The sequence below is a fragment of the Algibacter sp. Ld11 genome, from assembly GCF_045066735.1.
In the GTDB taxonomy this organism is placed as follows: domain Bacteria; phylum Bacteroidota; class Bacteroidia; order Flavobacteriales; family Flavobacteriaceae; genus Algibacter.
This window is the reverse complement of sequence record NZ_JBISHH010000006.1, coordinates 1-56,046: the sequence shown is the minus strand read 5'-3', so window position 1 is coordinate 56,046 and position 56,046 is coordinate 1. Positions and strand designations below refer to the sequence as shown.

The window sequence follows — 56,046 nt, the reverse complement described above, 5'->3', positions numbered from 1 at the left end:
TTAGTAAGGTAAACCCTAGTTATAAAATTATTTATTTCAATATGTTTTTATTCTAGGATAAAAACGTAATAGAAGAATATTGTTTAAAAATTAACTGCTTTTTTATAGGTTTTTAACACAGTTCTTGGATAGTTGCGGATTTGTGTGCGAGGATTTTCCGAAGGAAAATCAGAAGCTAGCAAACAAGCAACTAACTTTGGTTTAGCTAAAACTAGCAATTTTTTTTATACGGTGTTAGCAATAGTTATTTTATTTCATATCGCTAAATTCAGAAAACCCAATCGTATTATCTAAAATCGAAAATTGCGGATTTCCATGTTTTTTACCTATATCTATTCCACATCTTACATAATATTCTTGTCCTTTTTGAATATTTATTGAAATCTCTTTTTTAGGGTTGTCCTTAGTTTTTGCTGAAAAAATATGGTCTCTAAAATCAGATATTTTGTATGATATTTTTTGTCCGTTGGACATATTTGTAATGAGTGTTTTATCATCCATATAGATGTCGTATTTTACAACTGAGCCAACCGCAATTTTAGGTCTATAGAAATTTATTATTGCATAATCGACACTTTTGTCTAATTTGGAAATGTTTCTTGAATTATTATAACTTTGGATGCTTTCTGTTAAATTTGTATCCAAGTTTCTAAACAGTTTAGCCTTTATTTTGTAGCAATTATTAAGAGAACTTGGTTTTTTTAAATCATATATCTTTATAATATTCGCACCTATTTCTTTTGCCTTTTTTTTAAATTCACTTATTGTTTCCGAATATCCACACCCTTGCATTATTTTATTTGGAGAAGAAATTGATTTTTCAAATGGTCCTGAAATTTCGCCAATGAAAACAGCTTTGCTAAGGTCAATGTCCGACTCTTCACTTAAAACTAGAATTTCTTTATTTTCTTTTAAGGGGGTATTTTCTTTGTTTTCTAAAACTACCTTAAATCTTGGAGAACAGCTTGCTACTAATAGAAAGACTGATATCAATTTTATTCTCATTTTTGGTTTTAATTATTGCTAACGGTTTTGTGTATGGTTAGTTGCGTGTTCCAGCAACTAATTTAGTAAACAAAAACGAACGCGAGAAAATTCCGAAGGAATTTTCCAAGTAGGTAACGACCAAAGCAATTAATTATACACGATGTTGTAAGCAGTTTTTTTATCTATAATAATAGAACCAACTACTTTCATAGTTTTCGTCAAAATTCTGTTTTGAATCAATTCCAATTTTAAATTTATCTCTTTTCCAATAATTAAATTCGTCATATTCTTTTAGTAACTCGAAATATCTATTTTCAAGTTCTTTAAGAAAATCCGATTTGCCTATTTCCGACTTTTGCTCATCTTTTAAAACAAACAAAGTCGTACTTCCAAAACATCTGGATAAAGTCCAAACTTTTTTATTTTTCAGTTCAATCAATAATTCATCAAATCTTACTTTTGGAATCAAGCCATTTGCCTCTTCTTTTGCTATTGGTTCAAATGCTGAAGTTGATACAAAAATATCATTCAATTTTGGTTTCTTTTTTTTTGTTATTCCAAGTAAGCTTTTTCCATCCGAAAGTTCAAGAATTTTGCAAATATTCAGATATTTTTCCGCAATTTCATTCTGAATCTTTTCATTGTAATTTGCCCATCTTTCATCACTTTCCTTGAATTTGTTTTCGTCTGCTTTAAATTCCACCACGATTCCGATTCTAATTCGGTTGTCGTGATTCATTATCTTGTGAGTTATGTTCAAAACATTAACCTCATATTTTTTTGAAATCCATTGAGCAAGTTGAACAAAGTCCGAATCAATTTCCTTTATTCCTTGTTTAATGAGTTTGGCTAATTTGTATTCTTTGTCTGAAGATGTTACCAAATTTTCTTGTTTTCTTAAATTGCTTACAACGTTTATGTATAACTTAAGTTTGATTATTGATTAAAGATATTAAATTTAAGTATATAAACAGAAAGAACAAAAAGAGAGGATTAAGGTTATTTTGTATAGTGAGACAAGATCTCGATTTTCTTGAGAATCCCCTCTCTTTAAATGTAATGAATTCGTTTATATTAAGCATAAAAAAACGGTTTAGAGTGAACTAAACCGTTTGTTTTGAATCGATTAAATGTTGTAGCGAGAATGGGGCACGATCCCATGACCTCCGAGTTATGAATCCGACGCTCTAACCAGCTGAGCTACCTCGCCATATGCGTTTCCGCGGGTGCAAAGATAAAAACATAATTAGATTACACAAACATTAGTTGCTAAAAATATTATTAAAATTTCTGTGGTACTTCTTAATTAATGTATATATTGGTCAACATAAAGATTAAATCATATATGGACGAGAAAGTAAAATATAATATAGAGTTTCCTATACAAGCATCACCACAACTTTTATATCAGTATATATCAACACCTTCTGGGTTGTCTGAGTGGTTTTCAGACAACGTAAATTCAAGAGGAGAGTTGTTTACATTTATATGGGATGGTAGCGAAGAAAAAGCAAAACTATTAAATAAAAAAAGTGGAGAACGCGTTAAGTTTAGATGGTTGGAAGATGAAGAAGAAGGCGATTCTTATTATTTTGAAATTAGAATTCAGGTAGATGAAATAACAAAGGATGTGTCTTTAATGGTTACGGATTATGCAGAAGAAGATGAAGTAGACGAATCTAAAATGCTTTGGACCAATCAAATATCAAGTTTAAAGCAAGTATTAGGCTCAGCGTAATATAAAAAACATAATATTCAATTATATTTGTCCCGTTTTTACAATTAATGAAAACGGGACTTTTTTTATGGTAAATTTTAACGAGAATATTTTAGAAGATAATACGCTTTTATCAATTAATAATAGGGGTTTTGCATATGGTGATGCTTTATTTGAAACAATAAAAGCCTCTTATGGTAAATTATTGTTTTGGGAAGATCATTATTTTAGACTTATGGCCTCAATGCGAATTATGCGCATGGAGATTCCTATGAATTTTACCATGGAATATTTAGAAGAGCAAATACTAAAAACCTTAACGGAAAACAATTTAGCAAACGCATCTTCTAGAGTAAAATTAACTGTTTTTAGAAATGAAGGAGGCTTTTATTTACCCGAAACCAACGATATTAGTTTTCTAATTGCTGTAAAACCTATTGATACCGATTTTTATATTGTGAAAGACACCCTCTACGAGGTCGATTTATTTAAAGATTACTATGTATCACCAAGTTTGTTATCGAGCTTAAAAACAAACAATAAGGCTTTAAATATAGTTGGTAGCATTTATGCCAAAGAGAACAAGTTAGATAACTGTTTAATATTAAATACAGAAAAGCAAGTTATTGAAGCTTTAAACGGTAATGTGTTTGTTGTAAAAGGAAATACAATAAAAACACCACCAATAGAAAACGGGTGTTTAAAAGGTGTTATGCGAAAGCAAATGATAGAAATTATAAAAAGCTTACCAGAATATGAATTGGTAGAAGAAGCAATTTCACCATTTGAACTTCAGAAAGCAGACGAAATTTTTATTACCAATGTTATTGTTGGTATTCAGGCGGTAAGTAAATACAGGAAAAAGACTTTTAAGTCAGAAGTATCACAACATTTAATTCAAAAATTAAATATAAAAATAAGGGTGAGTTAATTTAGTTATAACTCGGATTTTCCGGAGCGTTAGACCAAATACTATATTCTCCACCAAATTCTAACATTTTTTCTTTCCAGAAAGATTTATAACTTTTTTCTATAACATCTTTTTTATAGATATTTTCGGTAACAACCCAAGAATTAGCTTTGAGTTCATTGGATAATTGGTTAGTATCCCATCCAGAATAGCCTAAAAAGAACTTTATGTCGTTTTCGTTAATGGTTTTATTAGCGATAAGTTCTGCTACTTCATTAAAATCTCCACCCCAATAAATACCTAAAGATATTTCAATACTATTTGGTATAAGTTCTGGTATTTTATGAATAAAATAAAGATTGTCTTGCTCAACAGGACCACCATTATAAACTTTAAACGAAGCATCAAGCTCTGGTATTAAGTCGTTTATAGTGTATTCCAAAGGTTTGTTTAAAATAAAACCAATAGAACCTTCAACAGTATGATCGGCTAATAAAACAATAGAGCGATTAAATGAAACGTCTCCAATAATAGCTGGTTCTGCTATTAATAAATCACCTTTTTTTGGTTGTGTAGTCACCATATTATCAGGAATTAGTAATTAAATCTAATATTAATTTATTAAAAAAGCAAGTCTTTAATACATATATACAAAAAAAGCCTTCAAATTTTGAAGGCTTTTCTGAATATTTATGAAGCAAATAATTAGTTTACTGCATTTGATAAATCTGCACCAGCTTTAAACTTAACAACGTTTTTTGCTTTAATTTGGATAGTATCACCTGTTTGAGGGTTTCTTCCTTCTCTTGCAGCTCTTTTAGAAACTGACCAAGAACCAAAACCTACTAAAGAAACTCTGTTACCTTTTTGTAAAGCACCTTCGATTTCAATAATTGCACATTCTAAAGCTTTTTTAGCAGCAGCCTTAGTAATTCCTGCGTGTTCTGCCATAGCATCGATTAAATCTGTCTTGTTCATAATATAAAATTTAATTATTAATAAATTGGTTAAACATTTTGTTATATCCTATACAAATTTATACGGATTACTCAATAACACAAGTAATAGCAAGGGAAATCCGTGGTTTTGTTAATAACTTATGGCATTTGTTAATAAAGACACGTTGATTTAACATATTTTTAATAACAACAGCAGGAATAAGGCTTTACAGCATTTTGGCATCGCTTTCAAAATGGTAGCCATTTAAAAGTGATTTTACATCCATAGTTCGTTTCCCAGGGAGCTTAATATCGTCTATCAAGATGTAACCATTAGTTACTGCGACTTTTAACTCTTTTTTAGTGGAAATGATGTTTCCAATCAAATCACTATGCGTAATTATTTCTTTTTTTGCACTGTAAATTTTAATATCTAAGCTGTCGTCGCCGTTTATAAGCGTGCACCAAGCCGCTGGATACGGACTTAAGCCTCGTATTTTGTTATGTATATCATCAATTGAAGCATTCCAATCTATTTTACAATTATCTTTATTAAGCTTATACGCCGTTTTTATATCGGCTGTGTCTTGTTGTGGAACAGTTATAACCGGGCCTTCTTTAACAAGGTTTACCGTTTTTAAAACGAGATCGCTTCCTAAATGCATGAGTTTGTCGTGCAGACTTCCTACATTTTCTTCAGCGTCAATGTTTATTTCTTCCTGAAGAATCATGGCGCCAGTATCAATTTTTTCATCAATAAAGAAGGTTGAAACTCCTGTTTTTGTTTCTCCATTTATAATAGCCCAATTAATTGGGGCTGCTCCACGATAATTTGGTAATAACGAGGCATGCAAGTTAAATGTACCATATTCTGGCATTTGCCAAACTGCTTTAGGTAGCATTCTAAAGGCAACTACAATTTGAAGATTAGCATTTAAGGCTTTTAATTCTTCTAAAAACGCTTCATCTTTTAAATTGGTAGGTTGTAAAATATTTAATCCGGCCGTTTTTGCATATACTTTTACAGCGCTTTCGTTTATCTTACGGCCGCGTCCAGCAGGTTTATCTGGAGCCGTAATTACCCCAACAATATTTTTTTTGTTTTCTACAAGTGTTTTTAAAATGGTAACGGCAAAATCTGGCGTTCCCATAAATACTATTCTTAAATCTTTCATTTTTAATCTTATTTTTTCACCAATTTGCTTGTAATTCGTTTTAGCGTCTATGATACATCGTTTTGTATTTATATAGCATATTAATATATGCATGAAGTTGAAGCTTCAGAATTTAATGTAATAGTTGCTATTAATTATAGATGGCTTAACTTATATGTGTTCTTTGTTGTTACGGTTACTATTTGATGTTCTAAAAGTAGTTTTAAAACCTTTTTAATATTTTCTTCGGAAGTGTTTAATACTGAAGAAATTTGTCTGGAAGATTGATCTCCATTTTCTAAAAGCTCAATAACTTGCTTTTTTATTATTGTAATATCATTTGATGAAGTCTTAACTTTTTTAGTTTGAGTGCAAACCGAACAAACACCACACGGACTTATTTCTGTTTCTCCAAAGTAGGCGAGGAGTTGCATGCTTTTACAAACCGTATCATTTTCAACATAATCGAGCATGGCTTTTACTTGCCTTTGTTTTAAATTATTTTGCTGTTCTATAATTTTAGCAATTCTATTAATGGTTTTATCATCTTCTCGAGGCTGAATAAAAGTAACTTCCGCATCGGTTTTAGAGAGTTTTAAGGTTATGATGCCATCGTGTTCTAGTTGTTGTAAAGCATTTACAATTTTAGCTTCACTTATAGAAGACTTCTCCGTAATTTTAGCCAACGCAATTTTTGTAACTTGTTCAAAAACGCCACCATACATGCGTAAAATAGATTTTACAATAATACTAAATTCTGTATGCGTATCTAAATAATTAAATAATGCAGCGTTAGAAATAATGAACTGTACGGTTACCTTGTTTTTAAATTGTTTAGAAAGCGTAATAATACTATTTCTGTCTAAAATCAATAAAGCGTTGTAGCACGAGCTTGGGCTAAACTTGTACGTTTTGCAAAAGGTATTAAAATCGAACTCAAAAGTTAAATATTCACCTTCACCATAAGGCACCTGAAAATAATTACATAGTTTTCGATACACTTGCTTTACAAAATCGACACTAGCCAACGATCCTAAAAACTGTTTTTTAATACTAGCTTCGTCACTTTTGTTTTTCAAAATCACAGCAAAAGCCTTATCACCATTTCGTCCAACCCGTCCGGCTTCTTGAAAGTAACTTTCTATACTTTCTGGTAGACTAATATGTATCACGGTTTTTACATCGGGTTTATCAATCCCCATTCCAAAAGCATTTGTAGCCACCATAACCTGTTTTTGGTTATTTATCCAGGCATCCATGTTTTTATTCTTCTCGCTATTATTTAAACCACCGTGATAAAAGGTGGCAGATATGTTTTTCGATTCTAAAAAAGCACTAAGTTCAATAGTTAGTTTTCTATTTCTAACATAAATAATGGAAGACTGTTTATATTTTTTTAATATGGTCTGTATCCTGTAATACTTATCATTTTCATTGTAAACTAAATAAGCCAAATTGGATCTTAAAAAAGACTGCTTAAATATTTTAGGATTAATAAAATCGAGTTGTTTTACAATATCATCTATAACCTCTGGTTTGGCCGATGCTGTTAGTGCAATGGCATTTACGGTAGGTTGTAACTGTCTTAAAAGTGCAATATTATTATAAGCTGGTCTAAAGTCGCTGCCCCATTGAGAAATACAATGTGCCTCGTCTATGGCTATTAAATTAACATTCATTAACCTAATACGATCTTGCACCAATTCTTGTTGAAGTCGCTCTGGCGATAGGTATAAGAATTTATAATTTCCGTAAACGCAATTGTCTAAAAGCGTATCTAATTCTTTATATGAAATACCGCTTGTAAGCGCCATAGCCTTAATTCCTTTGTTGTTCAAGGATTGCACTTGGTCTTTCATTAAAGCAATAAGTGGCGAAACAACAATACATATCCCTTTCTTTACTAGTGCAGGAATTTGGAAGCATAACGATTTTCCGCCACCAGTTGGTAAAAGCGCAAAGGTGTCCTCTCCAGCCAAAACGGAGTTGATAATCGCTTCTTGGTTAGGTCGGAATTCGGTAAATTTCCAATAACGCTCCAATATATTAATAGGATGTTCCATTATGGGCGCTTACATCTTTAAATTATTTAAAATAAAATCGGTTCTATTTTCAACAGTATCAAAAGGTACATCAATTAAGTTGTAATTGTAATTCTCGTAAGTTTTTACTAAGTGATCGTGAATTTCTAAAGCTTGATCAAAGGTTTCGTAGCGCTCATTATCACTAGTGTAAATAGCTTCCCAAGGTTTTAAAATAAAAACGGTGTGGTATTTAGATTGGTTGCAAGTTTTAATAAAATCTTTTGGACATTTGTCACCAATAAAATCCATATAAGCTAAAACATCTGGCAAGCCACGGTCGAAAAACACAATATCATTTTCAAATAATTCGGCATCTACAAATTGTTTTTGTCGACCTTTTAAAAGAAGTTCGCTAAACATGAGTGGGTTGGTTAAAAAAAGCTGATCGATGCCTTCTTTTTTTGCATCTAAAATTACTTGTCGCGAAATTTCTTCTAAACAAGTATAGCCTCTTTTTATTAACTCATTAATTAAAGTTGATTTTCCAGTTCCTGGACCGCCCGTAATAACAATCTTCTTAGTGTTCAATGCTGCTTTATTTTTGTGTAAAAATCGGAATTTATAATCTATAAAAAAAATGGAAACTAAACTGTATATTTGCAGCCAAATAAATATATAATGAGTACACCTCCAAATTCAGAAGAATTTTACGACAAATTAAAAGAACAATTATACGATACAGACGTTTGGCCTGCAGAATATTTATACAAATTTATTGTGCTTACAAACAAGGAGAAAATAGATAAAATTGAAGCTATTTTTGATGGTCTAGGAGCTGTAATCAATACAAAAGAATCTAAAAACGGAAAATATACAAGTGTTTCTATTGATGTTGTTATGGACAAACCTGAGGCTGTAATAGATAAGTATAAGGAGGTTTCTTCAAAAATTGAAGGCGTAATAAGTCTTTAGGTTTTACAGTTTATATTTCCGTGAAAACGGAATTTTTATTTGTAGGTGTTTATAGTGTGCCGAGGTCGTTTATTTTACTTTGCTTCTCCGAAATTTAAAAACTTTATTTTTGTTTTGAAGCAACCTTTTACACAATTATGCATCTTGAAATAAAATATTTAAGATGAAGAAAGTTACTTTAGTTTTATGTTCTGTTTTAATGCTCTTTAGTTGCGATAGCAATATGAGTGATGGTGATGAGAGTTATGAAGTTGATGCACTTTCTTCTACGTCAAAAGATTCAGGTGGTTCTTCGGGATCGGGTAATGAGGGTAACGGTGAAAATCCAGGTCAGATTACTGCTGGCGAATGGAACGATTTGGAGCATTGGGATTTTTGGAGCGATTTACTAAATTCTCAAGATTATACTGAACATCAGGAAAACTGGAGTTTTAATACTTCAAAACGTATTGCTTTTCAAATTTTTGATCAAAACACTTCGGAACCTTTAAATAATGTCACGCTCTCTCTTTTTAAAGAAAATGTAGTTATCAGCGAGGCTAAAACTGATAATTTAGGTGAAGCCAATTTGTTTGTAAACTTGTTTAATAGTGAAAATGCAAGTTCTACTGTAAACCTTGCTGATTATGATGTTGCAATTAATGGAGAACTTATAGATGAAACAGTTATGCCGTTTAATGATGGTGTAAATGTTTTTAACATTCAAAATACAATTACTACCCAAGATAAAATTGAAGTGTCATTTATTGTGGATGCTACAGGATCGATGAGCGATGAGTTAGAATTTTTAAAAAGCGACTTAACCAATGTAATTAGTCGTGTTCAAGAAGATAATCAGAATTCTACAATTTTAACGTCAACGGTGTTTTATAGAGATGAAGGAGACGAATATGTTACCCGACGTTCAGATTTTACATCGAGTATTGCCTCTACTGTCAATTTTATAAATAAGCAGAGCGCAGGTGGAGGAGGAGACTTTCCGGAAGCTGTAGAAGCGGCCTTGGCAGAAACATTAGACGATTTGCAATGGAGCACTAATTCTAAAACCCGAATAGCCTTTTTGCTTTTAGATGCACCGCCTCATCAAACTGAAGAAGTAAACCAAAGTGTTAAGAAATCATTAATTACGGCCTCAAAAAATGGTGTAAAATTAATTCCAGTAACAGCCAGTGGTATCGATAAATCTACTGAGTTTTTAATGCGCTATTTTGCAATTGCTACCAACGGAACCTATGTTTTTATAACAAACGATAGTGGAATTGGTAACGAACATTTAGAGCCTACTGTTGGAGCGTATGATGTTGAATTTTTAAATAATCTATTAGTTAGGTTAATAAATAAGTATGCCGAATAATTGATTTGGTAATAATAATCGTGCTATTCAATTTTTTTTGTATTTTGCGCAAGCATAACAACTACATGCAACAATATAAATTCTACACATTATTTTGATAGACGATTTAGAATACAACACAGAGCGTGAGCATTTAATCATTCCGGAGTACGGAAGACATATGCAGAAAATGATTAATTACGCTAAAACAAGAGAAACAAAAGAGGAGCGCAATAAATTGGCAAACGGTATTATTGCTGTAATGGGTAATATGCAACCACATTTGCGAGATGTTCCCGATTTTAAGCATAAATTGTGGGATCAGCTTTTTATCATGTCTAATTTTGAATTAGATGCCGACTCTCCTTACGATATTCCTACTAAAGAAATTTACGAAGAGCGTCCTGAGCCTTTGAAATACCCACAAAACTTCCCAAAATATCGTTTCTACGGAAACAATATCAAAACCATGATCGATGTAGCCAATACATGGGAAGATGGTGAATTGAAAGAAGCGTTGCTTTATACCATTGCAAACCACATGAAAAAGTGTTTTTTAAATTGGAATAAAGATACCGTTGAAGATGCTATTATTTACGGTCATTTATATGAGTTGTCTGACGGTAAAATAGATCTTCGTGATTCTAAAGAGGATTTATCAGATTCTACCAGCTTAATGCGAACAAAATCTAAGTTTGCAAATAATAACAACAAAAAAGGTGGGCCGAAAAAGAATAATAATAACGGTCGACAAAGAAAACGCTACTAATTTTTACGCATGGGAACATTTAAAATTGAAGGAGGACACCAATTAAAAGGGAGTATCCAACCTCAAGGAGCAAAAAACGAAGCTTTACAAATTCTATGTGCCGTTCTACTTACTCCAGAACTGGTTACAATAAATAATATTCCAGACATTATAGATGTTAATAAGCTTATAAACTTGTTAAGAAAGCTAGGTGTTAAGGTTGAAAAAATAAATAAAGGAAGTTATACATTTCAAGCGGACGAAGTTGATTTAGATTATCTAGAATCTGACGCTTTTAAGGTAGATGGTCGAGGTTTACGAGGATCTATAATGATTGTAGGGCCTTTATTAGCTCGTTTTGGTAAGGGATATATTCCAAAACCAGGAGGAGATAAAATTGGTCGTCGTAGATTAGATACGCATTTTGAAGGCTTAATTAATTTAGGTGCTAAATTTAAATATAGTAAAGAAGATCAGTTTTACGGTGTAGAAGCCGAGTATTTAACTGGAACTTATATGTTGCTTGAAGAAGCATCGGTTACTGGAACAGCAAATATTGTAATGGCTGCTGTTTTAGCCCGAGGAACAACTACAATTTACAATGCGGCTTGCGAGCCTTATTTGCAACAGCTTTGTAAAATGCTAAACAGAATGGGCGCCAAAATTAGTGGTGTTGGTTCTAACATGCTTATTATTGAAGGTGTTGAAGCTTTAGGAGGTACGGAACACCGTATGCTTCCTGATATGATTGAAATAGGGAGTTGGGTTGGTCTTGCCGCTATGACGAAAAGTGAACTTACTATTTCTAATGTAAGCTGGAATGATCTAGGTGTAATACCTAGCGTTTTTAGAAAGTTAGGAATTACCGTTGAAAAGCAAGGGGATGATATTCATATTCCTGCACATACTAACGGTTACGAAATTCAAAGTTATATAGATGGTTCTATTTTAACTATTTCCGATGCGCCTTGGCCTGGTTTTACACCCGATTTATTAAGTATTATTCTAGTTGTGGCTACACAAGCTAGAGGAAGTGTTTTAATACATCAAAAAATGTTTGAAAGTCGTTTGTTCTTCGTGGATAAATTGATTGATATGGGTGCAAAAATTATTTTATGCGATCCGCACAGAGCCACAGTTATTGGTCATGATTTTAAATCTACTTTAAAAGCAACAACGATGACTTCGCCAGATATTCGTGCTGGTGTATCTTTGCTTATAGCAGCGCTTTCAGCTAAAGGGACATCTACTATTCAGAATATTGAACAAATAGACCGAGGTTACGAAAACATAGATGATCGTTTACGAGCTATTGGAGCCAAAATAGAACGCGTAGATTAGTAATTCTTTGTTTTTTTATAGTCAATATTATTTATTCGTCTAAAACGAAATCACCTAATGGTGCGGTATGAGTTTTTTTAATAAGTTTTTAAGGAAAGAAATGCCTATAAAATCTAATGCAGATTTTTGGAATTGGTTTGTTAAAAACGAAAAGTCGTTTTTTAAAGCTATTAGAGAGCAAGGTGATGTTAATGTTTTGTTTTTTAATGATTTATCTGAAAAATTAGAGAGATTAAAAACGGGTTATTGGTTTTTAGCTGGCATGTTTGATACTCAAACTGCAGAGCTTATTTTAACGGCCGATGGTGATTTAAGAAATATCGCTTTTGTTGAAGATTTGGTAAACGATGCTCCTAAAATTAAGGGGTGGAGAATTACAGCTTTAAAACCTGAGTCTGGCTTTGTAGATTCGAAAATTGAGATAGACCATTTTGAGTTTAGTAAAGATACGCTTCATTTTTACTCTAACGACTTGGCAGATTATCCCGATGAAATCGATATAACAATAACGCATAAAGATTTTACGGAAGAACATCGGGTAGATGTGACAAATGGCGTTTATCTTTTTCTTGATAATGCTTTAGGAGAATTGAATGCGGTCTCTATTATTGATAATTTAAATGTTATTAATACCGCTGATGCTCAAGCTGATTTGGTGCCAATAGAAAAATTAAAAGACTTTTTAATTTGGCGTGAAAAGGAATTTATTGAAAAATATGATGGATTGAGACATTCTACGGAAGACGATAGTTATGCTGCATTAGAAGCAACCATGGCTTCTGATTTGCCTCTTTTAGCAGTTGTAAATACAGATTTACTACACTGGGATAGTAAAGCGTCTCATCCATGGATTGCTGTGCTCGAAATAGGGTATAAAGGTATTGCTGAAAATGGTATGCCAGATGAAAGCACGTATGAGCTTTTAGGTAATATTGAAGATGATGTTTTACGAGAGTTGAAAGATTTTGATGGTTATCTAAATATTGGAAGGCAAACCGCAGACAGTATGCGCGAAGTGTATTTCGCTTGTACAGACTTTAGAAAGCCTTCAAAGGTTTTTTATAATATTCAAAATAAATATGCTAGCAAATTAGCCATTACTTTTGATATTTATAAGGATAAATATTGGCAATCGTTTGATAGATTTTTACCACGATAAATCACTTAAATATGATATTACGATTTTCTATACTTTTTCTTTTATTAATTATAAGTTGTAAAGAACCTAATAATAAACAAAACGTACTTTCGGTTCATGATGAAGTGCAGATTTCTAATCAGGAGCTTCCTAAACTAGATTCAGAACAGGCCAATAAATTGGCAGCTTTACCTCTTCATTGTATTAATGTCGAGTATCCAAATAAGTTATCTCAAACTTTGGGAAGTGCTGAAGATTTAAAAAATCCAGAGACATTACACCCCGCATTTTATGGTTGTTTCGATTGGCATTCAGCTGTGCATGGGCATTGGAGCTTAGTGAGTTTGTTAAAAGCAAACGCTAATATAAAAAACCACAATGATTTGTTAGATAGACTCTTAAAGAATCTATCTAAAGCTAATATTCAAGGTGAGGTTAATTACTTTTCAGGAGAACATAACAGATCGTTTGAGCGGACATATGGTTGGGCATGGTTATTAAAACTGGCAGAAGAGTTGCATACTTGGGATCATGATGTGGCGAGAGAATTAGAAGAAAATCTTCAACCATTAACTAATTTAATTATTGAAAAGTATATCGCTTATCTTCCAAAGTTAAATTATCCAACACGTGTGGGAACACATGGGAATACAGCTTTCGGAATGTCTTTTGCTTACGACTATGCTGTGGCGGTAAATAATGAGGCTTTCAAAAGAGCGATTGAAACTCGTGCAAAATATTTCTTTTTAAATGATAAAAATTGCCCGATGTCTTGGGAGCCTGGTGGTTCAGATTTTTTATCGCCTTGCCTAGAAGAAGCAGCTTTAATGAAGCGTTTGTTGCCTCTTGAGGAATATAAAACTTGGTTAGGTGTTTTTTTACCTCAATTGAAAAATAAAAATTTCAGTTTAGAAACAGGTAAGGTTTCTGATAGAAACGACGGGCATTTGGTGCATTTAGATGGTTTAAATTTCTCTCGAGCATGGAGTTTAAATAAAATTTCTGAAGGCTTACCGGAATATGTGCATTTGAAACCGGTGGCTGTGCAGCATTTAAATTATTCTTTACCTAGTATTTTTGATGATAGCTATGAAGGCGGGCATTGGTTAGGGTCTTTCGCAATTTATGCCTTAAATTCTTTTCAGTAATAAATTTAAATTCGCTAACTTGGTTTGGTGGAAATTAAAACTATAGATATTAATGTTGATGTAGGCGAGGGGATTGGTAATGAAAACTTATTGATGCCCCATATATCGTCGTGTAATATAGCTTGTGGCGGCCATGCAGGAACTCCAGAGATTATGCAAAGTGTTGTTCGCTTAGCTAAGCAGAATCGCGTTAAAATAGGTGCGCACCCATCATTTCCTGATAGAAAAAACTTTGGTAGAGCGGTTATGAGTATGTCTTGTGTCGCACTTTATACTTCCATTAATCATCAAATTAGAGATTTATTATCAGTCTTAAAACTAGAAAATGTACGTCTTCATCATGTAAAACTGCATGGAGCGCTATACAATTTAGCAGCTACCGATGCTAAAACAGCAAAGGTTATTATTGAGGTTATTAAGTCGTTAATGTTGCCCGTAAAACTTTATGTGCCGTATAAATCTGTAATTGCAAATTTGGCTATAGAGAACAATGTTGAAATAGTCTATGAGGCGTTTGCTGATCGAAATTATAATAATGATTTAAGCTTGGTTTCTAGAAAAGAAAATAACGCTTTAATTCACGAAAAAGAGAGCTTATTTAATCATGTTTTTAAAATGATTTCTGAGCAAAAAGTAAAAACGATTCAGGGTGATGAAATTGAGATTTTAGCCGATACTTTTTGTCTTCATGGTGATCAACCAAATGTGGTGGTTTTGATCGAAAATTTAAAACGTAAATTAGAGCGTCATCATATTAAAATTATTTAAGATTAATGGCTTTTAAACTTCGTTATAAATCATTAGGTTTACATGCTGTTTTGGTAGAGTGGCCTGCTGAAATTAACCAAAACATTCTTCAAGACGTATTAAGACTTAAGGCTAAAATTGAAAACTGTAGTATTAAAGAAATTGTTTATATAAACTCTACATACTGCTCATTAATAGTTTTTTATGTAGATAGCATGTTTTCTTTTTCTAAGCAAATCGCTATTATAGATAAAATCTATGTAAGTAAATTAGATACTATTTCTACCACTTTTATGTTGTGGAAGATTCCTGTGTGTTATGATGTGTGTTTTGGGGTGGATTTGGAAGCTGTTTCAGTAAAAAAAAAGAAGTCTAAAACAGCAATAATTGAGCAACATTTTAAAAGTATTTATACTGTTTATTTTATTGGTTTTTTACCTGGGTTTTTATATTTGGGAGGCCTAAATAAATCGCTTTATATGGCGCGTAAATCTACTCCAAGATTACAAGTTGAAAAGGGAGCTGTTGCTATCGGTGGAAATCAAACTGGAGTTTACCCAAATGAGAGTCCTGGTGGATGGAATATAATAGGTAACTCACCTGTTAATTTTTTCGATATCTCTAAGGAAAAACCATGTTTTGCAAAGGCCGGAGATCGCATTCAGTTTTATCCCATTTCATTAAGCGTTTATAATAATATTAAAACTTTAGTAGAGGCGGGCAATTATCAATTAGAAAGCGAGGAAATACATGGTTAAGGTTTTAGAAATAGGTTTTTATTCGAGTATTCAAGATTTTGGACGATTTGGTTATCAGCAATACGGTGTGCCGGTTTCTGGTGTTATGGATCGAAAAGCAGCCGCTTTTGCAAATAGCTTACTGGGAAACAATGAAGATGAAGCTGTTTTAGAACTCACAATGCTTGGCCCTACACTTCAGTTTAATGTGAATACTTGTATTGCTCTTTCAGGAGCTAATATGTCGGCTAAATTAAACAATACGGAAATTTATAATAACAGCCTTATTGCTGTAAATAGTGGCGATGTACTAAGTTTTGGTAAACTTAAATCTGGTTTTAGATCCTATTTGGCTGTTTGGGGTGGGTTTAATGCCGAAACAGTTATGAAAAGTAAAAGTATGTATCCAAACATCACGAAGTCTAGTAGGCTGTTTAAAAATGATGAATTAACTATATCAGCATCATCTTTCGCTAGTCAAAATAAATATTCTAAAATTAGATATGACGAATCTTATCTCAATTCACCAATATTAAAAGTATATAAAGGTCCTGAGTTTGAAAATCTTTCGAATATTGAGAAAAATAAACTAATCTCAACGAGATTTACCATTTCAAATAACCATAGCAGAATGGGGTACCAATTACAAGAAAGTTTCTATAATAATTTAGCTGAAATTATTACGGGGCCAGTAATTCCGGGAACCGTTCAACTCACACCTTCTGGTAAGCTCATTATTTTAATGCGGGATAGCCAAACAACAGGTGGCTATCCGCGCGTGCTTCAGTTAAGTGAAGCATCAATTAATAACCTAGCGCAGAAATACACTGGGAAAAGCATTTTATTTAAACTAATGTTACAGGATATTATTTAATTAAGTTTTAGTAGTGCTTTCCTAAGTTTTAAGTTAGGTGAAGCTCCAACGCGACTAACACCAATATCTATAAATTTTTGAGAGGTTTCTAAATTTGTAATACCTCCTGAAGCTTTTATTTTTATGGTATCTCTAACTGTTTTTTTAATGATTTTCACAGCGGTAAACGTAGCGCCACTTTTAGAAAATCCTGTAGAAGTGGTTATAAAATCGGCATTTGCATCTGAACAAATTTGTGATGCTTTAACAATTTCATTTTTATTTAATTCAGAAATTTCGATGATAACTTTTAGAGGCGTGTTGGCGATGGCCGATTTTACAGCATTAATATCTTTCATTACCGAAACGTAATTTTTACTTTTCAATAAGCCAAGGTTAATTACCATATCAACTTCACGGGCACCTTCTTTAATGGCATTTGTGGCTTCAAAAATTTTAGTAGCTGTAGAAGAGCTACCAGCCGGAAAACCAACGGTTGAACATATTTTTACATTAGTTCCTATTAGTAATTCTGCAGCTAAGGCTACGTAGCAGCTATTTATGCAAATGCTATTTAGTTTGCTTTTTCTGGCTTCTTGACATAGTGCTATAATTTCTGCCTCAGTTGTTGTAGGTGACAAAAGGGTATAGTCAATGTATTCCGAAATAATCATCTTTTTCTAGGGAGTTTTAGGTTAAGCTATTTTTGAGGGGAAAGAATTGAACTAAAGTATTTTTTTAATATTTGGGGACTTAGAACAATTCATAAACGAAGTTACTAACTAACAGAGTATTGTTTTTGTGAAATTTGACTTTTTAGACGAACGGTAACTTTATTCCTACTTTCGTAGAAAAGTTTAAAAAATGATGGTGTTTGTAATATAAATTATTTAAGGGAGGCCTTGTTTATACAAGACTCACGATATAAACTACCATTTTTTAAGTGCTTTAAATGGTCTGTTTTTATTTGAAAGAGAATTCTTAAAAAGGTATTAGGGTTTTCTTTTTAGTATTAGTTTTTGATTATTCCGTTAACAAAAAAAGCAACACAAACCCTTTGTAATTTGTGTTGCTTTTTAACTATTAATTAAATCCTTATTGTTAAATATTAAATTTCCTCCGTAACCAAATGGTGTTCGTTTCTAAAAACCAACTCATCGTTAAACGCATCGAGCAGAATAATACTATCGGTAGTAACTGTTCCTGCTAAAATTTCTTTACTTAAAGCGTTAAGTACTTCTTTCTGAATAACACGTTTAACCGGTCTTGCTCCATATTCAGGGTTATAACCTTTATCTGCTAAATAAGCTACAGCTTCTGGAGTAGCATCGAAAGTAATCCCTTGTTGCGCTATCATTTTTGTGATACTTTTTATTTGTAGACCAACAATGGAAACAATGTTTTCCTTGCTTAATGGTGTAAACATTATTGTATCGTCAATACGGTTTAAAAACTCAGGTCTCACAGTTTGCTTTAACAACGCAAGTACATCTACCTTTGCAGCTTCAATAGCGGAGTCGATATCTTTTGTTGCTTCAAAACGATCTTGAATAATCTGGCTTCCCATGTTAGAAGTCATTATTATAATGGTGTTTTTAAAATCTGCAATTCTACCTTTATTATCTGTTAAATGACCTTCATCTAAAACTTGCAACAGAATATTAAACGTATCTGGATGCGCTTTTTCTATTTCATCTAGCAGTACTACAGAGTAAGGTTTGCGTCTCACGGCTTCTGTTAATTGCCCACCTTCATCATAACCAACGTATCCCGGAGGTGCGCCTACTAAACGACTTACGGCATGGCGCTCTTGATATTCGCTCATATCTATACGTGTCATGGCACTTTCATCATCAAACAGATATTCGGCTAGTGCTTTTGCTAATTCGGTTTTACCAACTCCAGTAGTTCCTAAAAACAGGAAGGTTCCAATTGGTTTTTTCGGGTTTTGCAAACCAGCGCGACTACGGCGTACAGCATCACTAACAGCTTCTATAGCTTCTTCTTGTCCAACCACACGTTTGTGTAGCTCATCTTCTAGTTTTAAAAGTTTTTCACGTTCACTTTGTAGCATCTTGGTAACAGGTATTCCTGTCCATTTTGCAACAACTTCAGCTATATCATCATAAGTTACTTCTTCTTTTATAAGTGATGTTTCCGATTTTTCATCTAGTTGTTTTTGTAATACTTCTAGTTGTTCTTGCGCTTCTTTTATTTTTCCGTAACGCAATTCTGCAACTTTACCATAATCACCTTCACGTTCTGCTTTTTCAGCGTCTAGCTTATAATTTTCAATGGCTTGTTTTGTGTTTTGAATATTATCTACAACATCTTTTTCACTTTTCCATTTGGCGTTAAGCTCGTTTCTGGTTTCCTTGATATTTGCTAAATCGGAGCGTAGAGACTTTAATTTTATTTCGTCTTTTTCGCGCTTAATAGCTTCAATTTCAATTTCGAGTTGCATGATTTTACGATCTAAAACATCGAGTTCTTCGGGCTTAGAGTTTATTTCCATGCGTAGTTTCGCGGCAGCCTCATCCATTAAATCGATGGCTTTATCCGGTAGAAAACGATTAGTAATGTACCGTGTTGAAAGTTCTACGGCACCAATAATAGCTTCATCTTTAATTCGTACTTTATGGTGAGTTTCATATTTTTCCTTAATACCACGAAGTATTGAGATAGCACTTTCGGTGTCTGGCTCGTTCACCATAACTTTTTGGAAACGACGCTCTAAAGCTTTGTCTTTTTCAAAATATTTTTGGTACTCATCTAAAGTAGTTGCTCCAATAGCTCTTAGCTCTCCTCGTGCTAATGCGGGTTTTAAAATATTAGCCGCATCCATTGCACCTTGTCCGCCACCTGCGCCTACTAGTGTGTGTATTTCGTCTATAAACAAAACAATGTCTCCGTTGCTTGTTGTTACTTCTTTGATTACAGCCTTTAAACGCTCTTCAAATTCACCTTTATATTTGGCTCCGGCGATTAGGGCACCCATATCGAGTGCGAAAATTTGTTTATTTTTTAAATTTTCAGGAATATCGCCATCTACAATACGGTGTGCTAAACCTTCTGCAATAGCGGTTTTACCTGTGCCAGGCTCTCCAATTAAAATAGGGTTGTTTTTGGTACGACGTGATAGGATTTGTAGAATTCTACGAATTTCTTCATCACGACCAATAACAGGGTCTAATTTGCCATCTTTAGCAAATTGGTTTAAGTTTTTGGCATATTTGTTTAGCGAGTTGTAAGTGTCTTCCTGGCTTTGTGATGTTACATTTTCACCTTGGCGTAACTCATCAATAGCTAATTTTAGTCCTTTTTCGGTTACACCTTGGTCTTTTAGCATTTGTGCTATTTTGCTATTAGATTTAAATACAGCTAGAATAAGGTGTTCGATAGAAACGTAATCATCTTTTAGTTTTTTCGCAATTATAGAGGCTTCATTTAAGGTTTTTCCTGCTTCGCGAGATAACATAAGTTCACTACCTGATACCTTTGGAAAGCTTTCTATTTGTTTATCTAAAGCTTGTTTTAGTATCGAGATGTTTACGTTTAATTTCTTTAAGATAAACGGCAACACGTTTTCGTCGACTTCAAAAATGCCTTTGAAAATATGTTCGTTTTCTATTTGCTGTTGGCCAAAACCTTGCGCAATTTGTTGTGCTTGTTGTATGGCCTCTTGCGATTTAATTGTATAATCGTTTAAGTTCATAATTAATATGTTTTATGGTTTCCTTTTAAAAGGAAATCTTATTAGTTTTCTACTTTGGAATGTATGTTTCAAATTCCCTACCAAGTTGATTTACAAGACAAAATGGCGGTTTGGTTGTGGTTTTGAATGACTTTTTGTCGGTTTGTAAGGTTTTAATTTAACGGTCGACTTATTTCTGGTAAGTTTTATTTTTGAGTATTATAAAAGTACTTAAATTTGAAAACAATACCTGAAAAAGTTTCGGGTTTAACATTAATTTGGCGGATGCTTGCGTTAGGGATAGAACGGCTTGTTTGAGCTCCCCGACGGTAGGAGGGAGCGAGTAGTGAAAGCCCGACCCTTGTGGTAACGCCAAAATATAGATTATAAAAATAGATGGGATTATTTAATAAAATTTTTGGAGCTTCGGGAGAGGCAAAAGAGGAAAAGATGTTGCCTTGGATTCCGTTGAATGCTTTGCAACAATTGGATTTAATAAAGGAGAAATCGGGCAGTAAAACTCAAATTATTTTTAAACATTCTACACGTTGCGGAATTAGTAGTATGGTGATGAAGCAATTTGTGGATGCTTACGATTTTACGGAAAAGGATGCAGATTTATATTATTTAGACCTATTGAACTTTAGAGATGTCTCTAATGAGGTTGGTTATAAATTTCAGGTTATGCACCAATCGCCACAGCTTTTAGTGATTAGAAATGGTGTAGTTGTCGCACACGAGAGTCATGGCGCAATTAATGATATGGATTTAAGCGCGTTTATTTAATTGTTTAAACGGCTTTTTATAGGTTAGAACATGCTCGATATCCATATCGGGCATTTTTAGTTTTATTGTTTTTGCTTATTTGATTGATATGCAGTTTGGTATCTTGATTTTAAGTTATTTTTGTTTAGAAAAGTGATTTGGTAACGCAACCATTAGGTGTATTTATCATCTTGAAAATAAAAATAATTAATTATGAGAAAAAGTATTTTATTGGTAAAGAGTTTTATGGTTTTTAGTTTGCTATTTGTAAGCTGTAATGATGACGACAGCGATGGCGTAAATTGTGCGGATAGTTTAACAGGCGAATTAACTGCTTTTGAAATGAATTTTACAGGTTCTTGGGTATTAACGGGTATTGTAGCTGAGGATGAAATTGACTTAACTGATGATGGAGAAGATAATCCAAATACAGATTTATTTTCGCAATATGGTGATTGTGAGAAGGACATTGTTTACAGTTTTGAGGAGGATAGAGCTTACTCTTTTTTAGCTGGTGCTGCTGATGATTGTGATAGTTCGCAGGAAACTTTAGGGACTTGGAAGCTTAGTGATACTGATGTTTTAACGGTGGTATCTAATTGTTTTAGCCAAGTGAGCCAGATAGAAGTTAGTGATGATTTTACTGAATTTAATTCTGAAGGAAATATTAATTACGTTGATGTAAATGGTGAAACTATAACGAGTAAAACAACATTTACTTATACAAAAACGGCGATGTAATACTATTTTAAATGTATTTAATTTGCAGTTTTAATGAAAAAGAAAGCCCTCTAAAATTTAGAGGGCTTTTTGTTTTATTCGGGATTGTAAGTGGTTATAATGTTTTTAAGTTGCAGTTTGAGATCTTCGCCGGTGTCGAATATCATTTGTTCGTTTATTGGGAACGGAACTTTTCGAGATCTAATAAATTGTAAATCTTCTGTGGTTAAAGCACGTTTATCTCCGCGGTATGTTCCGTACATATTTTGGAAGCTAAAACCACTATCCACAGGAAAGGATTGTAAAACTTGATTTGTTTTCAAGTCTTTGTAAATTACATTGCCTAAAATTTGAGATGATTTCTGTTGGCTAAACTCGTATAGTTTTGCTTTTACCTTTATAAGGTTGTCTATTTTTATATCGTTACCTAAACTATCTTTTTTTACGTTTCCTTTTTTATCTAAAACATATTTTTTACCATCTATAATACTTTTTTCTCTAAGAATTTGACGCTCTTTAATTTGTTCTGGGGAGATATTAATTTGCTGTAGTTGCAGTTGCATGGCTAAATCGTAAGACCTGGCTTGTTCTGGAGTGGCATGATATATGGTCCAAAATTGATTTAAACCGTAAGTATCAAAATTAAGTAGGTCGTTTTCTAAATCTCTAGGAATGGCTTGGTTGGTTTGGTTTGCAATAGTGACTATTACATATTTTGTACCACGAATATGCGCTTCTTGCATAAGCTCACGCGTATCTTCGTAATTTGGATTTATAGACTCTATGTAGTTGTATATTTGGTGAGCATCTCTAATGAGGTTTTTATTATCGCTCTCTAATAAGTCGAGTCCTTTTTCGTATAAATAATCGGATGTTTTATTTCTGTAAGTCGAAATTTGAGAGCTGTAATCATTAAACTGAAAGTCAATTTGTTTACCATTGACATATAATGGAAGTACTGGTTTTATTGCCTCTTGACGTGCATTTAGATTTTGGTATACATTGAAAACATCTTCAAATTGTTCTGGATTATTATCTTTTTCTAGATGATTAATAGTATTTAAATCTTTTTCGACCACCTTATAATATGCATCACGAAGCATAATAATGTAATCTTGCTTTCGCTTTTTATCTTTATTGGTTTCAAGTTTCTTTAAAGCATCTGTAATGGCTTGGTTATAATTACCGGTATTAATAGCTTTTTCGAGTTGTTTTCGTCCACCACAGGAAATTAAAAATGAAATGGATAACAATAAAAGTAGTAATCTTTTCATGGGTCTAGGTTTTAAGTTATTTGGAGGTAAATTCAATTTTAGTGCCAAAAAAAAATAAACCCTCAAGTTTTTAGCTTGAGGGTTTTTAAGTGTTTGATTTTTATTAGGTTATTTAGATTTTTTTGGTTCGAAAACAGGAAGCAATTGTGTAGATACTTCTCCAAAACCAATTCGAGTACCATCTTTTTCGCAATAACCACGCATAATAACGGTGTCGTTATCATTTATAAATTTACGTTCGGTACCATCTTTCATTTTTAAAGGTTTTTCGCCTTTCCATGTTAACTCGAGCATAGAGCCATAAGAATCTGGTGTTTGGCCCGAAATGGTTCCGCTACCCATCATGTCACCAGAATTTACAGGACAGCCGTTAACAGTATGGTGCGCCAATTGTTGGGACATGTTCCAGTACATGTATTTAAAATTAGACTGGCTTACTGTTGTTTCTTTTGCGCCTTTTGGTTGTATAGCTACTTCTAAATTAATATCGTAACTTTTTTTACCTTTATATTTTAAATAGTCTAGTTGTTTTTTAATTGGTTTAGGCCCTTCTACGCGGTAAGGTTCTAGAGCATCTAGTGTTACAATCCATGGTGAAATAGATGATGCAAAGTTTTTAGCTAAAAATGGTCCTAATGGCACATATTCCCATTTTTGAATGTCGCGGGCGCTCCAATCGTTAAAAAGTACAAGTCCAAATATATATTCTTCCGCTTCATTCACAGGTATTGGTTCACCTAAATCGTTAGCGTCGGTTGTTATAAAAGCCATTTCTAATTCAAAATCTATTAATTGGCTTGGTCCAAATAAAGGTTCTGTTGCACCATTTGGTAACGTTTGCCCTTTTGGACGGTGTACCGGAATTCCTGAAGGAATAATAGAGGAACTACGCCCATGATAACCTACAGGTATGTGTAACCAGTTTGGTAACAACGCATTTTCAGGATCTCTGAATAATGTACCTACATTGGTCGCGTGTTCTTTGCTTGAGTAAAAATCGGTATAATCACCAATTTGAACAGGAAGTTGCATTTCAATTTCATCTAAACGAAAAAGAACAACCTCTTTATGTTGTAAATTGCTTTTTAAAGCATTGTTTTCAGCATCAAAAATTTCAGCAATTCTATTTCTAACTAAACGCCATGTTTTACGGCCATCTGCAATAAAATCGTTTAAAGTATCTTGAAGAAAAATATCATCGGTTAACGGGATGCCATCAAAATAGCCCAATTGGTGTAAAGCGCCTAAATCTATAGCGGTATCGCCAATACGGGTACCAATAGTGATAATATCATCTCGGGTTAAAAAAACACCAAAAGGAATGTTCTGTATAGGAAAATCGGAGTTTTTATCGACGTGTAGCCACGACGTTCTATCTGGGTTGTTCGCTGTTAATGGCATATTTTGTTTTTTTGTTTGTGGGTTGTTGTATTCTTATCAAACCTACATAATTTTTTTGTTTTAGAATAAATATTTACCTTAAAAATGAATTTTCTTTAACCGTTAATAAATTGGTTAAAAACTTAAATGTAAAAAATGGAATTTTCATCAATTTAAGTAATCTATTTGTTATTTTTGCGGAATATTAAAAATCAAACTCATAATATGCAACGCGACGAACAAATTTTTGAACTTATTGAAGCCGAAAAAGAACGCCAATTACACGGTATAGAACTTATTGCATCAGAGAATTTTGTAAGCAACCAAGTAATGGAAGCAGCAGGCTCTGTGTTAACTAACAAATATGCCGAAGGTTATCCTGGTAAACGTTATTATGGCGGATGTGAAGTAGTTGATGAAGTTGAACAAATAGCTATCGATAGAGCAAAAGCTTTGTTTGGTGCAGTATATGTAAATGTACAGCCACACTCAGGAAGTCAGGCTAATACTGCTGTTTACCACGCTTGTTTAAATCCTGGTGATAAAATTTTAGGATTCGATTTATCTCATGGTGGACATTTAACTCACGGTTCCCCAGTAAACTTTTCTGGTAAACTTTATAATCCTGTATTTTACGGTGTAGAACAAGAAACAGGAATTTTAAATTATGATAAAATTCAAGAAATAGCGACTAAAGAGCAACCAAAATTAATTATTGCAGGAGCGTCAGCCTATTCTCGTGATATCGATTTTGAACGTTTTAGAGTTATAGCTGATAGTGTTGGTGCAATTTTAATGGCTGATATATCTCACCCAGCAGGTTTAATAGCTAAAGGTATCTTAAACGATCCGTTACCACATTGTCATATTGTGACAACAACAACTCATAAAACATTACGTGGCCCAAGAGGAGGTATGATTATGATGGGGAAAGATTTTGAAAACCCTTTCGGAATTAAGCTTAAAAATGGAAACTTACGTAAAATGTCTTCTTTATTAGATTCAGCTGTTTTTCCAGGAAATCAAGGTGGACCTTTAGAACACATTATTGCTGCTAAAGCTATCGCTTTTGGTGAGGCTTTAACTGATGATTTTTTACAATACCAATTACAGGTTAAGAAAAACGCTGCTGCTATGGCAAAAGCATTGGTTGCTAAAGATTATAATATTATTTCAGGGGGAACGGATAACCACTGTATGTTAATAGATTTACGTAATAAAAACTTATCTGGTAAAGATGCTGAGCAAGCTTTGGTAAAAGCTGATATTACAGTAAATAAAAATATGGTGCCATTTGATGATAAATCTCCATTTGTAACTTCTGGAATCCGTTTAGGTGTTTCTGCTGTAACAACTCGTGGCTTAAATGATAGCGATATGGTTGCTATTGTAGAGCTTGTGGACGAGGTTATTAATAATTTTGAGGATGATGCCGCTTTAGAAGCTGTAAAAGCAAAAGTAAATGCTATGATGCAAGACAAACCTTTGTTTGTATAAAGCATATGAAAAATATATTTTATAAAAGAATCCTGCTTTTTGAGCAGGATTTTTTTTGTTTAACGGTAGAATGTAAGCTCTTTTTGATATTTTTTTAATAAAGTGAATGACTCGGTTTTAATAAGAGTTTAACAAATTTAATAGTCTTCTAATTATGATATTCTAAGGAATATCCTTAATATGTTCTTTTAAAAATTTATTATAAATTAATATGCTTCGGAATGCTTTAATATCAACTGTATTTATAACGCTGTTTTTTAGTTGTAGCAATAAAAAAGGAGTAAAACCAGCTATTGTTTTAGTGAACACAAATACAACTAATACTGTAAACTGTTTTGGTCAGAATACAATCTTGGATACTTTAAATGATAGAAGCGATAAAAAACTTAATCCATATTTTAATTCTATGGTTCCAGCGCCATCTCGGTCTAGTATGTTTATGAAGCGTGATTAAGGTAATTACGTTTACTTTTAGAAACCTATCTGCCATAAAGGTTTATTATAAAGGTGCTACAAATACTGCTATAAGAATAATTTATGTTAAAAAATGTTGACGAAGGTTGAAATTATTACCTTTGTACTAGTGAATAAATTATTTTCCATAGCGTTATCCTTTATTATCCTAATGCAAAGCTTCGGGATAAGAATAAATGATATTACCCAAATCGATGAGTTTATCGAGCATGCGCAATTTCATAGCGAGCAGTATGGCGATAATGTTTTTGTTTTTATTTCTAAGCATTATGGAAAGCTGAAATTAAATCACGATAAAGAACATCAAGAAGAAAAGGAAGATCATGAGCAATTACCTTTTCATCACCAATCTCATGCGTCTTTAGTTCTTGCTCTTGTGTTAAATACTGATAAACCAGAATTAAGCATAGTTGAATTTTCAGAATCGAATACGCATAAATTTTATTATCAAGCAGCTTCTTCATCACTTCATTCAGAAGGGCTGTTACAGCCACCACGGCTTAGTGCTTAAATAACTACTTTTTCCACTCTTCAAATCTGTATGAATTTTCTGTGGAGCAATTTAGGTTTTTTAATTAAAATAACTACCATTACAAGTTTTGTTTCCGAGAAAGGGTTACCTAATAAATCATATCTTGTTTACATTGTTTTAGATAAAATAGACAGTAATATCAATTTCTTAAATAAAATAAAACTAAGATAATACAGGAATTTCACGTGTATTCTAATGGCTGTTATTGGGGCTATATTTAATACTAATTGGCTTAAATATTTTAATAAAAAAACTAGTCGCTTTTCGATAGGGAATAAGATAATTCTTGACTATACATTAATAAGTAAATAATTAAAACATGAAAAAAATAATATTAACATTAACACTAATTCTATTTAGCTTCATTACGATAACTGCTCAAAATTGGGAGACAGATTTTACGCTGGCTAAAGACATGGCTTTTAAAGAGCACAAACCTATAATCCTGGTTTTTCAAGGTTCGGATTGGTGTGGACCCTGCATAAAGCTCGATCACGAAATTTGGAGTACCGATGCTTTTAGAAAATATGCCAATAAAAATTATGTGATGCTACAGGCCGATTTTCCTAAAAGAAAGAAAAATGCCTTGCCTGAAGCTCAAACTAAAGCCAATGCCAAATTAGCCGAGGCTTATAATAAAAATGGCTTTTTTCCTTTTGTCGTGGTTTTAAACGCTAAAGGCGAAGTTCTTGGAGAAACCAGCTATAAAAAAACAACACCAGAAAATTATATAAAAGAAATCAATGCGTTTACAAAATAACTTAAAGGGAGTAATAACCGCTTTAATCATGTTTTTTTCAATGGTGGGCTTCGCTCAGCAGACATATAAACGCACCCTAAAACTTATGGGAAGTCGTTTTGATATTACGGTAGTTGCTAGTGATGCTGTAAAAGGAAATGAATATATCGATAACGCTGTCGCGGAAATAGCTCGGATTGAAAAACTCATATCCTCTTGGGATATCAACTCTCAAACATCTGCCATAAATAAGAATGCTGGAATTAAGCCGGTAAAAGTTGATTTTGAACTTTTCAGTTTAATTGAAAGAGCAATCGGAATTTCAAAATTGACTGATGGAGCTTTTGATATTAGCTATGCATCTATGGATAGAATTTGGCATTTTGATGGTAGTATGGAGGTGATGCCATCAGAAAACGAAATAAAAGCATCTGTAGCAAAAGTAGGGTTTCAGAATATAGTCTTAGATAAGGTGAATACAACAGTTTTTCTAAAATTAGAAGGCATGAAAATTGGTTTTGGTGCTATTGGGAAAGGTTATGCAGCCGATAAAGCAAAGGCATTGCTTATAGAAAAAGGTGTAGTTTCAGGTATTATAAATGCTTCGGGAGATATGAATACTTGGGGAAAACAACCTGATGGTACAGCCTGGAAAGTAGCCATTACTAACCCCATGAATAAAAACAAAGTTTTTGCATTACTTCCTATAACCAATGGGGCTGTGGTAACTTCGGGAAATTATGAGAAGTACGTTAATTTTAATGGTAAGCGCTACACACATATTATCGATCCGCGTTCTGGGTATCCATCTTCAGGAATTATAAGCGTAACCGTTTTTGCACCAAAAGCAGAATTGGCCGATGCTTTAGCAACATCAGTTTTTGTAATGGGGAAAGAAGCGGGTTTGGATAGAATAAATCAGTTACCAAAAATTGAATGCATCATTATAGATGATAAAGGAAATATAACAAAGTCCAATAATATAGAAATAGATAAATTATGATAAACAAGTTGATATGTTGCGTATTAATCGTCACATCTTTGAGTAGTTGTGTTGTGGTTAAAGAATACGAAAAAGTGAATATAAACGATCCAGATATGGTATTATCTGATAAAAAAGTAGATCGTAACCTTTCTACGGCACACTCTTACAGAGAAGCAGCAGTAGGTGCAAATGGAGGAAAAACAGGTGGTGGTTGCGGCTGTAATTAACCAAAAATCTCAGTATTTAAAAATTAAAAACATTAGAATAAATTGAAAAAACTTATAATTTTGTTTTGTGTATTCGCTTTCGCGAAAGGTTACACACAAACAGGGCAAGACGATACCAAAGTATATAAAAAAAGAGTTTTAGAAACTACCGAAGTCGATTTTTTAACAAGTTATTATAGCCAGGATGGTGATAATGCGGCGGTAAGTGGAGGTATTGGTACCGAAGAATTAACGGATGTTACAGGAACTTTTGTAGTTTCTATCCCGTTGAATGATGATGATGTGTTAACTATAGATGCAGGTATTTCTGCATATACGTCTGCATCATCGAGTAATATAGATCCTTTTGATGACGGACCAGCAGATCCATTTCAAGCATCTTCAGGGGCTTCAAGCAGTGATACTTGGGCAAATTTAACAGGAAGTTATAGTCATAGTTCGGATGATAGAAACGATATTTGGTCGGCTAAGTTAGCTATTTCCTCAGAGTACGATTATTTTTCTGTTGGATTTGGTGGAACGTATTCCAAACTTTTTAATGAAAAGAATACCGAGGTTAGTGTAAGTGGAAACGTATATCTTGATACATGGAGCCCTATTTATCCAACAGAACTAAGACCTTTTGGGGCAGGAGGGAATGGTTTAAACAATCGCGTATTTACTCAAAACACCATTACGGGTAACACCAATTATAATCCTAGATTTTCGGAGTTTGATAGTAAAGGGCGTAATTCTTATTCGTTAGGTTTTGGGTTCTCACAAATACTTCATAAAAACCTTCAAGGGTCATTAGCCTTAGATTTTGTTCAGCAAGACGGGTTGTTGTCTACACCTTTTCAAAGAGTCTATTTTGGCGATGTATCCGATTCTTTTATAGATAATTTTCAGCTTGCAGATGCAGTGGAGCGCTTGCCTGACTCTAGGTTTAAAGTGGCTGCTGGCGCACGTTTAAATTGGTATATTAATGAAATTTTAACGGTGCGTACTTTTTATCGATATTATTTTGACGATTGGGGAATTAACTCGCACACCGCGAGTATTGAACTGCCAATAAAAATCACGAATAAGTTTACGCTTTATCCCTCTTACAGATATTATAATCAAACTGCGGCAGATTATTTTAATCCTTATGAAGAAGCTTTATCTAAAGATGAGTTTTATACTTCAGATTATGATTTATCTAAATACTCGGCAAATCAATATGGTTTTGGAGTTTCTTACACCGATATTTTTACCAAAGCACATTTATGGAAATATGGTTTAAAAAGTATCGATTTAAAGTTTTATCAATATGATAGGGATACGTCATTTTCATCGAGCATTATTACAGCAGGCTTTAAGTTTGTGCTAGATTAATTATCGTTTATCATGTAAAAAAAAAGTCAATCTCTTTATTTGAGATTGGCTTTTTTATTCAATTTACTTTAAAACAATAGAATCAATTTCGAGTTTAAAGCCTTCAGCTTTTTTGTTTCCTATTAAAAATGCAATTTCCTCGATACTATTGGCATTATAATTTGGAATATCGAGTTTACGACCTCTAAAGGCAGGATGCATATCTGCTAGTGAAATTTCTATAACTTCCCATGTTTTTGAAGTGTTGAAAAGCGCAATGTAGGAGTGTTTATCAGATAATTTATGCTTCACCCTAAATTGATATTTTTTACCATCACCTTTAATTTTGAGTATAACTTTCGAAAAACCTTCAGTACTCTTTGTATTAAATCTATATCTTAAAGAAGAAAAACCACCATTGTTTTCCAAAGATACGTGGCCAGAATAAACACCAGTTCCTTCTTCATTTAGATAAAATGCTCCAGAAGATTTTCCGCCCATTACTACATCATCAACAACGGACCACTTAGTAATGTTCGAGGCTTTTTCAAATTTAAATATAGTGCTTGTTTGCATTTTTGTTGTTATTAAAAGAATTATAATGAGTTGTTTCATGAGTTTTTAGTTAGAATGATGCTATTAGTTATGCATCGTAATACTCTAATTTTAAAAAGTTTATTTTTAAGTTAATCATTTTATCAGTAAACTTTTTATTATCCATATAGTTCTTGTTTTTCTTAAACTTTATATAATGTCCATTGGCATGTATGGTGTACGTTTGGGTACTATATGTCACCAATCTATAATAAGGAATTATCCAAGAATAGCGATCTAATCGGTTAGTAAAATGAATAATAATTCCTTTTGGTCTAAGCTCAATATTAGCATAGTTAGTGGCTAATGCTTCCGGGTTTTTGGGTTTTAGTTTTGCACTTAATTCTTCAATCATAAATCGGCTAGAACCAATACCTTTCATTTTTATTTTTTCTAAAAACGAAAAGGCTTTGCCTACTAGATTTTCACTTTCTTTTACAAAGTCTTCATTAGCATGTGTTGTATTAAATAGCATAATTTTAGTTTTTTAGAGATAGTAAATAATGTTCTGCATTATCAAGATGCTGTTGTTGTTTTTCGGCAGGCATTTTATCATACATTTTAACTAACATACCTAGTCTTGGGTTAGATAAAAAGAAATCACGATGCTTGTGCATAAATCGCCAAAAAAGGCCGTCCCAAGTATTTTGCCAATTTCCTTTTTTGTAATTACTCATTTTCATTAAATAATTACTTCCGCTTATATAGGGTTTTGTAGCTAGCAATCCGCCATCTGCAAATTGGCTCATTCCATAAACATTGGCTACCATGACCCAGTCGTAAGCATCAATAAAAAGTTCCATAAACCATTTGTAGACTTCATCAGGATCAAACTCGCAGAGTACCATAAAATTTCCTAAAACCATTAAGCGCTCAATGTGGTGGCAATAGCCGGTTTTTAATATTTTTTTAATGGTTTTATCTATAGGAAGAATACCTGTTGTACCATCGTAAAACGATTGCGGTATTTTTTTATCAAATTTCCAAAAATTAGTAGTACGCTCATCGATACCTCTAGCTTCGTATATACCTCTTATAAATTCTCGCCAGCCTATAATTTGCCTTATAAAACCTTCTGTAGAATTAATAGGTACATTATTATGTTTTGCATACAGTAAACAGGCTTCTATAACTTGTTTAGGTGTTATTAGGCCAACGTTTAGCATGGGCGTTAAAACGCTATGGTTTAGTATGGAGTTTTCTGCAACTATAGCATCTTCATACGCTCCAAACTCCATAAATCGATGTTCAAAAAACTGATTTAACCAGTTTTTAGTTGTCTTAAAGTTTGTTGGGTATAAAGTATGTTCTGTAAGGTCTCCTAAATGATTATTAAAATGCTTTTCTACGTATAATTTTGCTTCTGTGTAATAGGAATTGTTATCCGGAAATTGAATAGCAGGTGGTGTTTTTTTAACAGGATATTTTTTTCTGTTTTCGGCGTCAAAGCTCCATTTACCGCCAATTGGTTTATTATCAGAGTCTATTAGAATGTTCCTTTTTTTACGCTGTTCTGTGTAGAACGTAGTTTGATGATACTTTTTTTTATCCTTTCGGAAGAAATCGCCTAGTTCATCTTTAGTATTTAGAAATAAAGGAGAACTGAATGTTTTTATTGAAATGCTGTGTTGTAAGCAACCGTTTTCTAACCGTTTTTGAAGCCAATTATCCGTTGGGTCTATGTAGTTAATGTGTTTAACGCCTTGTTCTTTCAAATGTGGAATTAATTTTCTTATATCTGATAAGTCGCTAATAGATTCTATATAGGTTACATCTAGTTTTTTTTTATTCTGAAGAAAATCTGCGTAGTACTTCATTGAAGCTCTGTGAAAAGCTATTTTTTGTTTATGGAAAGGATACTGTTTAAAATATAAAAATTCTTCAATTATATATATAGGCGCGGAGGATTCAAAAATTGGTGATTCTTGAAACAATTGATGCGGAAATATGATGTTTATGCTTTTCATTTGTTTTTTCTACAGCGTTCGCTGCAATATTTAACGTTGTTCCAATTTTTCTCCCATTTTTTGCGCCATGTAAAAGGTTTATTACACACCACACATATTTTTTTTGGTAGGTGTTCCTTTTTCATCAAGTTTTATTTACGTGCGTTTGTAATATTCTATTTTTTTCTTGTTGTACAGCTGGATGTTTTTTGTGTCCCCATATTTTATCTCTAGCTATTTTCGCACTTTTCTGCAAATCAACTAAAGGTTCCGGATATGTGTCCCCTATAATAACATTACAAAAGGTTTGCTCCATAGCTGTCATTTTCCAAGGCTCGTGTATGTGAGCTAGCGGAACATCTCTAAGTTCTGGAATCCATTTTTTTATAAAAACACCTTCAGGGTCATGTTCTTGAGAGTTTTTTACAGGGTTATATAGGCGTACTGTATTGATTCCTGTTGTACCTGCTTGCATTTGAAATTGCGGAAAGTGAATACCTGGCTCATAATCTAAAAATTGCCTTGCTAAGTGGTAAGTACCGTCTCGCCAATCTTGGTCTAGGTTGAGTGTTAAAAAGGAAACCACCATAGCACGCATTCTAAAGTTAATCCAACCTGTTTGCTCTACGGCTCGCATACATGCATCAATTAACGGATAGCCTGTGTTACCTGTTTTCCAAGCTTTTATATACGTGTTATTTTTTTGGTGAGATAAAAGTTCGTAACCCTTGTTAATACAATGGGTTTCGTAATTACATTCTACTTCAAATTTTTGAATAAAATGACAATGCCAATGTAAACGCGTTAGCATAGCAGAGAATGCTCTACTATTTTTTGTGCCATTGGGGTGGGTACCAATAAATTGAAAAGCCTGTTTTATGCTCATGTTACCCCAAGCGAGATAGGGTGAAAGTCTACTGCAGGACATTCTACTTTCTGCTGGTTTTGATATGTATTTTTGATAATTAAAACCCCTTTTTGCTGTAAACGATTTTAAATAGCGCCAAGCATTTAATTCTCCCGCAGGTTGAAACTGTTTCGGATAATTGTTTAATTTAACTTCTAGGGTTGTTGGTAAAGTAAAGTGATGTTTTAGTTGTTGTATGGTTGAAATAGAATAGCTGTTATTAAGTATTGGCGTATGCATTGTTTTGTGCCAATTTTTATTCCAAAGGTTTCTATTTTTTATACAACGTATTATACCATCTCGTTGAGATTCTTGCCATTTAATGCTATGCTTTTTACAAAATAACGTTATTTTTTTATCTCGAAGCCACGTTATTTTAGTACCGCTTTCTTGATAACTAAATATGGACTTGATATTGAAAGTGGTGTGCAAATACTTAAATATATCAATAGCTTCACCGTAAAAAAGGTTTACATCTCGATTATATGGTGCCAATGTTTTGTTTAAAGCTAAAATAGAATGATAAACAAACTGTAAATGCCTCGGGCTTGTATCTGGATATTCTATAATAGAAGGTTCGAATAAATAAATAATGATGTAAGGAATACTGGACTGTTCCGCTCTAAATAGCGGTTCGTGATCTTGAGAGCGAATATCTCGCTTTAACCAAACAATATTTATAGGTTGTTTTTTCAATAAAGGTACTTTTATAAATCAATTTATCGCTTACTAATTTTATTTCCTGAAATAGCCTTTTGTCGGGAACATTTAAATCTTGTAATATCTGGATGGCGTTTTTTTAAATGCTTTTTACTAACACCACTATTAACACGTTTTCTCCAACGTTTAAAACTAGATTCTTTAAGGTTACCACGCATCACTTTTATAACCTCTTTTTCTGGCAGTCCGAACTGGAATAAAATAGCCTCGAATGGTGTACGATCTTCCCAAGCCATTTCTATAACGCGATCCAGTTCTCTTTCTGTTAATATTTTGGTTTCTGTCATGAATAAATTATATTTTATCCCAAGTTTGGTCTGCGTTTAAATAAAAGCTTCCTAAAGCATTAAAAGAGCATTCTTCTGGTGCAATGATAGATAGAAAAGATTCTCCGTTTTCTCTTTGGTATAGGTGATATACTTCACCTATTACAGGCTCAAAAGTAAATTTAGCATTAAAAATGAGTTTGTTATTTTCAAACTCCTCTATCATTTTTTCATACTCCGCCTTTAGCTCTAAATATCTAGTTTCAACTTTATGGTTTACTTTGGTGATGCTTCTGTTTTTCCAAGCAATATTATCGGTTGGTGTTATTACAGGAGCACCAACAGAGGTGGCATAAGGCTTTATAGAAGCATCATAACTTTTAGTTTTAGTATTAAAAACAACCTGATCTGGTTTTTTTTCTTCACTCATTTATTAATTCAACTTTACAAGTTTTTTCATTATTTCTTCAGCTTCATATACTTTTTCATCACTCATTTTTCTATTTGAAGTTGAAAGGGTATGAGCCTCCTTCATCAGTTTTTCATACTGATTTTGTAATTTATCTTTCTCTGATTTACTCTTGAATAATCCGAACATGTTTATATCGTTTAAAATTTTAAGAAATTAGCTTCTGAAAATATTTTATAAAGATACAAAATGTTTAACTATTTCCTTAAAAAGTTAAACAAAATGTTTTTAGACCTGTTTTAATAAGTTTTTTTTTCTTGTAATTTTAAACCACAATTGAAGGTGAATTGACAATTGCGAATATAATTTTAGCAGTAATTGCTAATGTTTAAAATGTATGGTAAAAGTGGTTCCTTGGTTAACTTTGCTATCTACATGAATACTTCCACCAAGGGAAGTAACATGGTTATAAACTAAATATAAGCCAACACCTTTACTGTCTTCGTTGTTGTGAAAGCGTTGATTTAATTTAAAAATGAGATGACCTACTTTTTCCATATCAAAGCCAAGTCCGTTGTCTGAATATTGAAAAGTAGCTTTTCCATTTATATTATTGGAGGTGATAGAGATAATTAACGGTACAGCCGGTTGAGAATATTTGATGGAGTTTGTTATAAAATTAAGAAAAATGCTTTCCATGTAAGCTAAATTGAAATATACATTCTCTAAATTTGAAAAATCTATATTGAATTGGGCTCCAGATTTCTGTATCAAGGAACTAATGGAGCTAGTTACTTTTTTGAAGATGCTATTTAAATTAACCAGATCTAAAGCACCGTTCGAAATATTTTTGTGCTTGAAGGCTTCTACATAAGTATCTAAAGAATCGTTTAATCCTTGTGCTGAAATTTTTATGTAATTCAGCATTTCCAAAGTCTCGGGATCTTCTACTTTGCTCAAATCAATTAAATCTACCAAAGAAATTAAATTATTTACTGGAGATCTCAAATCGTGAGATGTTGTATAATTTAACTGTTTTAGTTTTTCATTATCTTCACTCAGCTTACTTAAGTGAGATATGCGCTCATTTTCAAGCTCTTTTTTGTGAGTTATATCTTTAGCAATAGCATAAACTAGCTTGTCTTTTTCAACAGGAATAGCGGTCCAGTGAAGCCATATAATTGCTCCAGATTTGGTAACGTATCTATTTTCAAAATTAACTAACGGTTTATTTTTCTTTAAATTATGTCGGTATGAGGCCGTACGCTTTTTATCTTCATCATAAATAAATTCTGAAATTAACTTTGAGCGTAATTCCGTTTCCGAATAGCCTAATAAGTCGACAAAAGCTGGGTTTATTTTAATAAAATAACCTTCGAAATTTGCAATGCAAAGGCAGTCCATCGATAGTTCAAAGAAGGGGTCTAAGTAATGATCCATTGGTTGGCTATAATGGGTTTAAGAATAATAGGTTGGTTTAAGAGCTAGCTAATTTAAAATTAGTTGTTTACATAATCAATTAAAAGCGATTTATTTGTTTTATTAATGAGGAAATCTCTGAAAGGAACCATATTTTTTAGTAAAGTCGGAATGCAAAGAGCTTTACGGGCTAGTGTTTTTAATTTTTAAACCGACTACAATATGGGGTATGGCGATTGAGCAATTTCAAAATTGAATTGATCTACAGATTTTTTTTTCTGCTTTGGATTAATAATTAGTTTGATACAGCTAAACTATTCTGTGGTTTTAATGGATTTTTGATAGATGAGTTTTAGGTGCGTGTTATATTAAATTTAAATGCAATCTACGTACTCTATAAAATAGCTTTTAACATATAAAAAAAACCGTACACATGGCCATAATAGGAAATATAATTAAAGGAATTATTCATGCATCAGAAATCATTTCTTCGGAATTTGATGCCGCAGAAGAACAGCGCAACGTTTTAAAAGATTTACTAGAAACTGCAAAAGACACGGAGTTTGGTAAGGCCTATCAATTTAAAGAGATTTTAAAATCGGACACTATAGAGCGTGATTTTCGAGCTAAAGTACCATTTCACGATTATAATCAAATTACAGAACAATGGTGGGAAGAGGTGCAAGCGGGTGAGAAAGATGTTACATGGCCCGACAGTCCCGATTATTTTGCATTAAGTTCTGGAACTACCGGGAAAACAAATAAGCGTATTCCGGTTACTGATGCTATGGTAAAGTCCATTAGAAATGCGGGAATTCAGCAAGTTCTTGCTTTGAGAAATTTTGATTTACCGGCAGATTTTTACGAAAAAGAAATTATGATGCTTGGAAGTTCTACAGATCTTGAAGAGCATAATGATGCGTTAGAAGGTGAAATTAGCGGTATAAGTGCTAGTAATATTCCTTTTTGGTTTCAAAATTATTATAAGCCTGGAAAAGAAATTGCTCAAATAGACGATTGGGATAAGCGTGTGCAGCGTATTGCCGAAAATGCTGCAAATTGGGATATTGGAGCTTTAAGTGGTATTCCGTCGTGGATGGAATTAATGTTACAAAAAGTAATAGATTATCATGGTTTAAAGAACATCCATGAAATTTGGCCCAACCTACAAGTTTACACATCTGGAGGTGTAGCTTTCGGTCCGTATAAAAGGAGTTTTAACGCCCTTTTGGGAAAACCAATTACGGTTATTGATACATATTTGGCATCGGAAGGCTTTATAGCATTTCAGGAAAGACCAGATACGGATGCTATGAAGTTAGTAACTAACAATGGTATTTATTTTGAGTTTGTACCTTTTAAACCTGAGTATATTCAAACCGATGGTTCTTTGGTGCAAGATGCGCCGTCTTTATCTATTTCTGAGGTAGAACTCAATCAAGATTATGTTTTAGTGATTAGTACTGTAGCAGGATCGTGGCGTTATCTAATTGGCGATACTATTGAGTTTACAGATATTAAACGTGCCGAAATTAAAATTACAGGACGAACAAAATTCTTTTTAAACACTGTTGGTTCTCAATTATCGGTTAATAAATTGAATGATGCGGTACAACATTTAGAAAAAGAGTTTGATATTGAAATACCTGAATATACGCTATGTGCTAATAGAATTAATGATGATTTTTACCACTGCTGGTATCTAGGTACGGAATCTAATGTAGATACAGATAAATTAGTAAATGCTCTAGATCAATTTTTAATGAATGCCAATAAAAATTATAAAGTAGCACGTTCTAAAGCTTTGGAAGGTGTAAAGGTTAACACGGTATCGCCTTCAGTTTTTCATGACTGGAGTGGAAGTAATAAAAAGAAAGGTGGACAAGTAAAAATGGAACGTGTTATGGGACAAGACAAATTTGCTGAATGGGAAGATTTTGTAGCTTCTAAGCTGTAAGAAATTAATTTTCTACAGCTTCCCGTTCCTTCACTAATAACAAAATTTCATCTGGAGCTAGGTAGTATTTTTTAATACGGGCTTTATAAGTTTCTTCTATTTCGGCATTATTCAAAATAAAATGTTTAGTTTTTAAAATATAATCTGCCATTCCAGATGACACGGCGTAAGAATCTGCTGCGCGCTCTGCTATTCTAATATAATTATCTGATATAAGGTATCTAATTCCAAACCAAATAAGGTTAAGGCTACTGCGGTTTTGGTAATCGCAAATATGGCCCAATTCATGACCAAGCCATCCAATTAAAATATCGCTTTCTACATCGGTAGTTTTAAATTCTTTTCCTGAGATTTTAAATTTTCTACTTAACAGAACTAAATACTTTCTTTTCTTTTTCGACTTTAAAAGACTGCAAAAAACAGGCTGTGCTTGCATAGTCGATTTTCTGATATTCTTTTTAAATCGAAATTCTATCTCAGTATCTTTTAACTGCGGATAGTAGGCAAGCGCAATGGTTGCTTCTTTTTTTATAATTTCGGGTATAATGTATTGTGCTTTTGTGTATTCTACACTCATAAATATTAGTATATAAATTAAAAATTTCATTTGTTTATTTCAATACGCTTTAAAGAAGCGGGCTAAAAAACTTAGCAATGCCCTCTGTTAAACGTTGCCATACTGGTCTGTTTTTAAAAGACTCATAATCTAGCGCTATGTAATTATTACAAATAGTATCAAATTCTTTCTGTATGCTTTGTGTTAATTCAGTATCATATAATAGGGCGTTAGTTTCAAAATTATGCTCAAAGCTTCGGTAGTCAAAATTGCCAGAACCTATAGAAGCAATTTCACCATCTATTAAAATCATTTTACTATGAGAGAAATCTGTTCTCAAGTATATTTTTATTCCAACGGCTAAAAGTTGCTCAAACCTAGAAAACATACTTAGTTTTGCCATTTTAGAATCGGATACTTTTGGCACCAGAATACTCACTTCTACACCACTTAGAGCCGCTATTTTTAAAGCCTGTAAAACCGCTGTGCTTGGAATAAAATAGGGGTTGGCAATGCAAATACATGTTTCAGCAAGATTAATCATGCTTATATATTGTTGCATAATTGCGGGTTGTTTGGAGTCTGGTCCTGCGGCTACAATTTGTATGGTATGTTTGCCTTTTTGTTCAATTTTTGGAATGTATTTTTCTTTTAGAAGTAATTCTTCATTACTTGCAAAATAGTAGTCTTTAATGAAAACACGGTGCAAACTCTTTACCACAGGACCTTCGAGCTTAATATGTATATCATTCCAAATACCGAGATCTGAAATAGGTTTTATATAATGATCGGATACATTAACACCACCAGTAAATCCAGTAATACCATCTATAATAATCATTTTTCTATGGTTTCTGTAATTCAATGTAAAAAGAAGACTTCCAAAACGAATTGGCATCATAGGGTACGCTTTTACACCAATATTTTTGAATCTTTTAATAGTGTTACCACTAAAGGTTGCGCTCCCAAACGAGTCGTAAATTAAACGTACCTCAATACCTTTTGCTATTTTCTCTTTAAAGATCTTATAAAATCGTTCAGATAATTCGCCTTCAGAAAATATATAATATTGTAAATGAATAAAATGCTCTGCTTTTTCTAAAGCTTTAAAAATACTTTCAAAGGTTTCTTCTCCACCATTAAGTACAGTTGCATTATTTCCTGCATAGGGTTTTAATAGTGTACCGTTTTCAATAAGTCTAGATAGTTTATTCTTTTTGGATGATTTAAAGTCAACGCTGTTTTCGAGCTCATGAATATCTTTGTATTTTTCATCAAAAAGCTTACGTTTCTCGGTTTGTTTTAATCTAAAAAACTTAAATTTTCTTCTATTTACACCAAAAAGATAATAGAGCATCGGGCCAGCAAAAGGCAATAATACTACTGCTAGAAGCCAACTTAATGATTTTGTTGGTCGGCTGCCATGGAGTATAATACTTATAATGCTCCATAGTGTAACAACCCCATAAAAAATCCATAATAGTGTGCTCATTATCTTGTTTAGTTTTGTACCCACAAGATAATTAATGTACTACTGAAAGACGCTTAATGTGTGCTTTTAAGTTACAAAAGAATTTGATTGCGCTAATTAAAAAAGTGGAATCAGGGTATCTTTCGACTTAAATTAAAACATTATGGGCATGATTTCAACAGACAACAGAAAAATTACAATTTATTATCATTCGGAGAACTCTATAGGTAAGCAAACTTATGCTTATGTAAATGCATCAAGTAAAAAACTTCATGCTGTAGACATATCCAAAACTAAGGTAACCGGAACACAATGGGCAGAATTGGCAACTAAGCTAGGTAAAAATATATCCGATTTAATAGATAAAGAAGATTCAAGTTTTAAAGAAACCTATGGTGAAAATCCAGCTGTTATGGAACAACACGATTGGTTAAAAATATTAGAAAATAAACCAAAATTATTAAAGTATCCTATTGTTATAGATGGTGAAAACTATTTGCAAATTAAAAGTGCAGCCGAGTTTAAACAACATCTAGAAGCCGATAGCGCAGGGTTAAATAAAGAACCAAAAAGCAGACAATTTACTGAAGACAGCAATGCCTAAACCTAATAAAAATGCGCATACAATATACAAAAAATGGCCCCGAGTTTTACTTGGGGTCATTGTTATAGTCTTGCTCTGTTTTTTGGGATTACAGTTGTATGTAAAACAGAAATTAGCCGAAATTATAAAAGAGAAAACACCAGATAATATTGAGTTGAGTTATGATGATTTGGATGTGAATATACTTTTAGCTTCTGTTGAATGGCATAATTTGAGGTTAAAGACTTTAAAGAACAAATCTAAAGAAGCACTGTCTTTAGTAACTCTCGAAACTTTAGAAATAAACCATATTGGGTATTGGTCACTTTGGCAAAATAAGCGTTTTGAAGTCGATAATATCAAAGGTGTAAATGGCAACGTAACCTTATTTAAAAAAGAAACGGAAGATGTTCATTTTTCTTTACAAGATATATCTTTCGAGTTATCCGAATTAATAACCGATGAAGCCATGCTTCAGAATAAAATACCGTTTAATTATAAAAATCTGGATATCGATTTACAGGAATTGTATTTAGATTTAAGTCGTTTTGAAACTTTAAAGATGGCAAGACTTTCATTTAATAATAATGACTTAGAATTTCAAGATGTGTCTATTACTTCAAAATATAATAAAGAAGAACTTTCTAAAAGATTACTAGTAGAGCGTGATTATGTTGATTTTAAAGTACCTAGCGGTATTATAAAAGGGCTAGATTTGGAAACTGTTAACGACAGTTTTTCAGTTTCAGTAGAGCGTTTTGACTTAAATAATTCTGAATTACAACTTTATAGAAATAAACTTTTGCCGGACGATTTTACTATTAAATTGCTTTATGGTTCCAAATTAGAAACATTACCTATAAAACTAAATATTGAATCATTTTTTGTGAACGATGCCGATGTGTTTTATTCAGAAAAGGTAGATTTAGACATTGATCCGGTATTTATCTCTTTTGAAAATTTAGATGCTGAAATCCTTAATATCTCAAACACAAATAATAAAAAAATAGATATAAAAGTGCTTGCTAAGCTTATGGGTGAAGCACCAATAGAGTTTGAGTGGGATTTTAATACTAAAGATACTGCCGACTCTTTTAATGCGTCTGCTATTTTAAAAGATTTAGATGCCACAACTATTAATCCGTTTTTAGAAGCTCAAGCCAATGTTAGGGCAGTGGGGCGTATTCACGAGATGTATTTTACGATACACGGTAACGATTTTGAATCTCACGGCGACATGAAAATGAAATATGAGAACTTTAAATTCTCTATCTTAGACGAAGATCAGTTAGGAATTAATAAAACGCTGAGCACTCTTGTAAATATTCTAACCAATGATGGTTCTAAAACCGATGCTAATGGTTATAGATATGGAGATATTAATGTGGAGCGCGACAGAACGAAGTCGTTTTTTAACTACCTATGGTTAAACACTAAAGACGGATTGAAAACTACCGTAGTTGGTAACGGAAAAAAATAATACTTATGGAAAAGAATAAAAAAAGAGGCTTTAGAAAAAAGCGATATACGATACCAGTACTTATTATTGGGATTTTAATCTTATTTAGATTGTTATTACCTTTTATGGTTAAAAAATATGTAAATAATGTACTTGCAGATATTCCTGGATATTATGGTCAGGTCTCGGGTATCGATATTTCACTGTTTCGAGGTGCTTATGTAATTCATGATTTATATTTGAATAAGATTGATGCAGGCTCCGAAGTGCCATTTATAAAATTAAAAGAAACAGATATTTCAATAGAATGGCGTTCTTTATTTAAAGGTAGGGTAGTGAGTGAAATTGTAATGACCCAGCCACAATTTATTTATGTGTTTGAAGATCAACAAAACGATGAAGCTGCCGATCCAGACTTTGATGATTGGACCAAAGCTTTAACCGATTTAGTACCTATAGATATCAATAATTTAGAAATTATAGATGGCACAGCTGCTTTTGTGCAACTTACCGCCGATCCAAATATCGATTTAAACTTAAACCAGATTCAGTTAAACGCTACCAACCTGAGAAATGTAGAACGTACCAATCGGGAACTACCGTCAGAAATTACTGCAAACGCCATATCTATCGGGCAAGGAGGCTTTAAATTGGAGGGTAAAATGGATTTAGTTAAGCAAATTCCAGATATGGATATTTCTTTTTCTTTGGAAGATGCCTCTGCAACTGCATTAAACGATTTTACTAATTATTATGCTGGTATTGATTTTGCTGATGGCAGTTTTAATGTGTTTAGTGAAATCGCGATAGCCGATGGTTTTTTAACGGGTTATGTAAAACCTTTACTAAAAGACTCTAAACTTATAAGTGCTGAGCAAGACAGTTTTTTAAACACACTTTGGGAAGGTTTTGTAGGCTTCTTTAAGTTTGTACTTAAAAATAAAGGTAATAACACTTTGGCATCAAAAGTTCCATTATCTGGCGATTTAAACCAAGTTAAAACAAAAGTATGGCCGGGAATACTGAACATTTTTAAAAACGGCTGGATACAAGCCTTTAAAGGTGTTGTAGATAACGATATAGATTTTGAAGATGCCGAAAAAGGTAGTAAAAAAGATGATAAGAAAAACTAATGTGCTGTTATAGTCGTTCTATTTTTTTTACGTTAATTTTTAAATGTTTAGCGTTAATGCAGGCTGTTGTTTACATGTATCTTTATACTATAATAACAACAAAATAAAACATAAAATGGAAACTACAACAGCAGAAATAGGAATTAAGAAAGACAATAGAAAAGCGGTAGTAGGTATGCTCAAACAACTACTATCCGATGAATATGTAATGTATACAAAATACAGAAATGCACACTGGAATGTTGAAGGTATCGATTTTCATAGTAAACATGTGTTTTTTGAAGAGGAATACGGAAAACTTGAAAATACTATCGATGAAGTAGCAGAACGTATTCGTATGTTAGGCTTTTATTCACCAGGAAGTATGCAACAGTTTTTAGAACTTTCTGAATTGAAAGAAAACGGACCAGATACTAACAATAGCGCTAGTTTTATGAAAGTACTATTAGAAGATCATGAAACCGTAATTAAATTTATAAGAGAAAGTATTGGTGATAACGCCGAAGCACATAACGATGAAGGTACAGCCGATTTTATTACCGGTATTATGCAGATGCATGAGCAAATGGCCTGGATGTTGCGTTCATCTCTAAAAACGTTTAAATAAAAAACAAAAATTGCTAGAAAAAGAAAAATGCGGTAAGAGGAAACTCTTATCGTTTTTTTTTGTGCTTAATTCTGATTTAAATATACTTTAAAATTTCTTATTAACCGCTTATTCTCATTCCGCATCGCATAAGTGAGGATTAAAAAGAATATTGGGAAAATAAAATAAGCTGGTATAAAAATGCCTATTTGCAACCATAAATCTATTATTAACATGAGTATGGGGAGGAAAAGTAAAAATAATAACCAATATCTGCTTTTAGTTTCTAAAGTTATTTTTGTTTTTAAACTGGACAACTCGGTTAAATTTCCTTTGGCTATGATATCACTTTTTGTGTTGTGATAATGTGTGTCGAAAGTTAGGCTAGAGCCAAACGAGAACTTTAAACTGATAATAAAACGCGTCTCAGATTCCCATCTAAAATGAAACGTTTTTATATCTTCATTGAGTTTTTCTTTTAAACCTTCAATACCTAGATTTAAAATAATATCTTCTTTATGAGATTTTACGAGTGACGAGAAATTCAATGTTTAACTATTTTTTTTACATTAAAATATCAAAATACTTGCAGATTTTAACTCAAAAATTAAAGCAACCGTTAATCCGCCACTAAAATATAGCGCTCCTTGCCAATAAAAAGTTTGTGTTCCCCATTGTTTCCACATGTTTTTACCATATTCCTTTTCGGCATAAGTACGAGTTAATCTCCAGTACAGAAAAGTGATTACTACAAAAAGGCATATTGCTATAAGTATTATCAAAGTCTTTTCCATGGTTTTAATTTTTAGTTTATAATTAGGTTTTACCCGTACTTGAGTGCATAACTAATTTAATGAATTTAAATGAGATGAGCATATTAAGTCTCAGGTTTTTTATAAGCTAGGTCACAAGGTAAGCCTGTTTTTAAATTTCTTTTAGAACTTCGCATAAATCACAATGCTTGGCTTTAACCATTCTGTTTCAATAACTTCTTTTTATTCAATAGCATCTAAAAAAGGTTTCATCTCTAATAATTCAATATCATCACGTTTACGTAATTCCTTTAAAAACCAACCCTTATGTCCAGCGCCATATGTAATTAGTATGCGTTTTCCTTGATAACGGTGTTTTTCTAAAGCCTTTTCAATATTCCAATAATGTGCGATATTAATATTTTCCCAGCCACCAAGACCAAGTTCATCATTAAACAATTTATTATATGTTTGTAGACCTATATCTTGAATGCTATCATATTTATTGGTATGAATAAAATAGGGATCATTTACTTTACCACTGGCTAGGTACAATGAATCTGACAGTTTATTTCCTTTTACATATTCAGCCCAATCATCAGCTCTCGAAGTGTCTTGGCGAATGGCTCTTAATTTGGCCCCACGTTCGGCTGCCATATATTTTGTCCATCCAGCTGTTGGTATAATTTCAAACTTCATTTTCTTTGATAACGGAAAAATAACATCAACATATTCAGGAAAACGCATGGTACGAGGTTCCGAAATACTATCATCTCTTTTAAACCCTTCCAAGGCTACTTTAAAAGCATTGGGAGGAATCTCTGTTAATATGTAATCTGGGTTTATTTCAGTAATTAATTTTTTTAGATAATTTATGCTATAAACACTATCGGTACGGTGCCCACTATGAATAGTTCCCAAAACTAAAACTTCGTTTTTTGTTTTTTTATTTAAAGCGACTTTTTCCTTAGTTTGATTACAGCTCGATATAGTGAAAATTAAAATTAATAAAATTGAAAAATTGATTGTTACTTGTTGCATTAGATTTTTAGCTTTTAGGATGTGAATGTATTTAATGAGAGGAAAATTAGTTTTATTGATACAAGTAGTCAATTTATTTTCTATTTCTTACAGTTTTTGTGCGTCTATTGTGGAAGTTCTCGGTAGGTGTAGATTTTGATGATCTCGGAGTTTAAGAACTAAAGTTTGTATGCAAGTTATAATTAGAAAATTTTAACTAAATTTTAGTAAATAAGCTTTGGCTCAGAGCGCTTTGTAAACTGTGTTTTCTAGTCTTTTTTGTATATTTACAGTTAGCGCTTAATCTCTAAAAAGCAGCAAAATATGGGGTTTTATAATAAATTAAAGTGGATACTTGGAATACTAATGATTTTTGTTTTAATCATTGCGACTAACTTAATCGATAAGAACAATTTTGTTCGTGTTCGCGATTCTGTAGTTACAATTTATGAAGACAGGTTAGTGGCGAATGATTTGATTTTTGAAATGCTAAAATCTGTTCAAGAAAAGGAATTAGCCGTTGCCATATCCGATTCTACTTTTTTTGATAATAAAAACTCAAAAGTTAACCATAATATAGAAGCTCTGATTTCTAGATTTGAGCAAACGAAATTAACTTCGCAGGAGGAGAACGTGTTTACAGATTTAAAGCAGAATGTTAATTTGTTAGTAAATGCTGAAACAAAATATTTAAACTCTAGTTATACAGATAATATTGCGGTTATTAAACACATTGAAAACTTAAAAATAAACCTCAGCGATTTATCTAAAATACAACTTACAGAAGGAAACAGACAAATGTCTATTAGTAAGCGCGCGCTTGATTCTGTAGAATTATTCACCCAAATTGAAATCTTTATATTGGTGCTTTTGGCTATTGTAATACAAGTTATTGTAATGTATAATCCTAAAACGAAGTCTTAAATAGTATCAGTTGTTTATAATAACCAAGTAGTTAGAACTCTTATTTTTTTTAATTCTGATACATAAAATTTAATTTCTTTGTTTACAGTAGGTATTGTCTTTGTGATACTTTGCTATGTGTTTCTTTTAAGTAAAAAAATCAAATAAATCGTCAACAATTTTATCCATGTTGTTATATGGGATGGATCCATTCAAGAGTAATGGGTTGAGTTTTAAAAAGCTATTTTATATTTAATTTACAATTGTTAATGCTTTAAATTATCAGCCTTTAGTGTAGCTTAGGTTTTGGTAATATATATAGGACTCTTAGTGTTATGAAAATGCTGTTATACGCTATTCAATCCAACCTTTCGAATTTGAACAAGATTCCATAGAATGTTTTGAATATCTATCAAACTCTTCATTAAATAACTCTTCATATACTTGATATGCCGAGAAGCCAAAACCTTCCGCCTCTAAATCAAATTTTGCTTTATAAGGAGTTTTGTCAATTAAATCATAGTAACTTTTTCCCATTCCTAAAATAAAGCATCTGCAGTATAAAAATCCATCATCAGAGCCATCCGTATACGTGTGAATATCTTTTCTGTCAATATGGTACATTCTTTCTTCAAGAATATGAATGAATTCAGTGAGTTCTTCTTTTTTAAGTTTAGATAATCGTTTGATATAGTTTTCTGTAATATCCTCTTCTAACTGATAACTTAATTGTTCTACAGAATCCTCATCATTATTTGCTTCATCTCTCTGTTTTTTTAGCTCTGGAGAATCTTGCCACGATTTTTCTATTATTTCCCAAAATTTTTCTTCCGTCATTTTTTTATGCTTTATAAGTTTTTCTGTAAGAATAATTAATGTTTTGCGCTCGAGAAAGTTCTGCAGTAAAATTAAATGTAACGTACACGTAACTACCTTTGATTTAGTATTAAATAGCAATTGTTTTTCCGGTGTTGTAAGTAGTTTTTAAAATGGTTTTTTAAATCTTTTTACAATTTCAGAACCATCTTCAAAAGTCTGCATGATTATAAGTTCATTATCTTTTTCAGAATATTTTATTTTTTCGTCAAATTTAGTGTCTCTCCATCTTCCATCACTATTTCCCCAGGAAACTTTGTTTCCACTAATCTTAATCTTGTAATCAAACTTTTCCCCATCATCCTTTCGAGTATACGAAACGGTATAAATTCCACCATTGTCTTTTACTTTAATTATTTCAGGTGATTGATTCATAATCGCAGAAACTGTGTATTTAGCAATTTCTGATTCGGTAAAAACTTTCTTGGGAAATTCAACTTTTTCTAATTCAGTTTTTGAGTTGGTTTTTTCTTCATTTTTTTTATTTCCACAACTACTAACTGTTATGGTCAGAATTAAAATGCTTATCAATGTTTTTAGTTTAATCATATTGGTTTGGTCAAATTACTCCCAACAAACATATAAAAACCGTTTCACTAAATTCACAATAACGATTAACAAAAAGTAAGACTTTTTAACAATTCCGTGCCCAAACTAAACTCAACCCAAACCTTAGCAAAAACAAAAAATCCGCTAAGCTAGCGGATTTTTTCATTGTTATTTCGGGAGTGACCCCGAAAATGGATTATTAATTAGGCTGTTACAGCTACCGAATATTGATTTTCTTGGTAATACTTTGGGCTACAGTTATATTTCTCTTTAAAAATTTTAGAAAAATAACTTCTACTTGTTAAACCTACAGTATAAACAATTTCAGAAATATTTAAGTCTGTTGTTTTCAATAGGTTTTCAGCAGTTTCTACACGAGTATTTCTAATAAAGTCCGATACCGTACGGTTGTGCAATAATTTAAAACCTTCTTGTAATTTTGCCGGAGACATACCACCTTTTTTACTTAAGTAAGCTAGTGTATATTTAATTTCCGGGTAGTTTTGTATAAAATTAGATAGCTCGTTAATGGTATCCATCTCGCTTCTAGTTAAAGAACCAAAGTTAGTTACACCATTTTTGGTATCCTCGTTATGTTGTTCAATTTCTAAAGCCAAAATCATGTGTACAATACCGTTTGTTAGTAATTGTCTAACTATACCTTTTTGCTTGATGGCTTCTAGTTGTTGTATTTTTTCTGCAATTCTTAGATTATAAGACCCAATGTATGCAAAAATCTCTTTATCACCTTTTGGCATAAAGGTTTTTAAAAGTTGTGTTTGTAATAGGTTTATAGCATCTGTATCTTCACTATCAGATTTGGTATCAAAACTAATATTAGAGAATTTTACCGATTGTCCTTTTCTAAAAAAGAAACAACTTGTTTTATGTGGATCACTAGCAAAAATACCTGTTTGGAATTGATTTAAAGAACGTTGTTTACTGTTTAATCCAAAACCATGACTCATTTGTCCTTCTGCACAATACAGAAAATAGATTGGGTTAGTGCTAGGTGTGTTTCTCGCAATTACCGTATCGTTTTCAAACGTAATATTATATTCTAAGAAAGATATATTATCGTTAACAGATACACCTTTAATTTCTCCCTTAGCGATATCATTATCGATTGCTAAAGCGTATTCTTTTTGAGCAGAATCTAAACGTCCACCTAAGTCTTCTTTAAGTTGATTAAAGGTTTGTTCTAAATTATTTGTTTTAAGATCTATAACTTTCATAATAATGCGTTTTAAGGGTTAGGGTTTTACTTTTCTTTTAATACTCTTATAATTAGTATTACTGTTGCCGATACTAAAAAAATGTGTGATATAATGATAAGGTCGTACATAAAAAATCCGATGGCCCAAAGTCCGAATAGGAGTATGGCAAGTACATTTAATATTTTAGACATATCATTAATTTTGATTCGTTTAGTAATTTGGGTCTTGTTGAGTTCCTTCATTAGAACTTATAATACTTGATGTTGAAATTTCGTTTTCTTTATTATCTAAAGTGTCTATAGACCATCTACGTCCAACTCTAGAATTTGTTAAGTAATTAGGGCTTTTATTTTTCATAATTGGTTTACTATTTTGTTTGATACAAAGTTCAGAAATAGACACACCTTTTTCGTTATACAATTTTCGTATTATGTTATATAATTTTGGGAAAGTGCCTATTTTAGGACGTTAAACCATTAAGTTTTGATTCAAATGAAGGTTTTTAATCAAACTGTGGTTATTTTTTTATAAATTTCATCTGTATATTAAACACACTTTAATTACGAATAAACTTAAATAAAATTATGTTCGAAATATTTACCAGTGCCGATGCTTGGGTGGCATTATTAACACTTACATTTTTGGAAATTATTTTAGGAATAGATAATATTGTGTTTATCTCTATTGCTGCCGATAAACTTCCAGAGCACCAACAACGAAAAGCAACCAACCTCGGGCTCATTCTAGCCATGGTACAGCGCATTTTATTATTATTAGGTGTATCTTTCCTTGTTGGATTAAAAGAGCCGTTTTACTCAATCAGTTGGTCTTGGTTAGAAGTGGGTGTTAGTTGGCAAGCGCTTATCTTATTTTTTGGCGGACTCTTTCTATTATATAAAAGTACTTCGGAAATACATGAAAAATTGGACGAACCTGGTGAAGAGGAGAATAATTTAAAGGGTAAAAAAATAACATCACTCTCTAGTGCTATCATGCAAATTGTACTCATAGATTTTATTTTCTCTATAGATTCTATATTAACTGCAGTTGGCATGACAAATGGTATTGGAGAACACCATAACGACGCGCTTATATTAATGATAATAGCCGTGGTAATATCGATATTAATAATGATGGTTTTTGCGAACCCGATACGCGAGTTTATTAGTGCGCACCCATCTATGCAATTATTGGCCTTATCTTTTTTAATTCTTATTGGGTTTATGCTAGTTACAGAAGCGGCGCATTTATCTGGTACGGTAATATTCGGGCAAACCATTGGAGCAATTCCAAAAGGGTATTTATATTTCGCTATTGCTTTTTCGTTACTAGTAGAATTTTTAAATATGAAACTTAAAAAGAAATCAATCAAAAAATAAGCGCACCGTTTAGAGATGCGCTTTATAATTTTGTTTTATAGGAAAGTTTTTGGGCTAGCCAACTCTAAGCAGGCAAGTAGATACAAAATGTAGAACCTTTACCAGGCTCACTTTGTGCTACAATATGTCCTTTATGATTTAAAACTATTTTTTTACAGATGGCCAAACCTATACCTGTTCCAGAATATTCTTCTTTTTGATGAAGGCGTTCAAATAAACCAAATATCTTTTCAGCATTTTCTTGATCGAAACCAATACCATTATCCATAATAGATATGCGGTAGTAGTTTTTACGTTTCTTATCAAAAACTTCCGTTATTCTATTTCTTGAAAGTTTTTTACAGTCAATAATTATTTTTGGAGCTTCTGTAGTGCTACCGTATTTAATAGCATTTGATACTAAGTTATTAAAAAGTTGTTCCATTTGAAACGGAATAGCCTTCAATGATGGTAAAGTGTCTATCATAATATCAACACCCGTTTCCTCAATGCGCTCTTCTAGATCTCCTAATACTTTTTCCATAGTATCGTTAAGCGATATTTTAATAAAGTCTTTTTTAGTACGGTTAATACGAGAGTATGCCAATAAGTACTTAATAAGCGTTTGCATACGGTTTGCCGAACTATCTATTTTCTCGAAATACATTTTACCTTTATCAGATAATTTATCCAATTCACGCTCCGAGAGGCGCGATATAAACATTTGTATTTTTCGCATAGGTTCCTGCAAATCATGACTCGCTACACGGTTAAAAGATTCTAATTCAGCATTAGAGCGTTTTAGCTCTTCATTTCTATTTCTTAATTTTTCTTCAGTTTTTACACGGTTAGTAATATCCTGAATAACACCAACCGATGCTGGTCTGCCATCTTTAATAACCTTTTGGCCGTTCACATAAATATGTTTTATATTTCCTTTTTTAGTAATAACACGGTAAGTATGTATATCCGAATTACCTGTCTCAACCGTTTCTTCTCCTAATTGGTCATAGCGCCCTAAATCGTCTGGATGCACAAGTTCTCTGTAATTATCGAATGTAACATCAAACTCATTTGGAGTGAAACCTAAAATACGGTAGAAATTATCAGATATATTTGCCGATCCTGTATCTAAATACCACACATAACTACCTATATCTGCAACACCTTCGGCATCTTTAAAAATAGAGTTTTGTATTTCAAGTTCAGCATTTACATCCTTTAATGCTTTAGCTCTTGTTTTTTCAAGGGTAATATCACTCGTTGTTATGGTTACACCATCGTTAAGCTTAATAGCAGTAGCTTGGAACCACATGGTTTTTCCATCTTTTTCAAAATGAGTTTCGTATTCTATTTGGCGCTCTTCTTCAATACAGGTTACCATTTTTTCAAAAACGCCATTTTCAAAAATTGTAGGGTAAATATTTGAAGCTTTTTTATGCTTAACATCGGCTGGAATGTCACCAATGACATCGCTTATAGCATCGTTAATAAATAGCGTTTCAAAATCTATTATTTTTCCCGAAGTATTTCTAATAGATTTAAAGTGCATTACGATATTCGAGGTGCTTTTAAATACGTTACTCAAGAAAGCGCGATTGTCTAGCAGTAAAAGATTTTGAGTTTCTAGTTGGTCTTTAGCCGAAATTAAATTTTGTTTGATTGCATGCTCCTCGGTAGTATCACTAGCTGTGGCCAAAACGCCATCGTCTAGTTTAACAACATTTGTTTTAAATCTGTAAATGTTGTCATTAAAGTTGTTCGTTTTTTCAAAGCGTTGGGTTTCGCCACTATTGTAGCATGTTACCATAGCATCGAAAACACCATTCTCGAAGTGTATTGGTAGCACTTCGGAAAGTAATTTACCTTCTAAAACGAGAGAGGAGGTACCTAAAACATCTTCAATATTTTCGTTTACATATATAATTTTAAAATCGGTTATTTTATCATGTACATCTTTAATAGGCTTGTAATAACTTACTATGTTTTCGGTATTTTTTAATACACTTTCTAAAAAGGCCGTGGTTCTATCATTCTTTTTTCGCTGCTTGTTAATTTGCCAAAAAGAGATTATAAAAATTAATAAAGAGAACATGCCTAAAAACAACGTCATTATCGGGTTTAAGCGCCTAGATTTAGAGAATTCTTCTTGGCGACGTGTTAGTAGAATTTCTTCATGACCCAACATATTAGCTTTAATGGTTTCAATTTTTCGCATTAAGGTAGATACATCGCTTAAATGAGCATTTTGCAATTCCTTATCTTTAGTAACATTTGCATTTAAAGCATCTAAATTTTTATAGAATGCACCTTCCAAATTCAGGAGCTCTTCTAAATTCTTTTGTTGCTTAAGGTTGTCTTTAGTTAAAATATTAAGCCTTTTGAAAATTTTTAAGGTTGTGTCTTTTTGGGTTTTAAGTAAAGCAGTTCCATCAACATTGTTTAGCAATTTATTTTCAAACACTCTAGATTGCATCATAGCATATTGAGAAAATAGGCTGTTAATCTCGGTTTCTACACGAAGGGTGTGCATTACCATTTCTGCAGTTTTCTCTAATTCTCTAATTTGCTTGTAACTATTGCTTCCTAAGTAGATAAGCACGGATAGCGCCAAAATAAGTAGTACAATAAAAATCTTGTATGTTTTAATCACCTTATAGTTTATATGTATGATAGCCTGGCTAAAATAAGGAAACTATTTTGTAAATAACCGTTTCGGTTAACAGTGTAACCGATTGAGTTAAAAAAAATAGTGTTTGAGCACATAAAAGAATTTGTGCTATGCTAGATATTAGAAAACCTTAAAAGCGCAAATTATAATCGCAATAAAAAATTATCTCTATTTAGTGCAGAGGTATGGTATTGCCAATTAATTTTTAGAACCTTATCTATGGCTTTTTTTAATGCAGTAAAGCTATTGGGTTTATTGATATAGACGTTGGCACCGTTAATAAAGGTGTTTTCAATATCTTCTTCAGAAGAAGATGTGGAGTAAATAGCAACACATAATTCTTTAAGGGTTTCGTTTGCACGAATTTCTTTTAAGCATTGCATACCGTTTTTAATTGGCATATTTAAATCTAGAAACACAATTTCTGGTAAAACAGTATCGGGTAATACTAAATAATCCATAAGTGCTTTACCATCATTAAACAATGATAGTTTTGTTTTTACATCAATTTCCGATATAGCCTCATCGAATAAAAAGCGATCATCCGCATCATCGTCGGCCAAAACAATATTCATAATATTTAACGGCATAGCTCTATAATTTTATTATTCAATTTCTTGTCGTTTTTTAATAATACGCTGAAAAGCAGAAGGCGTAAGGCCAGTTGTTTTTTTAAACTGCGCAGATAAATGGGCAACACTACTATAGTTTAGTTGGTGTGCAATTTCTGTTAAGGTAAAGTCTTTATGAATAATAAGATGCTTGGCAATGTCAATCTTTTTTAAAATAATAAAATTCTCAATAGAGGAATAGGTTATTTCTGAAAATATTGACGATAAATGAGCATAAGAATAATTTAACTCATCGGCTAGATAACTAGAAACGTTGTATTTGCTAGATTTTTCAGGATCACTTATAAGATCCGTAATTAAATCCTTTATACGTTCTACTAAAACGTTTTGCGGGTTGGCTAATATTTCAATGCCATATTTGTTAAACGCTTCGGTAATTTGTTCTAGTTCTAATGCAGTAAGTTTTTTCTGGAATTCAACTTCACCTAAGTTGTTAAGCTTATAATTTAAACCAAGTGCCTCTAACTGTTCGTGTAAAACGGCTTTGCAGATAAAAGTATAATCAAATTTGATGTTTATTTTCATAAAACCAGACTAATATTGGATCTAAATGATTTAAAAAAAATGTACTTTTTGAGTATAATTTTAATTCGATAAATATAATGTTTTTATAGTTATCAATTATTTTTTTTAAAATTTTAGATAATTAAAGAAGTCTGTTAATTATTCTGAAATGAAAAAATGGTTTTAGATGAAGTTAATATTACAGAAAATAATATGGTATTGTAAACAGGTAGCTGTAGTTATTTAAATGTATTTCATGGGTTTAGAGCAGAGATTTACATTTGAAATTCTATTTTTAACATGAAAATTTTAAACTAAAACTGCTAGTTTTAGTTTAAAAAATTTGCTTTTTGAGATATGTTTTCTTTTGGTATGGCTTTAAAAAATTCGGCTGTACTAGTATTACTAGACGGGCTGTAGTTCGCCAAAACCGTACCTTTAAGTCCATCTTTCGTTTCAATTACATATAAAATTGACATGTCTGATGGATTGCTCATACCTTCAAAACGATGCTCTGCAACAACATTAATGTCCATAGGGTAGTACTCTGTTTTTGTTTCGGTACCCACTAATTTGTGGTTTACCATCATAAAGTTTCCTGTAAAACCGTTTTCTTGGTATGCTTTTATAAAATCTTTTTCACTTTTTAAATTTTTCTTTTCCATGGCTTTTATGTTTTATAAAAAACGGGCTAAATCTGTTTGCAGAAATGCCCGTTAATTTCTATTATATTAATTCTCTATTGAAAAACTATTAATTGTCGTCTGTAGCATCATCAATTTCGTCTTCAATTTCTTCAACACCTTCTTCGATGTTGTCTCCAGCATCATCAATAGTTTCTTCAACTTTTTCTGATGTCGATTTTTCATCTCTACAACTTGTAAACGAGGAGATTGAAATGGTGAATAATAAGGCGTATGCTAAGAATAAGAATGATTTTTTCATTTTATATATGTTTTAAGGGTTAATTTATTATTGGTTTAATTAATTCTTGCTCCAATATTTGCAAGGTGTGTTTATTTATACGCTTTTTTTACCTCTGATTAAAGAGACTATAAATAGTACAATAAATATGAAGAATAATATTTTAGCGATGCTTGCCGCACCTGCTGCTATTCCTCCAAATCCGAAAACTCCGGCTATTAGTGCTAATATGATAAAAGTGACTGTCCAACGTAACATAGTAATT

At 32.4% G+C, this 56,046-nt stretch carries 62 protein-coding genes and 1 tRNA gene; 27 read left to right on the top strand and 36 right to left on the bottom strand.

Annotation, left to right across the window (positions count from 1 at the left end; all coding sequences use genetic code 11):
- Positions 1 to 249 precede the first annotated feature (249 nt).
- The 3 genes from ACJJV4_RS03010 to ACJJV4_RS03000 all read right to left on the bottom strand — a co-directional run bounded on the left by ACJJV4_RS03010 (position 250) and on the right by ACJJV4_RS03000 (position 2,197).
- A complete protein-coding gene (locus ACJJV4_RS03010; protein WP_405291986.1) occupies positions 250 to 1,005 on the bottom strand; it encodes a hypothetical protein in 756 nt (251 codons plus the stop codon).
- Positions 1,006 to 1,165: 160 nt separating this feature from the next.
- Positions 1,166 to 1,870 (bottom strand): hypothetical protein, encoded by a 705-nt coding sequence (locus ACJJV4_RS03005; RefSeq protein WP_405291984.1) that lies wholly within the window; start codon positions 1,868 to 1,870, stop codon positions 1,166 to 1,168.
- 253 nt (positions 1,871 to 2,123) lie between these two features.
- Positions 2,124 to 2,197: transfer RNA gene (locus ACJJV4_RS03000), tRNA-Met, on the bottom strand.
- A 135-nt stretch (positions 2,198 to 2,332) separates the two neighbouring features.
- Between ACJJV4_RS03000 and ACJJV4_RS02995 the strand changes: the two genes are divergently transcribed.
- Together ACJJV4_RS02995 and ACJJV4_RS02990 are read left to right on the top strand one after the other, a co-directional pair.
- The gene (locus ACJJV4_RS02995) at positions 2,333 to 2,725 is read left to right on the top strand and encodes an START-like domain-containing protein (protein WP_042498517.1); all 393 of its coding nucleotides are present in this window, start codon (positions 2,333 to 2,335) and stop codon (positions 2,723 to 2,725) included.
- Between the two features lie 67 nt (positions 2,726 to 2,792).
- The gene (locus ACJJV4_RS02990; protein ID WP_405291982.1) at positions 2,793 to 3,635 is read left to right on the top strand and encodes an aminotransferase class IV; all 843 of its coding nucleotides are present in this window, start codon (positions 2,793 to 2,795) and stop codon (positions 3,633 to 3,635) included.
- Between the two features lies 1 nt (position 3,636).
- Here ACJJV4_RS02990 and ACJJV4_RS02985 read toward each other — a convergent pair whose 3' ends face one another.
- From ACJJV4_RS02985 to ACJJV4_RS02965, 5 genes are all read right to left on the bottom strand, one after another.
- A complete protein-coding gene (locus tag ACJJV4_RS02985) occupies positions 3,637 to 4,197 on the bottom strand; it encodes a YqgE/AlgH family protein (protein WP_405291980.1) in 561 nt (186 codons plus the stop codon).
- Between the two features lie 122 nt (positions 4,198 to 4,319).
- Positions 4,320 to 4,592, bottom strand: coding sequence for an HU family DNA-binding protein (locus ACJJV4_RS02980; protein ID WP_042498520.1), 273 nt, complete (start codon positions 4,590 to 4,592; stop codon positions 4,320 to 4,322).
- A 187-nt stretch (positions 4,593 to 4,779) separates the two neighbouring features.
- Positions 4,780 to 5,727 carry a methionyl-tRNA formyltransferase gene (fmt, locus tag ACJJV4_RS02975; protein ID WP_405291977.1) on the bottom strand — a complete coding sequence of 316 codons (948 nt, stop codon included), beginning with the start codon at positions 5,725 to 5,727 and terminating at the stop codon, positions 4,780 to 4,782.
- Between the two features lie 134 nt (positions 5,728 to 5,861).
- Positions 5,862 to 7,769, bottom strand: a complete 1,908-nt coding sequence (locus ACJJV4_RS02970; RefSeq protein WP_405291975.1) for an ATP-dependent DNA helicase RecQ — start codon at positions 7,767 to 7,769, stop codon at positions 5,862 to 5,864.
- A gap of 9 nt (positions 7,770 to 7,778) precedes the next feature.
- Positions 7,779 to 8,318 carry an AAA family ATPase gene (locus ACJJV4_RS02965; RefSeq protein WP_405291973.1) on the bottom strand — a complete coding sequence of 180 codons (540 nt, stop codon included), beginning with the start codon at positions 8,316 to 8,318 and terminating at the stop codon, positions 7,779 to 7,781.
- 90 nt (positions 8,319 to 8,408) lie between these two features.
- Between ACJJV4_RS02965 and ACJJV4_RS02960 the strand changes: the two genes are divergently transcribed.
- The 9 genes from ACJJV4_RS02960 (at position 8,409) to ACJJV4_RS02920 (ending at position 16,768) form a co-directional block, all read left to right on the top strand.
- On the top strand, positions 8,409 to 8,702 hold the full coding sequence (locus tag ACJJV4_RS02960; protein ID WP_405291971.1) for a DUF493 family protein: 294 nt from the start codon (positions 8,409 to 8,411) through the stop codon (positions 8,700 to 8,702).
- 163 nt (positions 8,703 to 8,865) lie between these two features.
- Positions 8,866 to 10,056: a vWA domain-containing protein gene (locus ACJJV4_RS02955; protein WP_405291969.1), complete on the top strand. Its 1,191-nt coding sequence runs from the start codon at positions 8,866 to 8,868 to the stop codon at positions 10,054 to 10,056.
- Positions 10,057 to 10,150: 94 nt separating this feature from the next.
- Positions 10,151 to 10,804, top strand: a complete 654-nt coding sequence (locus ACJJV4_RS02950; protein WP_405291967.1) for a DUF4290 domain-containing protein — start codon at positions 10,151 to 10,153, stop codon at positions 10,802 to 10,804.
- A gap of 9 nt (positions 10,805 to 10,813) precedes the next feature.
- Positions 10,814 to 12,124: a UDP-N-acetylglucosamine 1-carboxyvinyltransferase gene (murA, locus tag ACJJV4_RS02945; RefSeq protein WP_405291965.1), complete on the top strand. Its 1,311-nt coding sequence runs from the start codon at positions 10,814 to 10,816 to the stop codon at positions 12,122 to 12,124.
- A gap of 67 nt (positions 12,125 to 12,191) precedes the next feature.
- The gene (locus ACJJV4_RS02940) at positions 12,192 to 13,283 is read left to right on the top strand and encodes a DUF695 domain-containing protein (protein WP_405291963.1); all 1,092 of its coding nucleotides are present in this window, start codon (positions 12,192 to 12,194) and stop codon (positions 13,281 to 13,283) included.
- An 11-nt stretch (positions 13,284 to 13,294) separates the two neighbouring features.
- Positions 13,295 to 14,410 carry a DUF2891 domain-containing protein gene (locus ACJJV4_RS02935; RefSeq protein WP_405291961.1) on the top strand — a complete coding sequence of 372 codons (1,116 nt, stop codon included), beginning with the start codon at positions 13,295 to 13,297 and terminating at the stop codon, positions 14,408 to 14,410.
- Positions 14,411 to 14,437: 27 nt separating this feature from the next.
- Positions 14,438 to 15,178 (top strand): 5-oxoprolinase subunit PxpA, encoded by a 741-nt coding sequence (gene pxpA, locus ACJJV4_RS02930; protein WP_405291959.1) that lies wholly within the window; start codon positions 14,438 to 14,440, stop codon positions 15,176 to 15,178.
- 5 nt (positions 15,179 to 15,183) lie between these two features.
- Complete coding sequence (gene pxpB, locus ACJJV4_RS02925; RefSeq protein ID WP_405291957.1) at positions 15,184 to 15,915, top strand: 5-oxoprolinase subunit PxpB; 732 nt, start codon at positions 15,184 to 15,186, stop codon at positions 15,913 to 15,915.
- Positions 15,908 to 16,768: a biotin-dependent carboxyltransferase family protein gene (locus tag ACJJV4_RS02920; RefSeq protein WP_405291955.1), complete on the top strand. Its 861-nt coding sequence runs from the start codon at positions 15,908 to 15,910 to the stop codon at positions 16,766 to 16,768. The genes pxpB and ACJJV4_RS02920 overlap by 8 nt, the downstream gene beginning before the upstream one ends.
- Here ACJJV4_RS02920 and deoC read toward each other — a convergent pair.
- Positions 16,765 to 17,421, bottom strand: a complete 657-nt coding sequence (gene deoC, locus ACJJV4_RS02915) for a deoxyribose-phosphate aldolase (RefSeq protein WP_405291953.1) — start codon at positions 17,419 to 17,421, stop codon at positions 16,765 to 16,767. The two genes, ACJJV4_RS02920 and deoC, sit on opposite strands and share 4 nt — an antisense overlap.
- Before the next feature lie 434 nt (positions 17,422 to 17,855).
- Positions 17,856 to 20,462, bottom strand: coding sequence for an ATP-dependent chaperone ClpB (gene clpB / locus ACJJV4_RS02910; RefSeq protein ID WP_405291950.1), 2,607 nt, complete (start codon positions 20,460 to 20,462; stop codon positions 17,856 to 17,858).
- 375 nt (positions 20,463 to 20,837) lie between these two features.
- Between clpB and ytxJ the strand changes: the two genes are divergently transcribed.
- Together ytxJ and ACJJV4_RS02900 are read left to right on the top strand one after the other, a co-directional pair.
- Positions 20,838 to 21,227, top strand: coding sequence for a bacillithiol system redox-active protein YtxJ (ytxJ, locus tag ACJJV4_RS02905; protein WP_405291948.1), 390 nt, complete (start codon positions 20,838 to 20,840; stop codon positions 21,225 to 21,227).
- Positions 21,228 to 21,419: 192 nt separating this feature from the next.
- Complete coding sequence (locus tag ACJJV4_RS02900; RefSeq protein WP_405291946.1) at positions 21,420 to 21,947, top strand: DUF5004 domain-containing protein; 528 nt, start codon at positions 21,420 to 21,422, stop codon at positions 21,945 to 21,947.
- Between the two features lie 74 nt (positions 21,948 to 22,021).
- On the opposite strand, the gene ACJJV4_RS02895 is transcribed toward ACJJV4_RS02900, so the two are convergent.
- Complete coding sequence (locus ACJJV4_RS02895) at positions 22,022 to 23,200, bottom strand: hypothetical protein (RefSeq protein ID WP_405291944.1); 1,179 nt, start codon at positions 23,198 to 23,200, stop codon at positions 22,022 to 22,024.
- Positions 23,201 to 23,308: 108 nt separating this feature from the next.
- Complete coding sequence (fahA, locus tag ACJJV4_RS02890; RefSeq protein ID WP_405291942.1) at positions 23,309 to 24,601, bottom strand: fumarylacetoacetase; 1,293 nt, start codon at positions 24,599 to 24,601, stop codon at positions 23,309 to 23,311.
- Positions 24,602 to 24,805: 204 nt separating this feature from the next.
- On the opposite strand from fahA, the gene glyA reads away from it, so the two are divergent.
- The 7 genes from glyA (at position 24,806) to ACJJV4_RS02855 (ending at position 30,390) form a co-directional block, all read left to right on the top strand.
- On the top strand, positions 24,806 to 26,077 hold the full coding sequence (gene glyA / locus ACJJV4_RS02885) for a serine hydroxymethyltransferase (RefSeq protein WP_405291940.1): 1,272 nt from the start codon (positions 24,806 to 24,808) through the stop codon (positions 26,075 to 26,077).
- Between the two features lie 301 nt (positions 26,078 to 26,378).
- Positions 26,379 to 26,531, top strand: coding sequence for a hypothetical protein (locus ACJJV4_RS02880; protein WP_405291938.1), 153 nt, complete (start codon positions 26,379 to 26,381; stop codon positions 26,529 to 26,531).
- Positions 26,532 to 26,624: 93 nt separating this feature from the next.
- On the top strand, positions 26,625 to 27,062 hold the full coding sequence (locus ACJJV4_RS02875; protein WP_405291936.1) for a hypothetical protein: 438 nt from the start codon (positions 26,625 to 26,627) through the stop codon (positions 27,060 to 27,062).
- Positions 27,063 to 27,402: 340 nt separating this feature from the next.
- Positions 27,403 to 27,843 (top strand): thioredoxin family protein, encoded by a 441-nt coding sequence (locus ACJJV4_RS02870; protein ID WP_405291934.1) that lies wholly within the window; start codon positions 27,403 to 27,405, stop codon positions 27,841 to 27,843.
- Between the two features lie 28 nt (positions 27,844 to 27,871).
- Positions 27,872 to 28,825, top strand: a complete 954-nt coding sequence (locus ACJJV4_RS02865; RefSeq protein WP_405291988.1) for an FAD:protein FMN transferase — start codon at positions 27,872 to 27,874, stop codon at positions 28,823 to 28,825.
- Positions 28,822 to 29,034 carry a DUF4266 domain-containing protein gene (locus ACJJV4_RS02860; protein WP_405291932.1) on the top strand — a complete coding sequence of 71 codons (213 nt, stop codon included), beginning with the start codon at positions 28,822 to 28,824 and terminating at the stop codon, positions 29,032 to 29,034. The genes ACJJV4_RS02865 and ACJJV4_RS02860 overlap by 4 nt, the downstream gene beginning before the upstream one ends.
- A gap of 42 nt (positions 29,035 to 29,076) precedes the next feature.
- Positions 29,077 to 30,390: a DUF3570 domain-containing protein gene (locus tag ACJJV4_RS02855; protein ID WP_405291930.1), complete on the top strand. Its 1,314-nt coding sequence runs from the start codon at positions 29,077 to 29,079 to the stop codon at positions 30,388 to 30,390.
- Between the two features lie 63 nt (positions 30,391 to 30,453).
- Here the strand turns inward: ACJJV4_RS02855 and ACJJV4_RS02850 are convergent, their stop codons facing one another.
- The 9 genes from ACJJV4_RS02850 to ACJJV4_RS02810 all read right to left on the bottom strand — a co-directional run bounded on the left by ACJJV4_RS02850 (position 30,454) and on the right by ACJJV4_RS02810 (position 36,651).
- Entirely contained in the window at positions 30,454 to 30,984 is a 531-nt protein-coding gene (locus ACJJV4_RS02850; protein WP_405291928.1) for a CIA30 family protein, read from the bottom strand.
- 28 nt (positions 30,985 to 31,012) lie between these two features.
- The gene (locus tag ACJJV4_RS02845; protein ID WP_405291926.1) at positions 31,013 to 31,438 is read right to left on the bottom strand and encodes a hypothetical protein; all 426 of its coding nucleotides are present in this window, start codon (positions 31,436 to 31,438) and stop codon (positions 31,013 to 31,015) included.
- 4 nt (positions 31,439 to 31,442) lie between these two features.
- The gene (locus ACJJV4_RS02840) at positions 31,443 to 32,930 is read right to left on the bottom strand and encodes a cryptochrome/photolyase family protein (protein ID WP_405291924.1); all 1,488 of its coding nucleotides are present in this window, start codon (positions 32,928 to 32,930) and stop codon (positions 31,443 to 31,445) included.
- Positions 32,927 to 33,055, bottom strand: a complete 129-nt coding sequence (locus ACJJV4_RS02835) for a DUF2256 domain-containing protein (RefSeq protein WP_405291922.1) — start codon at positions 33,053 to 33,055, stop codon at positions 32,927 to 32,929. The genes ACJJV4_RS02840 and ACJJV4_RS02835 overlap by 4 nt, the downstream gene beginning before the upstream one ends.
- Positions 33,055 to 34,512 carry a deoxyribodipyrimidine photo-lyase/cryptochrome family protein gene (locus ACJJV4_RS02830; RefSeq protein ID WP_405291920.1) on the bottom strand — a complete coding sequence of 486 codons (1,458 nt, stop codon included), beginning with the start codon at positions 34,510 to 34,512 and terminating at the stop codon, positions 33,055 to 33,057. The genes ACJJV4_RS02835 and ACJJV4_RS02830 overlap by 1 nt, the downstream gene beginning before the upstream one ends.
- Positions 34,513 to 34,535: 23 nt before the next feature.
- Complete coding sequence (locus ACJJV4_RS02825) at positions 34,536 to 34,823, bottom strand: TIGR03643 family protein (RefSeq protein ID WP_405291918.1); 288 nt, start codon at positions 34,821 to 34,823, stop codon at positions 34,536 to 34,538.
- Positions 34,824 to 34,830: 7 nt separating this feature from the next.
- Positions 34,831 to 35,232: a DUF2452 domain-containing protein gene (locus ACJJV4_RS02820; protein WP_405291916.1), complete on the bottom strand. Its 402-nt coding sequence runs from the start codon at positions 35,230 to 35,232 to the stop codon at positions 34,831 to 34,833.
- 3 nt (positions 35,233 to 35,235) lie between these two features.
- Complete coding sequence (locus tag ACJJV4_RS02815) at positions 35,236 to 35,400, bottom strand: Lacal_2735 family protein (RefSeq protein ID WP_405291914.1); 165 nt, start codon at positions 35,398 to 35,400, stop codon at positions 35,236 to 35,238.
- A gap of 192 nt (positions 35,401 to 35,592) precedes the next feature.
- On the bottom strand, positions 35,593 to 36,651 hold the full coding sequence (locus ACJJV4_RS02810) for a PAS domain S-box protein (RefSeq protein WP_405291912.1): 1,059 nt from the start codon (positions 36,649 to 36,651) through the stop codon (positions 35,593 to 35,595).
- 412 nt (positions 36,652 to 37,063) lie between these two features.
- On the opposite strand from ACJJV4_RS02810, the gene ACJJV4_RS02805 reads away from it, so the two are divergent.
- Positions 37,064 to 38,587, top strand: coding sequence for a GH3 auxin-responsive promoter family protein (locus tag ACJJV4_RS02805; protein WP_405291910.1), 1,524 nt, complete (start codon positions 37,064 to 37,066; stop codon positions 38,585 to 38,587).
- 4 nt (positions 38,588 to 38,591) lie between these two features.
- On the opposite strand, the gene ACJJV4_RS02800 is transcribed toward ACJJV4_RS02805, so the two are convergent.
- Positions 38,592 to 39,164 (bottom strand): hypothetical protein, encoded by a 573-nt coding sequence (locus ACJJV4_RS02800; RefSeq protein WP_405291908.1) that lies wholly within the window; start codon positions 39,162 to 39,164, stop codon positions 38,592 to 38,594.
- Between the two features lie 49 nt (positions 39,165 to 39,213).
- Complete coding sequence (gene cls, locus ACJJV4_RS02795) at positions 39,214 to 40,635, bottom strand: cardiolipin synthase (RefSeq protein ID WP_405291906.1); 1,422 nt, start codon at positions 40,633 to 40,635, stop codon at positions 39,214 to 39,216.
- A gap of 148 nt (positions 40,636 to 40,783) precedes the next feature.
- Between cls and ACJJV4_RS02790 the strand changes: the two genes are divergently transcribed.
- The 4 genes from ACJJV4_RS02790 (at position 40,784) to ACJJV4_RS02775 (ending at position 44,396) form a co-directional block, all read left to right on the top strand.
- Positions 40,784 to 41,218, top strand: coding sequence for an arsenate reductase family protein (locus tag ACJJV4_RS02790; RefSeq protein ID WP_405291904.1), 435 nt, complete (start codon positions 40,784 to 40,786; stop codon positions 41,216 to 41,218).
- Positions 41,219 to 41,300: 82 nt separating this feature from the next.
- Positions 41,301 to 42,677, top strand: a complete 1,377-nt coding sequence (locus ACJJV4_RS02785) for a hypothetical protein (protein ID WP_405291902.1) — start codon at positions 41,301 to 41,303, stop codon at positions 42,675 to 42,677.
- A 5-nt stretch (positions 42,678 to 42,682) separates the two neighbouring features.
- The gene (locus tag ACJJV4_RS02780; RefSeq protein ID WP_405291900.1) at positions 42,683 to 43,789 is read left to right on the top strand and encodes a DUF748 domain-containing protein; all 1,107 of its coding nucleotides are present in this window, start codon (positions 42,683 to 42,685) and stop codon (positions 43,787 to 43,789) included.
- A 115-nt stretch (positions 43,790 to 43,904) separates the two neighbouring features.
- Positions 43,905 to 44,396 carry a Dps family protein gene (locus ACJJV4_RS02775; protein ID WP_405291898.1) on the top strand — a complete coding sequence of 164 codons (492 nt, stop codon included), beginning with the start codon at positions 43,905 to 43,907 and terminating at the stop codon, positions 44,394 to 44,396.
- 65 nt (positions 44,397 to 44,461) lie between these two features.
- On the opposite strand, the gene ACJJV4_RS02770 is transcribed toward ACJJV4_RS02775, so the two are convergent.
- From ACJJV4_RS02770 to ACJJV4_RS02760, 3 genes are all read right to left on the bottom strand, one after another.
- Positions 44,462 to 44,923, bottom strand: a complete 462-nt coding sequence (locus ACJJV4_RS02770) for a hypothetical protein (protein ID WP_405291896.1) — start codon at positions 44,921 to 44,923, stop codon at positions 44,462 to 44,464.
- A 21-nt stretch (positions 44,924 to 44,944) separates the two neighbouring features.
- A complete protein-coding gene (locus ACJJV4_RS02765) occupies positions 44,945 to 45,169 on the bottom strand; it encodes a hypothetical protein (RefSeq protein WP_405291894.1) in 225 nt (74 codons plus the stop codon).
- Between the two features lie 201 nt (positions 45,170 to 45,370).
- Positions 45,371 to 46,168 (bottom strand): hypothetical protein, encoded by a 798-nt coding sequence (locus tag ACJJV4_RS02760; protein ID WP_405291892.1) that lies wholly within the window; start codon positions 46,166 to 46,168, stop codon positions 45,371 to 45,373.
- 303 nt (positions 46,169 to 46,471) lie between these two features.
- Here ACJJV4_RS02760 and ACJJV4_RS02755 point away from each other — a divergent pair, with 303 nt between their 5' ends.
- Positions 46,472 to 47,071, top strand: a complete 600-nt coding sequence (locus ACJJV4_RS02755) for an MCP four helix bundle domain-containing protein (protein ID WP_405291890.1) — start codon at positions 46,472 to 46,474, stop codon at positions 47,069 to 47,071.
- A gap of 333 nt (positions 47,072 to 47,404) precedes the next feature.
- Here ACJJV4_RS02755 and ACJJV4_RS02750 read toward each other — a convergent pair whose 3' ends face one another.
- The 4 genes from ACJJV4_RS02750 to ACJJV4_RS02735 form a co-directional block, all read right to left on the bottom strand.
- On the bottom strand, positions 47,405 to 47,887 hold the full coding sequence (locus ACJJV4_RS02750; RefSeq protein WP_405291888.1) for a DUF4240 domain-containing protein: 483 nt from the start codon (positions 47,885 to 47,887) through the stop codon (positions 47,405 to 47,407).
- Between the two features lie 147 nt (positions 47,888 to 48,034).
- On the bottom strand, positions 48,035 to 48,475 hold the full coding sequence (locus ACJJV4_RS02745) for a hypothetical protein (protein ID WP_405291886.1): 441 nt from the start codon (positions 48,473 to 48,475) through the stop codon (positions 48,035 to 48,037).
- 203 nt (positions 48,476 to 48,678) lie between these two features.
- Positions 48,679 to 49,710 (bottom strand): helix-turn-helix domain-containing protein, encoded by a 1,032-nt coding sequence (locus ACJJV4_RS02740; RefSeq protein WP_405291884.1) that lies wholly within the window; start codon positions 49,708 to 49,710, stop codon positions 48,679 to 48,681.
- A gap of 192 nt (positions 49,711 to 49,902) precedes the next feature.
- Positions 49,903 to 50,049, bottom strand: coding sequence for a hypothetical protein (locus tag ACJJV4_RS02735; RefSeq protein WP_405291881.1), 147 nt, complete (start codon positions 50,047 to 50,049; stop codon positions 49,903 to 49,905).
- A 227-nt stretch (positions 50,050 to 50,276) separates the two neighbouring features.
- Between ACJJV4_RS02735 and ACJJV4_RS02730 the strand changes: the two genes are divergently transcribed.
- Entirely contained in the window at positions 50,277 to 51,071 is a 795-nt protein-coding gene (locus ACJJV4_RS02730; protein WP_405291879.1) for a TerC family protein, read from the top strand.
- A gap of 64 nt (positions 51,072 to 51,135) precedes the next feature.
- On the opposite strand, the gene ACJJV4_RS02725 is transcribed toward ACJJV4_RS02730, so the two are convergent.
- The 6 genes from ACJJV4_RS02725 to ACJJV4_RS02700 all read right to left on the bottom strand — a co-directional run bounded on the left by ACJJV4_RS02725 (position 51,136) and on the right by ACJJV4_RS02700 (position 56,039).
- The gene (locus tag ACJJV4_RS02725; RefSeq protein WP_405291877.1) at positions 51,136 to 53,703 is read right to left on the bottom strand and encodes an ATP-binding protein; all 2,568 of its coding nucleotides are present in this window, start codon (positions 53,701 to 53,703) and stop codon (positions 51,136 to 51,138) included.
- Between the two features lie 161 nt (positions 53,704 to 53,864).
- Positions 53,865 to 54,311 (bottom strand): response regulator, encoded by a 447-nt coding sequence (locus ACJJV4_RS02720; RefSeq protein ID WP_405291875.1) that lies wholly within the window; start codon positions 54,309 to 54,311, stop codon positions 53,865 to 53,867.
- A 15-nt stretch (positions 54,312 to 54,326) separates the two neighbouring features.
- Positions 54,327 to 54,878 (bottom strand): helix-turn-helix domain-containing protein, encoded by a 552-nt coding sequence (locus tag ACJJV4_RS02715; protein ID WP_405291873.1) that lies wholly within the window; start codon positions 54,876 to 54,878, stop codon positions 54,327 to 54,329.
- A gap of 308 nt (positions 54,879 to 55,186) precedes the next feature.
- Entirely contained in the window at positions 55,187 to 55,522 is a 336-nt protein-coding gene (locus ACJJV4_RS02710) for a hypothetical protein (protein ID WP_405291871.1), read from the bottom strand.
- A gap of 88 nt (positions 55,523 to 55,610) precedes the next feature.
- A complete protein-coding gene (locus ACJJV4_RS02705) occupies positions 55,611 to 55,802 on the bottom strand; it encodes a hypothetical protein (protein WP_042498647.1) in 192 nt (63 codons plus the stop codon).
- 75 nt (positions 55,803 to 55,877) lie between these two features.
- Positions 55,878 to 56,039 (bottom strand): DUF1328 domain-containing protein, encoded by a 162-nt coding sequence (locus ACJJV4_RS02700; RefSeq protein ID WP_405291866.1) that lies wholly within the window; start codon positions 56,037 to 56,039, stop codon positions 55,878 to 55,880.
- Positions 56,040 to 56,046: the final 7 nt, after the last annotated feature.

What these genes read in the sequence shown, in the direction of transcription:
- ACJJV4_RS03010 (WP_405291986.1), bottom strand. Translation starts at nt 1,005, where the DNA reads ATGAGAATAAAATTGATATCAGTCTTTCTATTAGTAGCAAGCTGTTCT.
- ACJJV4_RS02995 (WP_042498517.1), top strand. Translation starts at nt 2,333, where the DNA reads ATGGACGAGAAAGTAAAATATAATATAGAGTTTCCTATACAAGCATCA.
- ACJJV4_RS02990 (WP_405291982.1), top strand. Translation starts at nt 2,793, where the DNA reads ATGGTAAATTTTAACGAGAATATTTTAGAAGATAATACGCTTTTATCA.
- ACJJV4_RS02985 (WP_405291980.1), bottom strand. Translation starts at nt 4,197, where the DNA reads ATGGTGACTACACAACCAAAAAAAGGTGATTTATTAATAGCAGAACCA.
- ACJJV4_RS02980 (WP_042498520.1), bottom strand. Translation starts at nt 4,592, where the DNA reads ATGAACAAGACAGATTTAATCGATGCTATGGCAGAACACGCAGGAATT.
- fmt (WP_405291977.1), bottom strand. Translation starts at nt 5,727, where the DNA reads ATGAAAGATTTAAGAATAGTATTTATGGGAACGCCAGATTTTGCCGTT.
- ACJJV4_RS02970 (WP_405291975.1), bottom strand. Translation starts at nt 7,769, where the DNA reads ATGGAACATCCTATTAATATATTGGAGCGTTATTGGAAATTTACCGAA.
- ACJJV4_RS02960 (WP_405291971.1), top strand. Translation starts at nt 8,409, where the DNA reads ATGAGTACACCTCCAAATTCAGAAGAATTTTACGACAAATTAAAAGAA.
- ACJJV4_RS02955 (WP_405291969.1), top strand. Translation starts at nt 8,866, where the DNA reads ATGAAGAAAGTTACTTTAGTTTTATGTTCTGTTTTAATGCTCTTTAGT.
- murA (WP_405291965.1), top strand. Translation starts at nt 10,814, where the DNA reads ATGGGAACATTTAAAATTGAAGGAGGACACCAATTAAAAGGGAGTATC.
- ACJJV4_RS02940 (WP_405291963.1), top strand. Translation starts at nt 12,192, where the DNA reads ATGAGTTTTTTTAATAAGTTTTTAAGGAAAGAAATGCCTATAAAATCT.
- ACJJV4_RS02935 (WP_405291961.1), top strand. Translation starts at nt 13,295, where the DNA reads ATGATATTACGATTTTCTATACTTTTTCTTTTATTAATTATAAGTTGT.
- pxpB (WP_405291957.1), top strand. Translation starts at nt 15,184, where the DNA reads ATGGCTTTTAAACTTCGTTATAAATCATTAGGTTTACATGCTGTTTTG.
- ACJJV4_RS02920 (WP_405291955.1), top strand. Translation starts at nt 15,908, where the DNA reads ATGGTTAAGGTTTTAGAAATAGGTTTTTATTCGAGTATTCAAGATTTT.
- deoC (WP_405291953.1), bottom strand. Translation starts at nt 17,421, where the DNA reads ATGATTATTTCGGAATACATTGACTATACCCTTTTGTCACCTACAACA.
- clpB (WP_405291950.1), bottom strand. Translation starts at nt 20,462, where the DNA reads ATGAACTTAAACGATTATACAATTAAATCGCAAGAGGCCATACAACAA.
- ytxJ (WP_405291948.1), top strand. Translation starts at nt 20,838, where the DNA reads ATGGGATTATTTAATAAAATTTTTGGAGCTTCGGGAGAGGCAAAAGAG.
- ACJJV4_RS02900 (WP_405291946.1), top strand. Translation starts at nt 21,420, where the DNA reads ATGAGAAAAAGTATTTTATTGGTAAAGAGTTTTATGGTTTTTAGTTTG.
- ACJJV4_RS02895 (WP_405291944.1), bottom strand. Translation starts at nt 23,200, where the DNA reads ATGAAAAGATTACTACTTTTATTGTTATCCATTTCATTTTTAATTTCC.
- fahA (WP_405291942.1), bottom strand. Translation starts at nt 24,601, where the DNA reads ATGCCATTAACAGCGAACAACCCAGATAGAACGTCGTGGCTACACGTC.
- glyA (WP_405291940.1), top strand. Translation starts at nt 24,806, where the DNA reads ATGCAACGCGACGAACAAATTTTTGAACTTATTGAAGCCGAAAAAGAA.
- ACJJV4_RS02875 (WP_405291936.1), top strand. Translation starts at nt 26,625, where the DNA reads ATGTTGACGAAGGTTGAAATTATTACCTTTGTACTAGTGAATAAATTA.
- ACJJV4_RS02870 (WP_405291934.1), top strand. Translation starts at nt 27,403, where the DNA reads ATGAAAAAAATAATATTAACATTAACACTAATTCTATTTAGCTTCATT.
- ACJJV4_RS02865 (WP_405291988.1), top strand. Translation starts at nt 27,872, where the DNA reads ATGTTTTTTTCAATGGTGGGCTTCGCTCAGCAGACATATAAACGCACC.
- ACJJV4_RS02860 (WP_405291932.1), top strand. Translation starts at nt 28,822, where the DNA reads ATGATAAACAAGTTGATATGTTGCGTATTAATCGTCACATCTTTGAGT.
- ACJJV4_RS02850 (WP_405291928.1), bottom strand. Translation starts at nt 30,984, where the DNA reads ATGAAACAACTCATTATAATTCTTTTAATAACAACAAAAATGCAAACA.
- ACJJV4_RS02845 (WP_405291926.1), bottom strand. Translation starts at nt 31,438, where the DNA reads ATGCTATTTAATACAACACATGCTAATGAAGACTTTGTAAAAGAAAGT.
- ACJJV4_RS02840 (WP_405291924.1), bottom strand. Translation starts at nt 32,930, where the DNA reads ATGAAAAGCATAAACATCATATTTCCGCATCAATTGTTTCAAGAATCA.
- ACJJV4_RS02835 (WP_405291922.1), bottom strand. Translation starts at nt 33,055, where the DNA reads ATGAAAAAGGAACACCTACCAAAAAAAATATGTGTGGTGTGTAATAAA.
- ACJJV4_RS02825 (WP_405291918.1), bottom strand. Translation starts at nt 34,823, where the DNA reads ATGACAGAAACCAAAATATTAACAGAAAGAGAACTGGATCGCGTTATA.
- ACJJV4_RS02820 (WP_405291916.1), bottom strand. Translation starts at nt 35,232, where the DNA reads ATGAGTGAAGAAAAAAAACCAGATCAGGTTGTTTTTAATACTAAAACT.
- ACJJV4_RS02815 (WP_405291914.1), bottom strand. Translation starts at nt 35,400, where the DNA reads ATGTTCGGATTATTCAAGAGTAAATCAGAGAAAGATAAATTACAAAAT.
- ACJJV4_RS02810 (WP_405291912.1), bottom strand. Translation starts at nt 36,651, where the DNA reads ATGGATCATTACTTAGACCCCTTCTTTGAACTATCGATGGACTGCCTT.
- ACJJV4_RS02805 (WP_405291910.1), top strand. Translation starts at nt 37,064, where the DNA reads ATGGCCATAATAGGAAATATAATTAAAGGAATTATTCATGCATCAGAA.
- ACJJV4_RS02800 (WP_405291908.1), bottom strand. Translation starts at nt 39,164, where the DNA reads ATGAGTGTAGAATACACAAAAGCACAATACATTATACCCGAAATTATA.
- cls (WP_405291906.1), bottom strand. Translation starts at nt 40,635, where the DNA reads ATGAGCACACTATTATGGATTTTTTATGGGGTTGTTACACTATGGAGC.
- ACJJV4_RS02790 (WP_405291904.1), top strand. Translation starts at nt 40,784, where the DNA reads ATGATTTCAACAGACAACAGAAAAATTACAATTTATTATCATTCGGAG.
- ACJJV4_RS02780 (WP_405291900.1), top strand. Translation starts at nt 42,683, where the DNA reads ATGGAAAAGAATAAAAAAAGAGGCTTTAGAAAAAAGCGATATACGATA.
- ACJJV4_RS02775 (WP_405291898.1), top strand. Translation starts at nt 43,905, where the DNA reads ATGGAAACTACAACAGCAGAAATAGGAATTAAGAAAGACAATAGAAAA.
- ACJJV4_RS02765 (WP_405291894.1), bottom strand. Translation starts at nt 45,169, where the DNA reads ATGGAAAAGACTTTGATAATACTTATAGCAATATGCCTTTTTGTAGTA.
- ACJJV4_RS02760 (WP_405291892.1), bottom strand. Translation starts at nt 46,168, where the DNA reads ATGCAACAAGTAACAATCAATTTTTCAATTTTATTAATTTTAATTTTC.
- ACJJV4_RS02755 (WP_405291890.1), top strand. Translation starts at nt 46,472, where the DNA reads ATGGGGTTTTATAATAAATTAAAGTGGATACTTGGAATACTAATGATT.
- ACJJV4_RS02750 (WP_405291888.1), bottom strand. Translation starts at nt 47,887, where the DNA reads ATGACGGAAGAAAAATTTTGGGAAATAATAGAAAAATCGTGGCAAGAT.
- ACJJV4_RS02745 (WP_405291886.1), bottom strand. Translation starts at nt 48,475, where the DNA reads ATGATTAAACTAAAAACATTGATAAGCATTTTAATTCTGACCATAACA.
- ACJJV4_RS02740 (WP_405291884.1), bottom strand. Translation starts at nt 49,710, where the DNA reads ATGAAAGTTATAGATCTTAAAACAAATAATTTAGAACAAACCTTTAAT.
- ACJJV4_RS02735 (WP_405291881.1), bottom strand. Translation starts at nt 50,049, where the DNA reads ATGAAAAATAAAAGCCCTAATTACTTAACAAATTCTAGAGTTGGACGT.
- ACJJV4_RS02730 (WP_405291879.1), top strand. Translation starts at nt 50,277, where the DNA reads ATGTTCGAAATATTTACCAGTGCCGATGCTTGGGTGGCATTATTAACA.
- ACJJV4_RS02720 (WP_405291875.1), bottom strand. Translation starts at nt 54,311, where the DNA reads ATGCCGTTAAATATTATGAATATTGTTTTGGCCGACGATGATGCGGAT.
- ACJJV4_RS02715 (WP_405291873.1), bottom strand. Translation starts at nt 54,878, where the DNA reads ATGAAAATAAACATCAAATTTGATTATACTTTTATCTGCAAAGCCGTT.
- ACJJV4_RS02710 (WP_405291871.1), bottom strand. Translation starts at nt 55,522, where the DNA reads ATGGAAAAGAAAAATTTAAAAAGTGAAAAAGATTTTATAAAAGCATAC.
- ACJJV4_RS02705 (WP_042498647.1), bottom strand. Translation starts at nt 55,802, where the DNA reads ATGAAAAAATCATTCTTATTCTTAGCATACGCCTTATTATTCACCATT.
- ACJJV4_RS02700 (WP_405291866.1), bottom strand. Translation starts at nt 56,039, where the DNA reads ATGTTACGTTGGACAGTCACTTTTATCATATTAGCACTAATAGCCGGA.